Genomic DNA, 57,671 nt, shown 5'->3' on the forward strand with positions numbered 1-57,671 from the left:
TTATCGATGATCGGACTGGCTACATGATCGCCGTAACGCACATACGTAACGACGCTGCCGCCGCGCTGCGACATACCATGCACTTCCGAAACTTTCACATCATAGCCTTCGTCCAAAAACGCTTGGCCTAATAGTTTACTTGCCAGCAGTGAACCTTGTCCGCCCACGCCGACGATCATGATATTCTTGGTTTCCATTATGCGGTCTCCTTTCCTGTACGTTCAAACGCACCGAATTTACACATCTGCTCACAGACACCGCAGCCGACACATAATGTTTCATCCACATGTGCATGACCGTCCTTGAAGGAAATCGACGGACAGCCGATCTGCATGCAGGAGCGGCAGCCCACACATTTTTCCGGGTCGACGCGCAGCGGTTTATCATGCTTGACATATTTCAACAGCGTGCACGGCCGGCGGGAAATGATGACCGACGGCTCATCGGCAGCCAGTTCTTCTTTGACCACGCGGTCGCAGGCAGCCAGATCATATGGATCGACCACAACGACACGATTAAAGCCCATCGCCCGGCATAATGCCTCCAGATCGATCTTGCCGGCCGGATCGCCTTTGATATTGTATCCAGTCGTCGGATTCTGCTGATGGCCAGTCATACCGGTAATGGAGTTATCTAAAATGATGACCGTAGAATTGGACTGGTTATACGCAATATTGGCCAATCCGGTCATACCAGAATGACAGAAGGTAGAATCACCGATCACGGCAACGGTCTTATGTTCATTTTCACCGTCGCCGGCTTTATTGAAGCCGTGGATCGAGCTGACGGAACCGCCCATGCATAAGGTCATATCCATCGCATTCAACGGTGCAGCAGCACCTAACGTATAACATCCGATATCACCCAATACCGTACACTTATTTTTCTTTAAGGTGTAGAACAGTCCGCGGTGCGGGCAGCCCGAGCACATAGCCGGCGGCCGGTTCGGGATCTCATCCGCTATAGCCGGTCCAGTTTCAGTTTTCTTGCCGAACGCTTCCGCAACGATATTCTGTGAGAATTCATCACACATCGGCAGCACATCTTTGCCGTGGACCTTCAGGCCTAACTGTTTACAATGGTTTTCAAAGATCGGATCCAATTCCTCTACCACATACAGTTCGTCTACCTGATCGGCAAATGCTTTCAGCAGGCGATCCGGCAGCGGATTGACCATGCCTAGTTTCAGGATCGAAACGGTATCGCCGAACACTTCTTTGACATATTGATAGGAAGTGGATGACGTGATCACACCAATATGTTTGCCGCCGTTTTCAATGCGGTTGATCGGCGCTGTCTCTGCCCATTCAGCCAATTTTTTCGTACGCTCTTCAACGATCGGATGGCGCTTTTTGGCAAATGCCGGCATCATGACATATTTCGGTGCATTCTTTTCATACACTTTGCGTGCCGGCACCACGCGTTCATTGGTTTCAACGATGGACTGAGAATGAGAGACCCGCGTACACATTTTCAAAATGACCGGTGTATCAAATTCTTCGGAAATTTCAAAAGCAAGCTTCGTGAAAGCCAGCGCTTCAGCGGAATCCGAAGGTTCGAGCATCGGCACTTTGGATGCGATCGCATGATGGCGGGAATCCTGCTCATTCTGCGAGGAATGCATACCGGCATCATCTGCCACACCGATGACCAGACCGGCATTGACGCCGGTATACGACATCGTGAACAGCGGATCGGCCGCAACGTTCAGACCGACGTGTTTCATGCCGCAGAACGAACGGCGTCCTGCCAGCGAAGCACCGAACGCCGCTGCCATTGCGACCTTCTCATTCGGTGCCCATTCACAATAAATTTCATCATATTTGGCCGCCTCTTCCGTGATTTCCGTACTCGGCGTGCCTGGATAACTGGATACAAAACAGCATCCGGCTTCATACAATCCACGGGCTGCCGCCTTGTTTCCAAGCATCAATTGTTTCATAAATGCTTTACCTCCATGTTTTTCTGTAATCTATTTAATATTGTAAGGCTTTTCTATGATTTTTGTAAATAACTTCCTGAACCGTTGTAATTTTCTGAAACCAATTGACATCCTTTTTAAAAAGCTGTACCTTTTTTTTAGTACGTTATAATATATTTGTATACTTGGAGGTTAACATGCCGATTACTTACTTACTTGAGCGCAATGCGCGGCTCTACGGTGATGAGACCGCATTAGTCGAGATCAACCCCGAAGTCACCGAACCGCAGCGCGTCACCTGGAAAGAATACGAACTGATCCAGCCGACTTCGACATCGTACTACCGCCGGGAAATCACCTGGTCGGTCTTCGATGAAAAAGCCAACCGGGTCGCTAATTTATTACAGAAAAAAGGCATTCAGAAAGGACAAAAATGCGCGATCCTGCTCATGAACTGCCTGGAATGGCTGCCCATTTATTTCGGAATTCTAAAATGCGGCGCCATTGCCGTACCGCTGAACTTTCGTTATACAGCGGATGAGATTGCCTACTGCATCGATAAAGCAGATGTCGATGTGCTCTTTTTTGGAGAGACATTCATCGGCCGGATCGAGTCGATCGCTGATGAAATTGGCCAAAAACGGCTGCTCTTCTATGTCGGCAATGATTGTCCGTCCTTTGCGGAAGACTATCAGGAATCCACTGCCAACTGTTCCAGTCTGGCACCGAAGGTGCTGATCGAAGATGAAGACTATGCAGCCATCTATTTCTCATCCGGAACCACCGGTTTCCCGAAAGCAATTTTACTGCGCCATCAGGCGCTGATGCAGTCGGCGCACATGGAACAGATCCACCATGAAACGACGCATGACGATGTGTTCCTGTGCATTCCGCCGCTTTACCATACCGGCGCCAAGATGCACTGGTTTGGTTCGCTGTATACCGGCAGCAAGGCCGTCTTGTTGAAGGGAAACAAGCCAAAAGCCATTTTCCGTGCCGTTTCCAACGAACGCTGCACCATTGTCTGGCTGCTGGTCCCATGGGCACAGGATATCCTGACGGCCCTGGATTCCGGCGAACTGAAAAAAGAAGATTACCATCTGGATCAATGGCGCCTGATGCACATCGGTGCGCAGCCCGTACCGCCGAGTCTGATCCGTCATTGGCAGCGCTACTTCCCGGGCCAGAAATACGATACAAACTACGGTCTGTCCGAATCGACCGGACCGGGCTGTGTCCATTTGGGCATGGATCACATTGATAAAGTCGGTGCCATCGGCCTGCCAGGTTTCGGCTGGAAAGCAAAGCTGATCAATGAAGACGGCTCCCCGACGGCCGACGGTGAAGTCGGAGAACTCTGTGTCAAGGGGCCGGGCGTCATGGTGGAATACTATAAAGATCCGCAGGCAACGGCAGAAACGCTGGTCGACGGCTGGCTGCATACCGGTGATATGGCCCGCCAGGATGAAGACGGTTTCTATTATCTGGTCGACCGGAAAAAAGACGTCATCATTTCCGGCGGCGAAAACCTTTATCCGGTACAGATCGAAGATTTCCTGGCTGCCTATAATAAGATCCAGGATGTTGCCGTCATCGGTACACCGGATCCGCGCTTAGGCGAGATCGCTACCGCTATCATCGAAATCAAACCAGGCATGACCTGCACCGAGGATGAGATCAACCAATTCTGCATGAAGCTGCCGCGTTATAAACGGCCGCGCCGCATCATCTTTGCGGATGTACCGCGCAATGCGACCGGCAAGATCGAAAAACCAAAACTGCGTGAGACCTATAACGCAGTTCGGCTGGTCGAAGAAGAAAGCAAAAGCTAGTCATCCTGCTTTTCAAGCGGACCGATATCCGCTACAATAGAATTGTATTTACAGGAGGAACAAAAATGAAATACGTATGTAAATTATGCGGCTGGGAATACGATGAAGCAGCCGGCGATCCGGATAACGGCATTGCACCGGGCACCAAATTCGCTGATCTCCCGGCAGACTTTACCTGCCCGCTGTGCGGCGCCGGCAAAGACGATTTCGAACCACAGGCATAACGAAAAAAGATCGCAGATGCGATCTTTTTTTATAGATATTTTTTCGATTCCGCTTCATATTTTTCGGCATTCTTTTCATCGCCGCGATTGCGGTATTGTTCCGCGATCAAGTATGCATACATGCCGCGGTTCAGCGCATCGGCATCCTTTGAAGCTTCTTTTAGTTCATTGATATGATTGGACTTTTTCAAAATGAAGATGTCCCAGATCAGCTCAGCATGGGCCTGCGCTTCCGGCACATTCAGCATCCGGATCTCATCTAACAGCGGTTCGCTGCGCTCTTTATTGCCGTTCATCGCATAATATTCAAACGCCCGGGTATAAATATCCAGTCGGGCCTGCTTGGTTCGTGCCAGATTGATCAGTTTGTCATACTGTTCTCCTAGTTTATCGTCTTCGCCTTTGACCAGATACTCGTTCAGCCGCGCGTATTCGATGTTGTAAGGGGTGAAGACCCAGCGGCTCATCGGGGACTCCAGATCTTTCTCAAAGTTTTCAAACTGTCCGTACTGCAGTTCATTCTGCAGCCGATTCAGCCGCATCCTGCGGAACGGAACTTTCAGCAGCGGATAGATACCAAAAAGAATGCAGATAACAGCCAATAGGATATAGATGTTCATAGGTGTATACTACCAAAAAAAAAGATCTGTCACAAGGACAGATCCTAAATTTTTATTCACCAAAATAGCGTTTCAGCAAGCCGGCAAATGCTTTGCCATGACGAGCTTCATCACGAGCCATTTCATGAACGGTATCATGGATGGCATCCAGGTTGGCAGCCTTAGCACGTTTTGCCAGATCTGTCTTTCCTGCCGTTGCGCCGTTTTCAGCTTCTACACGCATTTCCAAGTTCTTCTTTGTGGAATCCGTGATCACTTCGCCCAATAATTCAGCGAATTTCGCAGCGTGCTCTGCTTCTTCATGCGCTGCTTTCTCGTAATATAAACCAACTTCCGGATATCCTTCGCGGAACGCTACACGGCTCATTGCCAGATACATTCCGACTTCCGAGCACTCTCCGGTAAAGTTTGCACGTAAATCTTCTTTAATATCTTCCGGAACATCCGATGCGATTCCCACAACGTGTTCTGCTGCCCAGCTCAATTCTTCTTCGACCGGAACAAACTTCGACTTCGGCTGACCGCAAGTCGGGCATTTCCAATCTTCTGGTAAATCTGCGAATTTAACTCCTTCTTTTTCTTCGTCATAAATATGACCGCATACTGTACATCTGTATTTCATCATTCAGTCTCCTTTCTCTTATTGACTTTTGACATCTTCATTATTAACAAAACCATATGGAAAGTCAAAAACGATGCTCAAGTTTTAAAAAAAATTGTCCGCACAAGTGCGGACTCTGGATCGTGTCAATTCATCAAAATGTCAAATGTCTGTTTGGCAGCCGTATCAGGAAAGATCCAAATGATTTTCTCAAACGAACCCGGATGCTGCATCAAAAAATCCTCTACTGCACCCTGTGCCACCAACGCTGCCATTTTATCCGGAAAGCCGCTGATCTTCGACGGAAGCCCGATGGTTCGGATCTCATTTTGCTTCGCCATCGCCAGGACATCCTGGTAGCAGCGATACAGCCGCAGTGCTTCATTTTGTTTTCCGCCGCTCCAGATCGGACCGGCAGCGAGGATCGTGTACCGGCAAGGCACTACATTTGCCGGATCGCCGGGACCGTCGTATGTTTCCAAAGAGCAGGAATTCGTACGATCGGTATTTTCGTCTGTGGAAAATCGCACTATAGCAGCTTTGTCAGCCCGCTTGATCAGCTCACTCAGCTGTGTCGTCATTACAGTCCCGTGCTTGTTCATAACTACACCCCCCTGTAAATGAATCTTGACACCATCCTTTCTGTTTTCATTATAAACTGTGTGCTTTACATTTCAAGTCAATTATTTTCAGAAAATCTATGCTTTTTTCGTCATCTCGACCATATGATGAATGACCGAATGTGTCTCAAACGGACCGACGGTATAATTGGCGGCCGCGATCGCTGAGGGGCTCGCATTACTTGGGGCATACGAATGATCAAATGCCTTCAGCATCTCGATATCATTGCCGCCGTCGCCGTATACGGCCACCTCATCGCTGCGAAAATGCAGGCGGTGCGCCAGCCATTGGATCGCTGTCGCTTTATTGACATCGGCCCGGGTCAGTTCGCAGAAATGCTTCGCATACGGCGCGTTGCAGATATCTGGATGCGCCGTCACAAAACGATCGATCTTTTCCTGCAGCGGATCATTGCGCACGCTCCAGTTAATTTTGCATACATTGATCCCCTTCAGCTGATCGGGGGAATCCAAAAATTTCACGAACTGCCGTTTATACGTCAGAAACTTCTTCACCCAGTCCGGATCGCCTTCATAGGATTCGATCTGCCGGCGCTCATCTTGGGCATATTCTTCCCGCGTGCACAAACGATAAATGCCGCTGTCTGAGGCAAAATCTGCCTTTGCCTCCGGAAACGCCTGCACAAATTCGCGAACGGTCTGCTCCGACATCGGGCTCAGCTTTAATGTCTGATGATCCGGATCTAAGATCTGGGCCCCGTTCATACAGATGACATACGCCTTGCGGTCGACCGGACCGAGATCGGCCAGCTGAGAATCCCGGCCGGTCGCAATGGCGAAAGACCGGTCAGCTTTCAGCAGCTGATCGATCCCGCGGACGATTTCTTCATCCCACTGATGCGATTGGTTGAGCAGCGTCCCGTCCAAATCACTGACAAACAATTGGATCATTAAACCACCTCATATTTCTGGATCACAAATACCCAGTTGTCATCGACCTTCTTCAACACACCGGTTGCTTTGACACTGCAGTTTTCGTCATTGATCGTTGCGCCGGAAACTGTGACTTCACCGGAACCGTCCGTTGTTTTCATTTTCTTATCGGATGCCGTCTTAATGCCGGACGGAAATTTGCCTTTGACCACGATCAGCTTGTTGGCATACTTGTCCGGATTGGAGAGCACATCCTTCAGTTCAAACTCTTCCTGTACCGTAACGGTAAATTCCTGGATGGACTCATGGCCCAGACTGTTGACCGCAACGACCATTGCTTTATAATTTCCGGTTTTATCGGTATTCAGATTCTTGGTCAGGATCGTATAGAACGGCTGGCCGCCCGCCTGCTCCAATAACGATTTGTTTTCGGTCACGCGCGCTGCCGTATCGTAATCCGTCTGTACATTTTTATACGTCAGTGTGCCGTCGACCGGATCGACGACCGAGGAAACGTTACTGTTGAGATCGGCATCTTCCCCCTTGGCAACGGTCATGGAAGAACCATTGAGCGTGATGACCGGCCGGATGGCCGCATTGTCCTTGATCCGCACCCGGAACGTACGGGTCGTGACATTGCTGTTTTGATCTTCGGCCTTCACCGTAACGGTATAAGAGCCGACCTTCTTGGTGTTGACCTGGGAGGAATCGATCGTATAGGTTCCTTTCTTCAATTCGTCGGCCTTGACCAGATCGCCGTCGACCGAATCGGTCACCGACTTTACATTCCCCTCAATATCAACATCCTCACCAACGGTACTTTCAATCAATGTCTTTTTGAATTTAATTTTTGGTTTCGCGGTATCAGTCACCTCGACCTTCAGCGTCCGCGTCACTTCCTGACCGAGTTTTTCAGCCGTATAATCGACCTTGTACGTGCCGACTTTCTGTGTGTTCAAATCGCTGGAATCGATGGTCAGATCGCCTTGTACAGACTTGACGAATTTTTTCAGATCTTTATCAGAAACCGAATGACCGTATTCCAGTTCATGGGATCCGGAAGTAAATTCGAGTGACGGCGAAATATATGCACAGCCACTGAGCAGGATCGCCCCGCAAATAATGAACTCTATGTATTTCATGTTCCCATTATACCATATCCAAAAAAAATGCTGCTTTTCAGCAGCATATTACTTTTTCAATAAAGCGACCAGACGGCGTCCGGCTTCCTTGGTATCCTCCGGATCACCGAAGCACGATAACCGGAAATTGTGTTCACCGCAGGCACCAAAACCTTCGCCCGGTGTACCGATGATCTGCACTTCATTCAGCAGATAATCAAAGAACTCCCAGCCAGTCATGCCGTTCGGGCAGTCCAGCCAGATGTACGGCGCATTTTTGCCGCCGACATACGTGATGCCCACCTCATCCAGGGCTGCCATCAAATACTTCGCATTCTGCTTGTAGACGGCGATGTTCGCCTGCCATTCTTTCTTGCCCTGTTCGGTAAAGATCGCCATGGCACCGCGCTGAATGATGTAGGAAACACCGTTGGTCCGGGTCGTCCGGTTGCGCACCCACATATCATGCAGGACCATATCTTCACGCACCAGCTCATGCGGCACGATCGTATAACCTAAACGCGTACCGGTAAAACCGGCTGTCTTGGAAAAGGAACAAATTTCGATCGCGCATGTTTTCGCTCCTTCGATCTCAAAAATGCTTTTCGGCAGATCTTCTTCGATAAACGCCTTGTAAGCCGCATCGAAAATAATCACCGCATCGGTCGCATTCGCAAAATCGACCCATTCTTTCAATACTTCGCGGGTCATGACGCTGCCGGTCGGATTGTTCGGTGAACAGATATAGATCAAATCCGGATGCAGGTCCGGATCCGGTTTCGGCAGAACGCCGCCGTCGTAATGAATGATCTTACGGCCGTCCATCACATTGGCATCCACATACGCCGGATATGCCGGTTCCATGATCATTACGACGGCATCGCGGTCAAACAGATGCAGAATGTCACCGAGCTCATCGCTGGCGCCGGAAGAAACAAAGATATCATTGACATCCAGATCGATGCCTTGTGCGGCATATTCATTCTGGATGGCTTCCCGCAGCGGCTGATAGCCGACTTCCGGCAAATAACCATGGAACGTTTCCTGGTGCGCCTGATCGTCAACGCCCTGATGCAGAGCGGCAATGACACTTGGAGCCAACGGCAGAGATACATCTCCGATGCCCATGCGGTACATGTGCTGATCTGGATGTGCCTCCTGGTATACTTTTACTTTCTGAGCGATGTTCGCGAACAAATAGGAATCCTGTAATTCGCTGTAATGGTGATTGATTTTCATTCGACTGTCTCTCCTTCATAAACGACAGCGGCCGGACCGGTCATTTCGACCGCACCGGAATCGGATACAGAAATGTATAAAGAACCGCCGTCCAGTTTTACCTCAATTCGTTCATTCATCGGAACCAAATGGTGCGCTGCTGCCGCTGCCACGCTGGCGCAGGCGCCCGTTCCGCAAGCCATGGTGATGCCGCTGCCGCGCTCCCAGACGCGCATGCGCAGCGTATGCTCGTCGACCACTTGTACAAATTCAATATTCGCACGGTCCGGAAACTGCGGCGCGCATTCCAGGACCGGCCCCAGCGTATCGACCGGTGCTGCTTCGGCATCTTCGGTAAAGAGCACAAAATGCGGATTGCCCATCGAAACATAGGTTCCCGTATGGCCTTCGGCTTCCAGTGCCGGATCAAGGATCTCACGCTCTCCCATGTCTACGGTCACCAGATCGACTTTATTTTGTGCATTCGTATGCAAAGAAAGATGCTTGATCCCGCTCTTGGTATCGATATCCAGCTCTTTCTTTTTCGTATATCCTTTGTCATAAACATATTTACCGACACAGCGGATGCCGTTGCCGCACATCATCGCTTCGCTGCCGTCCGCATTAAAGATACGCATTTCAAAATCCGCTTTCAGGCTCGGCATGATGTAGATCATCCCGTCAGAACCGGCACCGAAATGACGTTCTGAGAGCTTGATCGACCGTTCTTCCGGATCCACCGGAAAACCGTACACATACAAATAATCATTGCCCAACCCATGCATTTTGGTAAAGTGCATTATTGCTTTGCCTCCTTTGCCGCTTTGACCAGGCCCATGAATAATGGATGCGGCCGATTCGGACGGGATTTAAATTCCGGATGGAACTGTACGCATTCAAAATACGGGTGATCTTTTAATTCAATGGCTTCCACCAGACGGCCGTCCGGCGACAGTCCCGCAATGACCAGACCGGCATCAACCAGCTGCTGACGGTATTCATTGTTGAATTCATAGCGGTGACGATGCCGTTCATGGATCTCACTCTGCCCGTAGCATTCTTTCATATGCGTTCCTTCCTGCAGAATGCACGGATACGCACCCAGCCGCAGCGTGCCGCCTTTATCCATTTCTTCGTTTTGATCCGGCATGAAATGGATGATCCGGTGCTGACATTGCTCATCGAACTCATATGAGTTCGCATCTTTCAAGCCGACGACATTGCGGGCAAATTCAATGGCCGCTACTTGCAGACCTAAACAGATGCCCAGATACGGAATCTTGTTTTCCCGGCAGTACTGCACCGCCAGGATCATGCCCTCGATGCCGCGGTTGCCGAAACCGCCCGGTACGATAACACCGTCCACATTGCCGAGCACTTGATCCAGATCTTCTTTGTGCAGATGCTCCGAATCGATCCAGTCAATATCAACGATGACGTGCTGGTATATTCCCGCATGCTGCAGCGCTTCTTTGACCGACAAATAGGCATCATGCAGACCGACATATTTACCGACCAAACCAATGCGGACATGTCCGTCAACTTGTTCGATTTTTTCGACCATAGAAATCCAGTCGGTCAGATCCGGTTCTTTCGTCTCCAGTTTCAGCTCACGGCAGACGATCGATGAGAAATTGTTCTTCTCCAATGCCAACGGCACTTGGTATAAATTCGGCAGCGTGCGGTTTTCAAACACGCAGTCACGTTTGACGTTGCAGAACATCGAAATTTTCTTGAAGATCGACGGTTCCAGCGGCCGATCACAGCGCAGCACGATGATATCCGGCATCACGCCCATGCCCTGCAGCTCTTTGACGCTGTGCTGGGTCGGTTTTGTTTTATGCTCATTGCTGCCGCTTAAAAACGGCACCAAGGTCACATGAATGAATAAACTATTTTCCGGTCCGACTTCCAGGGCGACCTGACGGATCGCTTCAATGAACGGCTGCGATTCCATATCACCGATGGTGCCGCCGACCTCGGTGATCACCACATCCGCATTTGTGGTCTTGCCGACCCGGTAGATGAATTCCTTGATCTCATTGGTGATATGCGGGATTACCTGGACCGTTGATCCCAGATACTCGCCGCGCCGTTCTTTGTTCAGCACGTTCCAGTAGACCTTACCGGTCGTCAAGTTGGAATACCGATTGAGGTTTTCATCGATGTAACGTTCGTAATGTCCGAGATCCAGATCGGTTTCAGCACCGTCTTCTGTAACATAGACTTCGCCGTGCTGATACGGACTCATGGTACCTGGATCGACATTGATATAAGGATCCAGCTTCTGCGCTGCGACTTTCAGGCCGCGTGCCTTTAAAAGACGGCCCAACGATGCAGCGGTAATGCCCTTGCCTAAACCGGAAACCACGCCTCCGGTCACAAATATATATTTTGTCATAAAATGACCTCCCGTATTCGAAAACAGGGTAAAGAGTCTGATTGCCGACACCTTTACCCTTAACATTAAAAATTTTATGCCATGAAAAAAACGATGTCAATAGATGAAAACGGCTTTTGAAAGTTTCATAGTTTTCTTTCAAGGCGAAAACGAGTACACTGAAGACATGAAATTATTTGCGAGCGACTTCGACGGCACGCTCTACCGTCATAACGAAATCACAGCGGCCGATCAGCAGGCCATCGCCGCTTTTCAGAAACATCACACCTTTGCGGTCAGTACCGGCCGATCCCTGACCGGTATCGATTTTGCGGTACAGGGCGTCATCCGTTTTGACTACTATATCTTAGCCAGCGGTGCCTTGATCCTGAATGCGGAAAAAGACCCCATCTTCATGCGCACCATCGACCGGCCGCTGATCAAACAAATCTATCAACGCTGGAACGATCTGCCGATGGTATTCCATGCCGAAGATACTGTCTTTACGCTGGATGCCCCGCTGCCGATGCAGAAGCACGTCGACCATCTAAGCCAGCTGCCGGACCAGATCTATGGGCTCTCCATCGCTGCACCGAATGAGGCAGCAGCCAAACAGATCGTTCACTTTATCAATGAACAATATGGCGAGGTCATGCATGCTTTTCAGAACCGTACCCACATTGATGCGGCCCCGGCCGGCTGCTCCAAAGGCAACGCCATCCGCATCCTGAAACAGGCCGGATTCTCTTCCTGCGAAGCCATCGGTGATTCCTATAATGATATCCCGATGTTAGCGGCAGCCGATGTCGCATATACATTTCCGTATGCGCCTGCCTTTGTACAGAAAAACGCAGACCGGATCGTTGAATCCGTGGCCTGCGCCCTTTCGTATTCATTATAATTGATTGGCTTCCAGCCAGGCATCGCCGGCTTCTTCCACTAAATCCGGAATCTCGTTGAGATACATCCGGCCGGAGTAAGCCACCCGCGGCAGTGCAATGAACCGTGCCTGTGGCGGACAGATCGGCCGGAGCAGCGGATCCGCGATCACGATCTCTGCATCAGCAGCAGCCTTCGCAATTTCTTCTTCAAACTCCGTCTGCACCATATTCCCGACGTGTTGTTCCGATGCACTGACGACACGGAACGAATCCCAGCCGCGCTGTTCCAACACCCATGCCAAAGTGTGCATCTGGACCGGTTCCCCGATCAGCACGATACGATGCCCCGGTTTCCGCGAATGCAGGAAGCCTTTTTTGTGTTCGATCAGCTCGGACATAGCTTTGGACCCGGCAGTGCCGATCGGCACACCGACACAATATGGGATCCCGAACCTTTCTTCCATCTCTTCAGCTGCCGCCAGTCCGTCTGCGGAAACCACCACATTGACCGCCGCCTGGCCCGCATCGGTGATTTCCTGCCAGATACAACCCATCGACCAGCACGAAACCATTCCATGGGCTGCGCCGAAACGGCGCAGATGAACGGCGCTGCCGTAATGATCCAGCGGCGTCACACCGAGCAGATTGATGCCGGTATGATGATCCGATGGTTTTACGAAACGTTTCACCAACATCTGATATGCCTGAGAAGCGCCATGAATGTACGAGTTCATCCCGCTGGTCTTCAATCCGAAGGCTGGTATGCCGGTGATGGTTTCAATTTCCCGGGCGATCCCAATAAAATCTGTGCCCATGACCGTAGCGATCGGCGATCCATATAAGGCAATAAAACGCGGCTCCAGTTCCTCTGCTGCTTCAACGACTTGATCGATCAGCTTTTGATCGTTGCCGAGGATCGCATCGTATTCGGTCAAGGCAGAAATAAACATCAGGCTCGGGATCTGATCCCAGCGCGGTTCATCATGGGTCGCATACGTCGAGTTGCATCCGGAGGCATCATGCACGATGACCAGACCGCCTAGTTCATATAAGGCGGAATTGGCGCCTGCCCAGTCGGCTGCCTCATTGACTGTTTTCTTGGTTGCCTTTTTCATCCGAAACATCCTTTCGCTTTGATTTCGATCATCGCCGGATCTTTTTCATAAAACAGCGCATCCTGCATCTGTTCGCACAATTTACGGATGCCAGTATAGCCGTATAAGCCGTCATTGGCGACCATGTTCACAAAATGCCGCGTGCCGGAATAATACGTCGCTTTCTGTCCGATTGCCAGACAATCCGGATCCAGATCGTGCCATAAACGGCAGCGGTAATGCACCGCCGCCCGCAGTTCCATCTCCGGAGCCAGCACGCGTAAGCGCTGCAGGGCATCCTGTTCTCCTGGCAGAACGGCATCGCTGTAGACCGTGGTCACATTCATCCCATGTTCTAAAAGCAGACAGGCCAGTTCGAGCGGCCGCGGGGTCGCACTGTAATCGATCTGAACGGCCCGGCCGTGTAAAAGCCGTGCTGTTTTACGCAGGGCTTTTTCTGCCAGTTCTTTCTGACGGGAAAAATCTTTCCGCTGAATACCTAACGTATCCGCCAGCCGGTCCAGATCGGCTTCGATTTCCTTCATCGACCAGGTATAAGGTATATAGATCGGGATCTGGCCATTGCGTGCCTGCAGATCGCGGGCGGCTTCTTTGGCGACCGGCATATTATAGATGAGATATTTTGCGTGCGCCATTTCTTTGTATTCGGCATATGTTTCACACAGCGGCAGATCGTAAATTTTCTGATCGCTCAAAAGACTGTAGATCTCACTGTCCGGATCCAGCGCAAAGTAATTGCCGATGATATCCACTTGATCCGGGTCTTTTTCCACATTCCCTAACGGCGCATACCACTGGCGTGCCGTCACTTCTTCATAATGCAGCTTGGACTGCCGCATGGTGCAGTTCATATAGTTTTCGATCCAGTCCACCTGCGGATACCGTTTTCGCAGATGCGTCATAACATACGGCAGATCGATCGCGGTAAAATGATGCACACAGGAGGTAAAGACCATGACACAGGGCGGCAGTGTTTCCATGGCATCCAGAATATCACAGACCCCTTCATAGAACAGCTTTTCCATATCGCCGTCCACCGCATCTTCTTCTTTGACCGTGACCATCGCAAACCGATCAAGCAGCCGGTCTTCCGCCGCTGATAAAACGACCCCGCGCAGGCAGCCTTCCGGGCAGACAAAGATTTCTAACAAGCCCGGTACAAGCATCGGCGTATGCGCAATGGTCCAGGTGCCGCGGGTCTGCGGGGTAAATTCCAGGCTGGATTCAAACGGAGCGTCGGATGTGACCCGACCGATCGGCAGTACAGGTTCAGTCATGGGCATTCTCCAATAACTCTTCAGCCAGCCGGCGGTACATGTTGGCCGCATAACTGTCCGGGAACGCTTCGATCACGGTCTGATGACGGTCATCGGCTTCCTGCACCGTTTTGGAGAAATCCAGGATCCCGACGACCGAAGAATGAATATCTTTGCACAATTTGGCAATGCGTTCTTCTTCCTGATTGACCATACGCCGATTGACAATAACTCCGCCTAATGTCGCATAGCCGCGTTTCTGGAACATCTCCACCGCCAGGGCAATATTCATGGCTGCATGAATGGACATCGCCTCACCGGAAGTCAGGATATAGACCTGATCGGCATAGCCTTCACGGATCGGCATCGCAAAACCGCCGCAGACAACATCGCCCAGCACATCAAACAACACCACATCCGGGTGATAGACTTCATAGGCTTTCTTATCATCAAGAAACTCCATCGCCGCAATGATCCCGCGGCCGGCACAGCCAAGTCCCGGAGTCGGGCCGCCGGCTTCCACCAGCAGCACATCCCGATAGCCGCGTGTCACGACTTCCTCCAATGTAGTCTCTTGATTTTTTTCACGCAGCAGATCCAATACGGCTGCTTTTTCCGGTTCGCGCCGTAAATTGATCGTACTGTCTGCTTTGGGATCGCAGCCGATCTGCATGACCGTATAGCCTTTTTCTGCTAAAGCGGCGGAAACATTCGAAACCGTTGTCGATTTTCCGATGCCGCCTTTGCCATAAAATGCGAGCTTGATCATCAGCAGATCCTCGGAAGCAGTTCGCCGCCCGGACGCGGCAAAATGGTTTCACTGCCGATCGCTGTTTTCATCGTGACCACACCTTTTCGATCGGTCACCGTACCGATGACGGCCGCATTCTGCGAATACGGACAATCATGCAGGATCTCGATGACTTGATCCGCCTGATCCTGCGGAACAAACATCACCAGGCGGCCTTCACAAGCCAAATAGAGCGGCTCCAGCCCGAGCATGCCGCAGACGCCGCGGACCGCCGGATCGACCGGGATGGCTTCCTGATTCAAACGGATGCCGATACCAGATTGATGGGCGATCTCATACAACACCGTACCGACACCGCCGCGGGTGGCATCCCGGATCACATGTACATCCGGAACCGCATTCAGGACCCGTTCCACCGTTTTTCCCAATGGTGCACAATCGCTGGTAACATCTGCCTGGATCTTGAAATCGTTGCGTGCCAGCAAGATCGTGCAGCCATGCCGGCCGACATCTCCAGTCACGATCACCGCATCGCCTGGTTTTGCGTTGGCGCCGGCGGGATGGACGCCCTCCAACAATTCACCGACGCCGGCCGTCGTAATGAAGACACCGTCCACCTGTCCTTTTCCGGCGACTTTTGTATCACCGGCGACAAAACGGACACCCGCTTCCTGGGCTGTTTTTCCCATGGCGGCCGCCAGCTGTTCCAACGTATCCATGGAAAAGCCTTCCTCGATCACAAAGGAACAAGTCAGATACAACGGGCGGGCACCCATACAGGCTAAATCATTGACCGTGCCGCAGACTGAAAGCTTGCCGATGTTGCCGCCGGGAAAAATGGCCGGCGAGACAATAAAACCATCGGTCGACATCGCTATTCTGCCGGCCGGCAGATCCAATACCGCCGCATCATCGGCTGTCATATCCGGATTATCAAGATTTTTTTTAAAAATGCGGTCGATCAGATCCGCAGTCTGTGCACCGCCGGCGCCATGCGCCAGCGTGATCGTTTCACTCATTCTTGCGCCTCCTTACCATATGTATAAAATGCGGAGCAAGCCCCTTCATTGGAGACCATGCAGGCTCCCACCGGATGTTCCGGCGTGCATACGCGGTCAAACAGCGGACAGTCAAACGGCGTACAGTCGCCTTTCAGCACATCGCCGCATCTGCAGGCCGGGTTGGCATGGCCGCTGATATTTTCCAAATTATATTTTTTCCGCGCATCAAAATCGGCATATTCGGATCGCAGTGCGAGCCCGGATCTTGGGATCACGCCCAGTCCGCGCCATTCACTGTCGATCGGTTCCATGATCTCATGGATCAGTTTCCGTCCCGGCCGCGATCCTTCATCGGTCACGACCCGCGGATACGCATTGACAAAAAACGGTTTTCCTTCGGCACATTTTTTTGTGATGACCGTCAAAGCCGTAATAATTTCCGGTCCGGTAAAGCCGGTGATCACGCCGCTGATGCCGTCGGCACACAACTGTCGATAAATCGCTGTTCCCGTGATCGCGGATACATGTCCGGGATACAAAAAGGCATCGGCACTGTCCCGCAGCGCATAATATGCTTGATCCATGGTTTTATTGGCCGTTAAGATCGAAAAATTGCGGACCGCTTCGTTTTTTGCATTGCGTACGGCCATGCAGGAAGCCGGCGTCGTTGTTTCAAATCCCACTGATAAAAAGACAACATCCTGATCCGGATTGGCCTTCGCAAATTCAAGCGCATCCAACGGGCTGTACACCATTTTGATCACAGCGCCTTCTTTCCGGGCATCGGCCAGCGAAGCTTCACTGCCCGGCACCCGGATCAAATCACCGAATGTGCAGATGACCACACCGCGCCGCGCCAAAGCGACCGCCTGATCGATATAACCGACCGGGGTCACACAAACCGGACAGCCCGGTCCGGAGATCAGCCGGATCTTTTCCGGCAGCAGGCTGCGGATCCCCTGACGGAAGATTTCATGCGTATGCGTTCCGCACACTTCCATGATCCGCAGCGGGCGTCCGTCATAGGCTTTCAGCTGTTCAACAATTTCCGGATTCACTGGTATTCCTCCAGGATGGATTCACTTTCTGCCTCATCGGTACCGTTGATCTTCGCAATGGCTGCGCCGGCATGGACCATCACATAATCGCCGACTTCCAGATCCTCGACCAGTTCAGCCGAGACCTCACGCACGGCACCGGTCGCATCGACCAAAGCCTTGCCGTTTTTGATTTTCTTTACTTTTGCGGGTAATCCTACACACATATTATTCTCCTTTCTCCGGGTTTGCCGCCGCATAATATGCCTGCCCCAGCGCGATCCCGCCGTCATTGGCCGGAATCATCTGATGGGTGTAGACCGCAAATCCGTCTTTTGTCAATTGTTCTTTTAATTGATGCAGAAGCACCTGATTCTGCGCACAGCCGCCGCTGATGCAGACCCGTTTCAATGCCGCCGCTTCACGTATCTGCCGGCACATGGCCGCAATGCCCTGTGCCAGCCAGTGATGAAAAGCCAGAGCCGTATCGGCAGCGGGCTCACCATCCAGATGACGGCGGACCAAAGCCTGAAGCATCTCTTTGACCATCAACTGATGATCTTTGATCTTTACCGGCAGCGGATCAGATGGGTGTCCCTGCATGGCCGTGAACTCCAGGACCATGGAGGCTTCCCCTTCGCAGGTGTTGGTCAGACGCAGTCCTAAGATCGCACTGACCGCATCAAACAGCCGGCCGACGCTGGTCGTCGGGATCGTATGGATGTGCTGTTCGATCATCGTACAAAGCACATCCTGTGTGCCGGCATCGCATAGATGTAAAGCAGCCGCCTGATCCATAAGCCGGTGCTGATGCAGCAGAGCGACTGCCGGCCGGTAACATTCCACAGCGGCCCGGTCGCCGCCGGGCAGCACAAAGGGTTCAATGGATCCATAACGGGTATAATTATGTTCATCACACACGAAGAACTCCCCGCCCCAGATCGTTTGATCCGTTCCGTAGCCGGTGCCGTCCATCGCAATGCCGATCACCTCACCGGACAATTGGTTTTCTGCCATGCACGAAAGCACATGGGCATAGTGGTGCTGGATCTCCACGACCGGCAGTCCGAGATCATGCGCCACAAGGCGTGAATTGTACTGCGGATGCAGATCGCAGGCCACGACATCGGGGCGGATCTCCAACAAATCTTCCATACGCTGGATGGCCTGCCGTAAGGCTTCCACACTGCGGATATCGCTTAGATCCCCAATATATGGGGAAAGATAAAACAGATCCTTATTGGTGAGACAAAAGGTATTCTTCAGTTCGCCGCCGATGCCTAGGATCTTCCGGTCCGTCTGCACCGGCACGGCGGCCGGCAGCGGCGCATAGCCCCGGGACCGGCGGATCATCATCGGCTTGTCATCAAACCAAGCCATCACGGAATCATCCGCCCGCAGCCGGATCCGGCGGTTGTTGGAAAGGACCAGATCGCAGATCGACATCAGGTTCTCTCGGACATCCTCGTCGGTCCGGCAGATCGGTGCGCCCTTGGGATTGGCACTGGTCATCACCAGACAATCCGGTGTCTGAAGATCGTCCGGATATTCAAATAAAAGCATCTGCACCGGTGCGTACGGCAGCATCACTCCGACATACGGATTATCCGGTGCAATGGCGCGGCATAGCTTTCCGTTTGGTTTTTTCTTCAGCAGCAGGATCGGTTTTTGTGCACCGGTCAGGATCTTTTCCTGCGCCGGACTGACTTCGCATTCTCGGCGGACCACATCCATATTTTTCATCATTACGGCCAGCGGTTTGAACGGCCGAGTCTTACGCCGGCGCAGCGTCATGACGGTTTCTTGGTTTGTCGCATCACAGCACAGATGGAAGCCGCCGATGCCTTTGACAGCGGCGATCCGGCCATCGCACAATGCCTGCCGGCAAGTCTTCAACGCCGCATCCCGCCGGATATCGGTGTCCATGATATAAAGCTCCGGACCGCATTCGTTGCAGCACACGGGCTGGGCATGATACCGCCGGGTTTCTTCATGCGTATATTCGTATTCACATGCCGGACACATTGGAAATTCTTTCATGCTGGTGCGTTCCCGGTCATACGGCATACCGTCTAAGATCGTCAGCCGCGGCCCGCAGGCCGTACAGTTGATGAACGGATGTAAATAACGACGGTTGGCCGGGCCATACAGTTCTTTCTGACAAGTCGGACAGATCGCAATATCCGGTGAAACGAAAATATCCCCCTTGACTTTCATACTGTGCAGGATCGTAAAGTCGGTTTCGTCAATGGGCTCGCACGGCTCGGTTTCAATTTTCAAGATCATCGACCGATCCGGTGCTTTGATTTTTAAATCATGAATGAATGCTTCGTTTTGTGCCGCAGTTCCCTGCACGAAAATTTCAACATACGGCCCTTTGTTTGTGACCGTCCCCGTGACGGCATTGGCATGGGCGATGCGGACCACGAAAGGCCGGAATCCGACACCCTGGACAATGCCGAAGACCCGGATCCTTATTCGTTCCATAGCGCCTTTCTCCAGGAAGCCTCGTAGGCTTCGGCTGAATCAGCTTGATGCATCTGTCCGGATACCGCAAACTGCGGCAGCGGAATATAGGTGCCGGAAAAATCCGGGATCGCCTGCTGAAACATCGGATCGCCCATGATCACATCGTAGTCCCCGTTTTTGACCAGCTGGATCCATTCTGTTTCGCCGTCCAGCTGGATGTCGTTTGTTTGTTTATATTCGGCGTCCATCGTAAAGAAGGATGCAACATCACCGGTGCCGATGCAGTCGCGCACATAATCCGCATAAATTTGTTGATGAACGATCAGGATCCGGCGGTCTTCTTGATGCCGGCAGGTGCCGCGCAGACGGTCATAAGGGATCCCGAAACGTTCTTTCAAATAGCGGGCCGTTTCCAGACCGGAAGGTGAAAGCACAAGATTTTGTTTCGTACCGCCGGCCATCGTCCAGTCTTCCCATTGATCAAAGCACAAACCATCCCTTTGGCCGGGCAGATCCAGCGGCGTTGCGCCCCACTGGCCGATTTGATCGGTCGGTGCCGCCTGGATCATCGGACGCAGTGCCCGATAAGCTTTCTGCTGACCGATTTCATAGGTCTCCATGCCGGTCGTATCAATATAGATGCACGGCAGACCGAAGCGCTTTTCACCGATCCGGCACAAGGCCGCATAATCCGTAGCGATCACAGAGGGCGCTGGTGTGCCGATCAGCGCAAGAAAATGCGGCTGAAACGAAGTCAGCGCTTTTTCGATTTTATCCAGTAAACGGTCATCCCGTCCCAGGATCGCATCCAGATCCCGGAGGCCGGCAGAAAAGACCGCACTTTTTTGTGTATACCAACGCGGTTCATCAAAGCCGCACGTGTTGCCGGTGCAGCCGCCCGCATCACAGATGACGATCATGCCGCCTAACCCGAATAAAACGGAACAGGCGCCGGAGATATCCGGTGCAAACGGCGACAAATAACGAAACAATCCTTTCATGCGGACACCTCCTTGATCCGGTCTGCCAGCTTGATGAAGCCATCATAACCAAAGGGCTGTTTTTCACTGTTCCATTCGACGCATGGTACGTTTGGATACCATTGACCGGCATCCTTGCCGATCGTCAGATCCGGATGGGCATCCGCCTGAAAATTGATCATCGAAGGCGAGATACCCGTGTAAACCTTGGTTTCCGGACTCAGTTTCGCCAGCCGTTTGATGGTCGGAAGGTTCCGGGAGATGACATTGGAAAAGATCTCCGGAATGACATATCCTTGTTCCGCCAGGAAGGCTGCCAGTTCAAATGGATCAGCGTTGCACATTTCCCCGATCACGATGCGGCGGCCGCCCGGCAGCTCGGCTTGTTTCCGTTTGCCCTTCGCATACCACTCATCATCATCGATCGTAATTCCGACCGCTTTGGCAAGCAGCTGATACACATGATGGATCCGATCCGGCGCATAGACCCGCGGTATTTCCAAATAGGGCATGCCCAGCCGCTGATAAAGCTGTTCGCCGGCATACGCTGCTTCCGGATCAAGGATCAGATTGAAATTGGCTTCGCCCATCTTCTGATAGGCATCCAAGGTCTTCATTTCGGCAGCCTGCCGGATCTTAGTCAGGCCGGCTTTCTGAAGCAGCGGAAAAAGATCGCTTTCCGGATCGATCGGGCTGAACCAGCCCAATAGGTTGACCGCATGCGGGTCGACCGGCTTTCGTTTTAATAAAGAGAAAACCGTGTCATGGACCTGCACCATCGGCGGTTTGCGGCCTTCCCGTTCCAGCGCGTACATCGTGCTGGGCACAAGGATCAACCCGGTCTCCTGTGCTGTCTTTTCACAGATGCTTTCCAGATCGGTTGCGAGCAGAGCGTCGACACAGGTGATGCATAAGATCACAACTTTCGGATGACAGAGTTCATCGATTTCCTTCACTGCCTGCGTGATCTTGCGCAGATGACGGCTTGTGACCAAGTCGGTTTCATTCATCAATAAATAAAACATCCGATCCCGATAGTGTTCTTCAGCTGAGAGAATGGTCGAATTGCGGCCGCAGCTGGCCGGCGCGATCAGTAACATCACCGATTCGGGGATCGTCAAAGCAGCCCGTTTCACACCGAAGCCGATGGCGCCCGGTGAATTATAGGCCAGCGTTGCCGGCGAACTGTAGATCAAATGCGCGGACGGATCGTATTCGGCCGGAATTTTTTTGCCGGCAGCCAAGTCGGCCGCAGTGGTATAAAAGGCGTTCATCGGTTGTCCTCCCACAAGGTATCCGCCAGATCGCAGAACGTTTTCGTCAGCGGATCCTCCGGCATCGCTTCCACGACAGTTTTACCCTGTTCCTCGCACACATTGATCGCATCGCTGCGGCCGATATCCGCCACGATCGGTAAGCCGCGTTCTTTGGCAAAGGCGCGGACTTTTTCTTCTTCATTCGGTATGTTGCGGCGATTGAAAAGGATGCCGCGGACCGTCGCATAACTGCGGTTTTTGAAATTTTCCACGGCTTTCCAAATATTATTGGCCGCATAAAGTGCCATTTTCTCTCCGGAGGTGACGATCAGGATCTCATCGGCATAGCCTTCGCGGATCGGTGCCGCAAACCCGCCGCAGACCACATCACCCAATACGTCAAACAAGACCACATCCGGCTGTTCCCGTTCGAACAGCTCTAAGTCTTCCAGCAGCGCAAAGGTCGCCATGATGCCGCGGCCGGCACAGCCTAGGCCCGGCGTCGGTCCGCCGGTTTCCAGACAACGGATGCCGTTGTAGCCGATTTCCATGATATCCTCCAATGTCGGATCCTCATCATGCGCGCGCAGATAATCCATGACCGGTGTAATGGCTTTGCCGCCTAATAAAGAAAATGTACTGTCGGCTTTGGGATCGCAGCCGATCTGAATCACTTTTTTGCCCTGCCGGCTGAATGCCGCGGCCAGGTGACTGGTCATAGTTGATTTACCGATGCCGCCTTTTCCATAAATCGCAATCTTAAGCATAATTCCTCCAAAAAAAGACACTCCTTCCAAGTGAAAAGAGTGTCATTGCCAACTTCCTACTTGGAAAATTCCTTGTCGTCAGATGTTCTTTTTGTCACCGCGGTCGGTGACGACTTGATAACCAATGGAAAGCATGCGCCGTTCCAGGCAGCCCCGGCACTGCGCACTTTCTTCCCCGGTACAAATTTTATTATCATAAAGCTGATAGTCCTTCCGCACTTCGGTCGGTGATAAGTTCGGCATCACCACGTTGGCGCCGGACAGCACACCTTTTTCCCGTCCCTTCGGATCCATCGTTCCCAATGCCGTCGTAGCCGGCAGCAGGACATCCGGACAAATCAGCCGGATCAGCGCCAGCAGGTAACAGGTCAGATCGACCGAGCCGGCCGGAAAGTCTTTCAGCGGTGTCTGGCCATGCGGAATGAATGGGCCGATGCCGCACATCTCCGGTTGAAAGGTTTCAATAAATTTCAGATCTTCTGCCAGATGACGTGCTGTCTGATACGGTGCACCGATCATCATGCCGATACCGACCGCATATCCGATGTCCCGCAGCGTACGGATACAGTCCATTCGATGCGCAAACGACATCGTTGAAGGATGCAGGAGCCGGTAATGATCCGCGTCGGCGGTTTCATGCCGCAGCAGATAGCGCTCCGCTCCAGCTTCATACAAGCGCCGATAGCTTTCGGCGCTGCGTTCGCCTACGGATAAAGTGATCGCACAATCCGGATAGCGCTCATGGATCTCTGATACAATGGCACACAGCCGGTCGTCCGTAAAATATGCATCTTCCCCGCCTTGCAGGACAAAAGTCCGAAAGCCCAGCGCATGACCGGTTTTGCAGGAGGAAAGGATCTCTTCCTGGCTCAAGCGGTAGCGGCGCACGTGCGGGTTGTCTTTACGGATGCCGCAGTAATAGCAGTTGTTGCGGCAGATGTTGGTAAACTCGATCAAGCCGCGCACATAAATGTCCCGTCCGTATATCGAACGGGTGATCTGAACGGCTTTATGCCGGATCCAGTCATCGGTCTCCGGGGTGCGGTTTTCGATCAAATATTCATAATCTTCAATGGCCAGCGCATGTTCTTTTTCCAGTTTCTGGATGCGCTGGATGATTCCTTCTCTGCTTGTGATATTTTTCACGACCTCATTGTAACATAGGTCCTATGTTTTGCAAAGGAAAACGGCTTTATAAGCCGATCAATGTCATTTCATCATATTGCTTATATACGTCTGCCGCCCAATCCTGCATTTCCGCAAACACTTCACTGCGGGCGGCCAACTGTTTCCATTCATCCGCAACGACCGTCGTGATGCCGTATGAATCGAATTCCGGAATAATTTCTGTGATCAATTCTTTCAGTTCGAGATCATCAAAGATCTCTACATTTAAATATAAGGAGTCTTCGTTGCCGGTACGGCCGTCATACGGCCCCGGCATGAACTCAAAATAATCGCCGTCTTCGCATTCATCAATATGGTTCGCGTATTTCATGTCCTCATCATAACATACTTTTTCTTTTCTTGCGGCGCTTTTCGGAAGTATAGACTATAGGTTAAAACTTTGGTAGAATTAAGTATTATCAGGAAGGTGATCTTTCATGGAAGAGACGAATAGTAAAAATTTTATCGAACGGATCATTGATCAGGATCTGGCTGACGGCACCTACACCAAGGTCGTGACCCGTTTTCCGCCGGAACCCAATGGTTATCTGCACATCGGTCATGCGAAATCGATCCTGCTGAACTACGGTACGGCGCAGAAATATCATGGTGATTTCCATCTGCGTTTTGACGATACCAACCCGACAAAAGAAGATACGGAATACGTGGATTCGATCGTCAAAGATGTGGAATGGCTCGGCGCCAAGTATGTCGGCGGCGTCCGTTTTGCATCCAATTATTTTGATCAGATGTACGAAATTGCCGAAAAACTCATTCAAAAAGGAAAAGCTTATGTCGACGATCTGACGCCGGAGCAAATGCGCAAATACCGCGGCACGCTGACCGAACCGGGCAAAGAGTCGCCTAACCGCAATCGCCCGATCGAAGAGAGCCTGGATTTATTCCGGCGGATGAAAGCCGGCGAGTTTGAAGACGGCGCTCTGGTGCTGCGGGCCAAGATCGATATGACCAGCCCGAACATGAACATGCGCGATCCGATCTTATATCGTGTTGCTCACCAACATCACCAGAATACGGGGGATAAATGGTGTATTTATCCGATGTATGATTTTGCGCACCCGATCGAAGATGCGATCGAAGGTGTGACCCATTCTTTGTGTACGCTGGAATTCGAAGACCATCGGCCGCTGTACAACTGGGTCGTACGGGAAGCCGAATTCCCGAATCCGCCGAAACAGATCGAGTTTGCGAAAATGTACGTGACCAACGTCATCACCGGCAAACGCTACATCAAACGCCTGGTGGAACAAGGCGTCGTGGACGGCTGGGACGATCCGCGGCTGGTGACCATCGCTGCCCTGCGCCGGCGCGGTTTCACACCGGAATCATTACATAAATTCATGGAGATCACAGGGGTTTCCAAAAGCAACTCCTCTGTGGATTATGCGCTGCTGGAATACTGCATCCGTGATGATCTGAAACCAAAAGCACCGCGGATCATGGCTGTGCTCGATCCCATCAAGCTCATCATCGACAACTACCCGGAGGATCAGGTGGAATACATGGATGCCAAGGTCAATGTTGAAAATCCGGACCTGGGCATGAAAAAGATCCCGTTTGAACGAGAATTATATATTGAACGCAATGATTTTATGATCGATCCGCCGAAAAAATACTACCGGATGTTCGTGGGCAATGAAGTTCGTTTGATGAATGCCTACTTCGTGCGCTGCACCGGCTATGAAACGGATGAAGACGGCAATGTGACCGTCGTACACGGCACATACGATCCGGAAACGCGCAATGGCAGCGGCTTTAAAGGACGAAAAGTCAAAGGGACGATCCACTGGATCCCGGTCCATCACTGCATCGATGCGGAAGTTCGTTTATACGAAAATCTGGTTGATGAAGAAAAAGGCGTCTACAACGAAGACGGTTCTGTCAATCTGAATCCGCATTCTTTAACGATCAAGGAACATTGCTTCGTCGAAGAGACCGTCCGCGCCAATAAGCCCGGCGATCAATTCCAGTTCGTGCGCAACGGATACTACAATATCGATCCAAAAGATACCACAGATGATCATCTGGTTTTCAACCGGATCTGCGAACTGAAAAGCTCCTTTAAATTACCGAAAAAATAAAGATCGACCTCTTCGTAAGAAGAGGTTTTTTTCTATTGTATTCATAGAAAGATGTATTATCATATAGTTAGATGATACTACATCTTTCTAAGGAGGAATTCCAATGGACCATACCATCCGTGACATCACAAAGATCGCCCGTGAGGTGTCCAAGTTTACTGCCCGGACCATGCGGGCGGAAGGCATCGGAACAGCAGAATTTGATTTTCTGCATGTTATCCGTAAAAATCCAGGCATCACCCAGGCAGAGATCCGGGCGATCCTCGGGCTGGATAAAGGCGCCTGCGCCCGACGGGCATCGAGCCTGAAAGCTAAGGGATATATCATAAGCAAACAAAATCCGGCAGACGGGCGCAGCCAACTGCTCTATGCGACCGAAAAAGCCGACCGACTGAAACTTTCCAAAGCAACTATCGAAGCCATTTATTACGACTGGCTCTACGAAGGTCTGTCCCCGGAGGACCGGCAGACGTTCTCCCGTCTGCTCCGCCAGCTTTATCTGCGCAATAAACAGGAATCAAAAGGCGGATTTGAACATGTAACAGAACGAATCGAAAAAGAGGCGAAACTGCATGAATGAACCGATGAAACATCCGGATCAGATCGCATCCTATTTTAAAGCCGAGATCCCCCTGCTGATCGTCATTACCATCTCAGGACTGATCTATAACATCGGTATGGCTGCCGGGCCGTATTTTGAAGGCCAGCTGGTCCAGTGCCTGGCCGATATCCTGCAGCACAAACGATCCGCTGCAGCTATGGTTTCCATTGCCGGCTGGTATGTCGGCGTGATCCTGCTGGTACAAGGCATGCGGGCCGTCAAACGCTTCGGGGTCCGCCGCTTCGCAAACAACACCAGCCGCCGGATGCGCGGCATCCTTTATGATCACCTGATCTATACGCATGATGCAGCGGAAGACAGCGGTTCCTTGATGACCAAAGCCATTGCCGATGTGGATGCCTGCGCGGAAGGAATGCGGAAGTTTACGACCGAATTGTTTGATACCGGCGTGGTCATGATCACCTACATTGTCATGCTCCTGCATTACGATGTCCGGCTGACGCTTTTGTGCTGCGCCTTCACGCCGCTGGCCTATTTGGCAGCAGACCGTTTGAAGGTGCGGGTCACCGCTGCCAATGAGGCATACAAACAAAGCCAGTCAAGTTTAAATGATGACACGATCGACCGCATCGAACATGCGCTGACATATCGCCTGTTCGGACAGGAACAAAACCGGAATGCGCATTATGAAAAAGCCCTGCAGGATTATGAAACCAAAAGTGCTGCAGCGAACCTATACGAAAGTGCATTAGCTCCTTTGTATGATGCGATCGCGATGATCGGTGCAGTGATGGTCATTTATTTTGGTGCCCGCAATGTCATCGGCACCGGATGGACCGCATGGAATCTGGCCGCCTTTACGACCTTTCTTTCCTGCTTCACGAAACTCGCCGTAAAGACCAGTCATGCCGCAAATTTGTTTAATGCGGTACAGAAAGCGGAAGTATCCTGGCAGCGGATCCGCCCGTTTATGGCCGAGCCGGCTGCCGATGATTTCGATCCGCAGCATGAACCGCTCCAGCCGGCCGTCCTGAGCTGGCAGGATGTTTCCTGCGGTTATCAGGCACCGGATCAGCTTTATCATGTTTCTTTTACCGCACGCCCCGGCCAGATCATCGGCATCACCGGCGCCGTGGCATCCGGCAAGACGCTGATCGGCAAAGTACTGGTGGATGAAGCCGTCTATACCGGTTCGATCACCGTCAACGGACAGGAATTCCGCTCTTTGAGCGAAGCACAGAAGTGCTGCTTCTTTTCATACATGGGGCATGATCCGGAATTGTTGGACCGCAGTCTGACTGAAAATATCGCTTTAGGGCGGTCTGTCGATGTCCCGGAATATGTCCATCAGACCGCACTGGACGAAGATCTGAAGAGCATGCATAAAACAGCAGCCGATTCGATCGGTTCCCAGGGCAGCTTATTATCCGGCGGCCAGCAGGCCCGCGCCGCCCTGGCCCGTACATTGGCTCACAGCCGTTCGATCCTCGTGCTGGACGATCCTTTTGCCTCCGTTGATCAGCAGACTGAGACAAAGATCCTGACCACACTGCGGACCCGTTATCAAGATCGTACGATCTTGATCCTCTCCCACCGGCTGTATCATTTTCCTACGTTCGATCATGTCTTGTTTCTGCATGACGGCACCGCTTCTTTTGCGGACCATGAAACATTGATGCGTGAACAGCCAGCTTATCGGGCTTTATTTCAGAAACAATCGCAAAGGAGCGATGAACATGCATAGCGAACACTGGATCCGTCGTTCTGCCGGTCAGGTCATCCGCCGGCATAAAAAGCGCACTATCTTGCTTGGTGCTGTGATCATCGGCGCTGCCGGCACATCGCTTCTGCCGCCGCTGGTCCTGGAACAAATCGTCAATCGATTGAGCCAGCATCAGGCGATTTCCTTTTCACTGGCTGCCTTCTATCTGTTATTGATCGTGCTGGCCGATGGCTTGACGGCCATCCAAAATGCCTGGATCACGATATTTGGACAGAAGCTTACCCATGAGATCCGTTCGGCATTATGCGCGAAGCTGGATCGGCTGCCGGCAGATTATTACCATCATCATCCGGCCGGCAAGATCACCTCGCTCTTCATCAATGACGGGGATGCGATCGATGTTTTGTACAGCGACGGCGTCATCAGTATGTTTGCGGACAGCCTGCGCGTGATCGCCATTCTTTGGGTGATCTTCACGCGTTCAACGGGTCTGGGTCTTTTGATCCTCGCGGTCCTGCCGGTGCTGTACGTGTTTACACGCATCTGCAGAAAGCGGATCCGCCAAGCCCAGCTGGACAACCGGCGTGCTATTGCCAAAGTCAACAACCATGTTCCTGAGACACTGCGCTGTATGCGGATGATCCGTACGCTGCATGTGCAGCGCTATATGGAACGCTCCTACGATGAAGCGATCCGGGAAAGCTACCAGGCCATGGATCGTTCCAACTTCATCGACAGCATCTATTCGCCGGTCATCTTGTTTGTACAGGCTTGTTTGTGTGCCCTGATGATGGTGCTCGCGGTCCGCAGTCCTGCCTGGCGTGCCTGGTTCGGCATCTCGGTCGGTTCGGCCGTGGCGATGATGGCCTATATCAGTCAGATTTTTTCCCCGTTGGAAAACATTGGTATGGAGATCCAGAACATCCAGGCAGCCGCCGCCGCGATCCGGCACATGGAAGAATTCTTCAACGAACCCAACTGGCAGCCTAGATGCACCGATCCTATCCCGAAATCCGGGATCCTTCTGGATCATGTGACCTTTGGTTATGATCCGGCCCGTCCTGTGATCCGAGATCTGTCCTTTACGGTCCGCCCCAATGAGATCGTCACCTTGACAGGCCGGACCGGCGCGGGAAAATCAACAATATTCCGGCTGCTGACCGGGCTCTATCAGCCGCAGCACGGTTCGATCTATCTGGCCGGCCAATGTCCATGCGCGATCCCCGAACACGAAAAGCGGAAGATCTACGGCTGCGTGGAACAAGATTTTCCAACGGTGCCTGGTACGGTACGTGATCAAATCACGCTTTATGACGGCACATTGAGCGATAAAGATGTCCTTCAGGCCTTAAAACTGGCCGGCTTGAAAGATACGGTCGATCAGCTGCCGCAGGGACTGGATACCCCGATGCATGAAGAACTATTTTCCCAAGGGCAGATGCAGATGTTGGCGATCGCCCGCGCGGTTGTCGCCGATCCGCAGGTCCTGCTTCTGGATGAGATCACGGCCAATCTCGATGCCCAGACAGAAGCACAGATCATACAGGCGCTGAAGGAGGCATCCGCCAATCGGACCGTGTTATCTGTTTCTCACCGGATCAGCTCAGCCATCGGTGCTGACCGGACCATCGAGATCCCTACTTTGGATCCATAAAAAAATCCCGCTTCGATGCGGGATTTTACCTATTCTGGATCGTTCAGATCTGCTTCCAGGCGGTCGATGCCCAGCTGCAGACGGCGCAGACTTTCTTCTTTGCCTAACATGTATGCCAGTTCGATCGCACCGCCCGGCGTTACGCGTTTGCCGGACAGCGCCGTGCGGATCGGCCAGAGCACGACGCCGTTCTTGACGCCGAGCTGCGTCGGCAGCGCCATCATCGTTTCCTGAAGAGTTTCTTCGTTCCAGTCGGTCAGCGGCTGCAGCGCGTCGACTGCGGCTTTCAGTGATACGACTGATTTCTCCTTGGTGGATTTCTGCCGTTTGTGGCGGTACATTTCCAAGTCATAGTTCTCATCGAAGTGATCGAGGAAATCCACGGGTTCGGAAATGTCATCCTGGTTCAGACGCTCAATGCGCGGCTGGATCAATTTGGCAATATAGCGCAGATCATATTCTTTTTCGACTGCTTTTTCCAAGTACGGACGGACCGCTTCATAGAATGTTTCATCATCCATGTTTCTTAAATATACACCGTTCATCCATGTCAGTTTTTCAATATCGAAGATCGCCGGACGCTTGGAAATACGGTGAATATCAAAGATCTTGACCAGCTCATCCAGCGAATAGATTTCTTCATCGGTTTCCGGGGACCAGCCCAGCAGCGCAATATAGTTGATGATTGCTTCCGGCAGATAGCCTTTGGCTACCAGATCCTGGAAGCTGGCATCGCCGTTGCGCTTGGACAGTTTGTGTTTTTCATCTTTCATGACCGGCGGCACATGGACGTAGGTCGGGCGCTCCCATCCGTAGGCATCATAAAGCATATTATATTTCGGCGTACTGGATAAATATTCGTTGCCGCGGACCACATGAGAAATTTCCATCTGGTGGTCATCGATGACATTCGCAAAATTATAGGTCGGATAGCCGTCTGATTTCAGCAGCACTTGTTCGTCTAAATCATCCGCATCCACATCGATCGTTCCATATACTTGATCTTCGTAGGAGGTCATCACATGTTCCGGAATGGTCTGACGGATGACATAGGGTTCGCCGGCATCCAGTTTGGCCTGGATCTCATCCTGGTATAAATATTTACAAGGATCATCGAATTTAAAGGAATCCCCCTGCTCTGCTCGTTGTTTTTCGAGATCTTCCTCTTTGCAGAAGCAATAATGTGCACCGCCCAGTTCGATCAGCTTTTCGGCATAGCCTTTGTACATCGGCAGCCGTTCGCTCTGGATATACGGTCCGAAGTCACCGCCGATGTCCGGTCCTTCATCCCAATTCAGGCCGCAGGTTTTCAAGGTATCATAAATGATCTCAACAGCTCCTTCAACCTGACGTTCCTGGTCGGTATCTTCAATGCGCAATAAAAAATCGCCATCATCATGTTTGGCAATTAAATATTCAAATAACGCGGTCCGTAAATTTCCGATATGCATATATCCCGTCGGACTCGGGGCAAATCGCGTACGTGTTTTTTTCATGATCGTTCTTCCTCTCATCAACACGCTCATTATAATGGAGTTCGGAAAAAAATACAATGACGGAAACACAAGGCTGCGTGCTACAATGTAAGTATGAATGAAAACGATTATGGACTGGTTTTTGCGGGCGGCGGCACCAAAGGTGCCTATCAGGTCGGTGCCTGCCGGGCCTTTGATGAGCTGCATCTGCCGATCCGCACCGTGCTCGGTGTTTCGATCGGTGCTTTGAATGCAGCGCTGTATGCCCAGGGGGATCTGGATCTATTAGAAGAACTGTACCGAAACGTTGAGATCGATGATATTATCGGACTGCCGTCTTCCGTCGATATCGATCCGGAAAAGAACCTGCTTTCGCCGGGCAATGCGGTCGAACTGGCACATGCCAAACTGCGCAATGAGATCCCGAACAATGAACCGCTGCGCCGCCTGCTGGAAAAATACGTGGATGAAGAAAAGATCCGGAAATCGCCCATCGAAATGGGTCTGATCACTTACAATACGGAAAAGAAAGCCGGTGACGAATTATTTATCGATGATATACCGGAAGGCATGCTGATCGACTACCTGCTTGCCTCGGCTTGTTTTCCGATCTTCGCGCCGCAGGAAATCGATGGTGTGGCTTACCGGGACGGCGGCTACTACGATAATATGCCGGTCAATACCTTGGTCAAACGGCACTTCAAGAAGATCATTCTGGTGGATATTGCGGGCGTCGGCCGGATGAAAAAAACAGAGGATCCCCACGTGAAAGTCAAAACGATCCGGCCGAAGGAAGACCTGGGCGGTACCTTTGATTTTGATCGTTCAAATATTGATAAAAACATCCAGCTGGGGTATTTTGATACGCTGAAAGCTTTTCATGATCTGACGGGCCGGTACTATTATTTTCCGGTTGCCGAATATGAAAATTTATTGGAACGTTTTTCCCTGGATGAAATTGATGGGTTGGAAGAAGCCGGCGCGATGTATGACATTGAACGGTTTAAAAAGTGGAAGGCCGATGATTTTCTGAAACAAGTCATGGCGGCCTATCAGCAGGAAGAGGCTTTGTATCAGGCAGATAAAAAAGATCTGCATCTTGCTTCGGTGCGCAACTACATCCGCAAAGGAACCGGTATTGCGGTCACGGTGGATCTGCTGCGCCATTACCCGGCTTTGATCAAGGATCTTTGGATCCAGAAAGCGGTGGAGAATTACCTGAAAGCCGCGGCTGGGATCATTGCCTGCCAAAACGAACAATAGCTGCCTTACGGCAGCTATTTTTTTCACTTCAGAAATGGATCATCATGTGTATAAATATCGATCATTGCACGTCTAGATCATAAAATATAACATGGCCGTCATGTGACAAAGCGAAGCAGCAATGATCAGCAAGTGCCAGATAAAATGGAAATAGCGCTTTTCCGGAAAACTGTAGAAAGCGGCACCGATAGAATACAGCAGGCCGCCGGCGATCAGCAGACCGATAAAAAGCCATGAAGTTTCCCGCAGCAGCACCGGGATCAGGAAAATTGCCATCCAGCCCATGACCATATAAATCGTCATCGACAATTTTGGATGCGATTGGGAGGATCTCACTTTCAGCAGGATGCCGAATAAGACCATGCTCCATTCCACGATCAGAACGATTTTCTGGATCGGTCCGGAAAGCATCGTTAGGCAGACTGGCGTATATGATCCGGCAATCGCAAATAGGATCATAATATGGTCCAATTTTCGGAAAACCAGTTTATAACGTGTACCGTACGGCGCCAGATGATAAAGGCAGGAAGTCATGAACATGAGCCACAGCGACAGCAAGAAGATCGAACTGCCCAGTGCATAAGGGACACCACCGATCAAATAGCTGCGGACCGCAAAATATGGCAGTGCCAGCAGCAGTAAAAACGCCATGACACCATGGCTGACAGAGTTGGCGACTTCTTCGCCGAAGGTCAGCTGGAATGGATGCGCCATATCGGGATGGTCTTTGCTTGCCTGACGGCGGCGCAGGCGTTCCTCTTTTGTTTCATATTTTAAATCCATCATATTCATATGAACCACCTTCTTTTATTCGTATTCTAGTTGACTGAGTTCTAATTGTCAATACATCTAGTTTTAAAAACTAGATGATTTCGTAAATTATTCTTTTTGTATCTTGTAGTCATTCCTTTTATAATAGTGAACGGAGGCCCACTATGAATCAAACTCAAAATCGGGATGCCCTGATCGTGCGGACAAGCGTTGTCGGCATCCTTACAAATTTATTCCTCGCTGCATTCAAGGCAGCCATCGGCATTTTATCGAATTCCATCGCGGTGACACTGGATGCGGTCAATAACTTGTCCGACGCGGGCAGTTCGATCATTACGATCGTCGGCACCAAGCTGGCGGCCAAGCCGGCCGACCGTCAGCATCCTTTTGGCTACGGCCGTATCGAATATCTCACTGCCGCCATCATTGCGGTGATCGTGCTGTATGCGGGGATCACGTCCTTATCCGAATCGATCCAGAAGATCATCCACCCGGAGACACCTTCCTATTCCATGTTGGCGCTGACGATCATCACGGTCGGTGTACTGGTCAAGTATGGTTTAGGTAAGTATGTGAAAAAGAACGGACAGATGGTTCATTCTGATTCCTTGATCAATTCCGGACAGGATGCCCTGCTGGATGCGGTCATTTCTGCTTCTACCTTGGCAGCTGCCGTAATTTTTATCTTATTCCATGTTTCATTGGAAGCTTATCTCGGTGCCGTGATCTCCGTTTTCATCATCAAATCGGGTCTGGAGATGCTTCGGGATACGCTTTCGCAGATCCTCGGCCAGCGTGCGGATCCATCATTGATCGTGAAGATCAAAAAGATCACGGACAGCTTCCCTGAGGTACACGGCACGTACGATGTCGTGCTGCAGGATTACGGTCCGGACTATTATACCGGTTCGCTGCACATCGAAGTAGATGATACATTGACTGCCTGTGATATCGACCGGCTGAATAAACAAATCACGTATCGTGTGTACGAGGAACTGAATATCATACTGACAGCCATCAGTGTGTACGCCGTCAATACCCAGGATGAAACCATCATCACGATGCGCAAGACCATTGCGGATATTGCCTTCCGCCATGAAAATATCCTGCAGATGCATGGATTTTATGTCGACCAAAGTGAAAAAGTCATTCGCTTCGATCTGGTCATCAGTTTTGACGAACCGGACCGCATGGCCTTGTGTCAGACGATACGGTCAGAGGTTCAAAAAGCTTATCCGGACTACAAGATATATATCGTGGTCGACAATGACATCAGTGAATTGATCCAGAAGGATGCGTAGTGCATCCTTTTTTTATAAAAACACCTTCGGCCGGCTGCCGGCCGAAGGTGATCTGCTCGTCATTATTTTTCCTTAAAATAATAAACTTCCAACGGTTCGTTCTTGTCTCTCATCTTACGCTTCCAGTCGAAGTATTCATAGACGGCCAGAGCGATCAATCCAAGAATGGCAACGACGATGCGGGCCGTCGTGCTCGTGCTGGCCGTATAGACTTCGTTGACCGCCGTACTGCTCGACGGCAGTACATACCAGCTGATAAACAACATACATACGGACAGCAGGATATTATAGGCAAAATTCTTGCCGAATCCGCCCGGCGTCAGGGTCGCAAATGCGATCGACGAAGCGACCAGGACCGGCAGATGGAAATAGTTGATCAGAAAATTTGTGATGATCGGTACAAAGATCAGCTGCAGCACAATGAAAATAATATTGTGGTGCGGATTTTTTAATACGCCGATGTAGGCTGAGATCTTGCTTGAAACAATGATGACGATCATGGCCAGACCGACCCAGTGGATCAATGTCCACGTTTGGGTCAAATAAATGGTCGGATCGATGGCCAGGATGATGATGGCTACAGCGATCGTCAAAAAGATGGTGATTTTATTGATATATTTACAAACGGTTTGAGCCGTTGTCATTTTGGATGCGGCTTGTTCAATGTTATCCATGTGAAACCTCCTCGTTGTTAATGGATGATAGTCCCCTTTTCCAAGAAAGTCAACGGCCAAATTGATGAATGCCTTTACATCGAATTTCGTGCCCAAAGCCAGGCAAGAATGTGAATAGCTTGTTCAAAATGGCCTTCTTGGGTCATGTTCTGCAGCTGTTCATCGGTACACGTCGATACTTGCAGGAATTCTGTGTCATCGAGGTGCTGCCGGCTGACTTTTCGGCAGTTTTCCGCTTTAAAAATATAGGCATAGTTATCAGCTATTGTCGCATACGACGGTACCGCCAACAAGTATTGCCAGGAATCCGATTCATACCCGGTTTCTTCTTTTAGTTCCCGGCGGGCTGCCTGTTCCAGCGTTTCGCCGGATTCGATGCCGCCGGCTGGAAATTCTGTCGTCACCTTGCCCAATCCATGGCGGTACTGATGCACACATAGGTACCGGCCGTTTTCATCCGATGCGACGATCACGACATAGTTCTGCCGGCTGATATTATAGAAAGGTCTGCCGATGGTGCCGTCGGGAAAACGGTAAGCCGTCTCACGCAGGTCGATCCATTGATTTTTGATAATTTGTTTTTCTTCGATCCGTTTCCATTCCAAGTCTTTCTTGTTCATAAAATCTCCTTTAAAAAAAATCGGGACAGTCCCGATTTTGTTTACATGGCGTCCCCGAGAGGATTCGAACCTCCGACCTACCGCTTAGGAGGCGGTTGCTCTATCCAACTGAGCTACGAAGACAAGCCTAGATCACTTGTGTGAAGTCATTGATCGTCTCCACGTTCAAAGCTTCCATTTCTGATTTATTATCTTCATTTACGATCCCGATACACTGAATCCCTAGCTGCCGGGCTGTATCGATCGCGTAGGCAGAATCCTCAAACATCAGTGTCTCCTGCGGTTCGGTCTGAAAATAATTGAGTGCCATTTGATAAATTTCCGGTTCCCGCTTCGTCAGGCGCAGATCCTGAGCAGAGAAAATGCGGGCAATATCTTTCTGCAGATCAAAACGATTCAATACGGTCTCTGTGAGTGCTGTTGAGTTTGACGTCACGACTGCCATGTCCATATCCTGGGCAAACTGTGTCTGAATGAATTCTTTTACGCCTGGTTTGAGCGGCACATGATACCGGTACTCGCTGTCGATATAATCGGCAGCTTCATGGATCATTTCTTTCATCGAAATCTGCGGCATGAACTTTTTTTGGATGTTCTGCAGCACTTCCGGATAGGTCATCTGAAAATAATGGGGTTTGTCCGCTTCAAAGTCCGATGGAATATGATACAAATCATATAAGTGACGAATCGAATTTTCCCACACGTACATGGAATCAATAAGGGTTCCGTCTAAATCAAAAAGAATCGTATTCATATTTTTTCCTCTAACTAAAAAATGGTGCGCCTGACAGGGGTCGAACCTGCAACCGCCAGAATCGGAATCTGATACTCTATCCAGTTGAGCTACAGGCGCATCACTTATTGCATTATACAAAGTTTCTTTGGATTTTGCAAAAAATATGTTATAAATGAAAAGGTTTAGGAGGAGAAAAAATGGCTAAAAGAATTATTCAAGTGGATGAGAAGGTCCCTTTGAAACAGAGCATTCCGCTGAGCATCCAGCATATGTTTGCGATGTTCGGTGCCAGTGTCCTGGTTCCGTTCCTGTTCGGCATCAATCCGGCCATCGTGTTATTGATGAACGGAATCGGCACCTTGTTGTTTATATTCATCACGAAAGGCAAGGCACCGGCCTATCTGGGCAGCAGCTTTGCCTTTATTGCGCCGGCCAATATCGTTATCGCTAAATTTGGATATCCGTATGCGCTGGGCGGTTTTGTGGTCACCGGTTTCTGCGGCTGTCTGCTGGCCTTGCTGATCAAGAAAATCGGTACAAAATGGATCGATATTGTGCTGCCGTCCGCTGCTATGGGCCCGGTCGTTGCATTGATCGGCTTGGAATTGTCCAGTTCGGCTGCCAGCACGGCAGGCTTGCTGGATAAGACCGTGGATCCGCGCAATGCCTTGGTGTTCTTCGTCACCTTAGGAGTTGCCGTGATCGGCAGTGTTTGTTTCCGGAAGTTTCTCAGCGTCATTCCGATCTTGATCGCGATCATCTGCGGCTATGTGACCGCATTGTGTGTCGGCATCGTCGATTTAAGTCCAGTGATGCAGGCATCCTTCTTTTCGCTGCCGCATTTCCAGGCACCGAAATTTGATTTCAATGCGGTCATGATGATCCTGCCCGTATTATTGGTCATCACTTCAGAACACATCGGACATCAGATCGTGACCAGCGAAGTAATCGGCCGGGATTTACTGAAGGATCCAGGTCTGCATCGCTCGATCTTTGCGGATAACTTTTCGAGCATGCTTTCGGGTTTGGTCGGATCGGTCCCAACGACCACATACGGCGAAAATATCGGTGTCATGGCAATCACCGGCGTCTACAGCGTACAGGTCATTGCCGGTGCGGCGATCTTATCGATCATTTGTTCGTTCATCGGTCCGCTGTCAGCTTTGATCCAGTCTATCCCAGGACCTGTCATCGGCGGTATCAGTTTCTTATTATACGGTATGATCGGTACCAGCGGTCTGCGCATCCTGGTCGATAATCATGTAGATTATGCCAAGTCATCCAATCTGGTGCTGACTTCGGTGGTCTTTGTGACCGGGCTGAGCGGGGCTTCGATCTCGATTGGTGCGACCGTCTTAAGCGGTATGGTGCTGGCCTGCATCGTGGGCATGCTGCTGAGCTTGTTGTTCTATCTGCTGGACCGCGCTCATTTACTGAATCCGGATGCGTAAGCGATCAAAAGGACTCGATTTCAAATCGAGTCCTTTTTTATGTGTCTTAGTTGATTTGCAGCATTGTAAAAAAAAAGATACCTTGCGGTATCTTAATGATTGAATTGATCGGCCTGATCTTCCGGGATCGCGAATTCATCGGTTACTTCCTGGTCAGCATACTTGGTCTTGCTCATCATTTGTTTGACAAGATTATCCACATGCAGACGGTTGGTTTTATCCGCTGACTCTGGTGCCAGTAAATACGCCGTAACCATGTAATAGTTATTGTTGTCGGCATCAAAAATGCAGTACGATGTCTGATATTGGAAGGAACTGGTATCTTCCGGAATGGAACGGATCACTTCGCAGTAGTTGTTCTCATCCCCGCGGAACGTATAATACGCCGCCGCATACTGTGAATCCGCCTGCTGGGTCTGAGAGGCCATTTCGCTTTTGGTCAAGATCGGCATTTGATCGAAATTGCCGCCGTTGGAACTTTCCATCTTCGTGATCGAAATAGCAACTGTTTCATTTGTGTACAGTTTTGTCTGTCCGTAACTATAAGTGATCGAACCTAGTTCGTCGTTCTTTTGCTGATCCTGGATCTCCATGCCTTCCGGCAGCAATACTGTCTGGCCGACACCTTCCAGTTCAACTGTGTTGTCTGGATCTACATAACTGTTCGTGGTTTTTGTTTGTGTAGATTCGGTTTGTGTTTGTTCCGTAGAGGAATCTTGAAATATATTGGATGCCATTCCGAGCGCCATGCCTCCGACGATCACAACAGCAATGATCCGGATCACCCAGATCCTGAATTTCTTTCCCATTGTATGCCTTCTCTCTTAAATAAAAAAATGGTGAGGCCGATGCGACTTGAACGCACACGAGATAACCTCACAGCCCCCTCAAAGCTGCGTGTCTACCGATTCCACCACGGCCTCATAATTCCCTTGCTTATTTTATCCTATTTCCGCAAAATACTCAATAAAAAAAGAGAGCCTGTGCTCTCTTATGCTTGTGCGTGTTCCAATGCGTCCGCTGGTTCCGTTTCTTTCCGACGATCCAGCCAAGCAAAGAATCCTGCCAGGATCGTTCCGGAAATCGAGTGCCATACACAAGATACAGCGGCGATGATGGCTGCATCCGGCATCGCGGCAAACTGCGCAGTGGTCGTTGCCAAGTTCGTCGCCATTCCGGCATTCTGCATTCCGACCTCGATCGAAATCGTACGGCGTTTGGCGACATTCATCCGTGTCAGGATACCGACACCATAACCGATCAAGTAACCCAGCGCATTGTGCAAGAAAACCGCTAAGAAGATGATGACGCCCGATTCAAAGAAGCTGGCTCCCTGCGAATTGATGACACCGCCGACGACAAAGGCCAGGCCCAATACCGCAACGCCCGGCATCAGTTGTTGGAAATCACGGAACCCGGCATACTTTGACAACGTTGCATTCAATGTAAATCCAACAGCGACTGGTAAGATGACGGTCTCGATGATCGAAACAAACATCGGAAAAGCCTGAATGTGGACCGTAGCACCGCTGGCCAGCATCGAAACCAGCAACGGCGTCATGATCGGTGACAACAAGGTCGATGCGGTCGTCATGCCGACAGAGAATGCGACATCTCCATGGCAAAGATACGACATAACATTACTGGAAACGCCGCCCGGGCAGCATCCGACCAGGATCAGTCCCAATGCCAGCGCATCCGGCAATTGAAGCAGATGAACCAAAGTGTAAGCAAGAAACGGCATGACCAAATATTGTGCGGCTGCACCGATAAAGATATCCAACGGCCGCTGCGCCAGGATCTTAAAATCCTCCGTTGTCATGCTCATGCCCATGCTCATCATGATGATACCGATGATCAATGTCTGACTGGTAAAACGGTTAGAGGCAAAATCCGTAAACCATGCATGATTGACCCAAGCCATCCAGGCCGGAACGATAAATGTGATGACCGCAAATCCGATCACGACTGCCGAAGTGTGATCGGACATCCATTTTGCGGCTGCTTGTAATGTTTTCATATCTGACTCCTCCCCACAAAAAAATCCCTCTGACTCTTTCAATCAAAGGGACGAAAAATATTCCGCGTTACCACCCTAATTCCGCAGGCATGCCTGCGACTCTTTACGTACCAACATACGCTTCCTGATGACGGAGGATTCCGGCGATGCTTACTATTTTCAGCACGCTTCTTAGAGAGGATATCGACAAACTGCGAACGATCTGTTTTCACCAGCCACAGACTCTCTGCACGTTCCTGCATCTTTGCGACGTGTTCTCATCAACGAATTTGAGGGATTCAATTGTTTACGGTTGAAATTATATCACTGTGCTTACATTTGTCAAATGAAAATTTTCATTTCATGCTTTACATTCGTTACATTCAAAAAAAACGGGCAGGAATTCCTGCCGTCTTCAATTACTTCGAGATACGTTTTCTTCGGATCATGATGACCGCAAGTACCGCTGCCATCATCAGTACCAAATCTGCCAGGATCGGCATAGCCACACCGGTCTTCGGTACCGCTGCTTTTTTTTTCTTTGCCTTTGGCTTGTTCGTTTTTTTCGTATCCGTTTTCTGTTCCGGGTCTGCCGGGCTTGTATTCGTGATCGTAAAGCCGTCGTTCATATTGCCGTCATAGGACGCGTTGTATTCATCGCCGTTTTCTTCGGTAACCTTATACTTCATTTCTTTGCCGTCTTCACTGTATTTATTGGCTTTAAACGATGCCTTCCAAGCCCTGGTTTCGGTTTCATCGGTCTTACCATCCAATGTGATCGTCTTGCCCGTATCGGCCCATTCTTTGCCGTCTGTGCTTGACAGCAGCTTGACCGTCACGGCTGCGCGGGATTTACCGCCTTTCCATTTCTTCACAACTGGAATCGTTACCTGCTTCGTGCTCGGCGCATTCGTGATGGTGAATCCGTCTTCAACTGAACCCGTGATTTCAGAATCATATTCTTCATTTTCTTCTGCCACGGTATATTCGTATTCATCGCCGTTTTCATCGTATTTTTTCAAGCCTTTGAAGGATGCTGTCCAATCATTGTCCGCATTCAGAGTCAATTGGTCACCGGTCTTTTCACCGTTTCGAAGCAGATCCACAGTAACCGAATCACCGGATGCACCGTCTGTCCAGATCTTGTTGACAGATATTGTAAGTCCAGTGTTGGTAATCGTAAAGCCTTCCTCTGCCGAGCCTGTAACGGTTGACTCATACCCGGTGTTTTTTTCTTCCACGGTATACTTGTATTCATTGCCGGTTTCATCATACTTTTTCAGGCCTTCAAACGATGCTTCCCAGTTATTATCCTCATTCAAAGTTACTTGGTCACCGGTCTTTTCACCGTTTCGAAGCAGATCCACAGTAACCGAATCACCGGATGCACCATCTGCCCACTGTTTATTAACCTTTACTTCGACAGCTTTGTTCGTAATCGTAAAGCCTTCCTCTGCCGAACCTGTAACGGTTGACTCATATCCGGTGTTTCTTTCTTCCACGGTATACTCATATTCAATGCCATAGGAATCATATTTTACCAAATCAGTAAATGAATCCGTCCAACCATTATCCGCAGTCAGAGTCAAACTATTTATTTTCGTACCATTTCTAAGCAAATCTACAGTAACTGAATCGCCGGATGCACCATTTTCCCAAACTTTATTAACATTGATATTTATTTTTTCATAGTTGGTTACAGTAAAATTGTAACCGTTGCCCTCATCAATTTTAACTATATATTGATCTGAATTCCTTTCTTTTACACTATATGTAATTTTCTTTCCATCATTATCATTTCCCGGCCATGAACCAAAATCAGCAATCCAGCCATTGTCTGGACTTAGAGTTACAGAACTTCCGGTATATTCTCCATTTTGATAAAGATCTATGGTGACAGAATCAGCTGGTGTACCATACCAAACTTTCTGTACAGAAATTTCCTTAGTAGAAACATTTTTTAGCCTATACCCTTGTACACCATTAATGATTGCCTTTTGATATGTCGGCTGATAACCGATCTTTTCAGCACCGACTTCACGGACCGTATACTGAATTTCATTGCCGTCCGCATCATATTTGGGTAGATTATCCCATTGATAAATACCACCGTTGTTCATGACTTCCTGCAGCGTCACCGCTGAAGTATCTGCCTTTTTTGCGGCTTTGCGCAGTCGTGAATTCTTCGTGCTCTGCAGCTGGCTGATCGGCTTTTCGTTGCCGGATGTATCAATATAGAACAGCTGCATCGTTACATTTTCCGCATTCATCGATTTCTTAGCGCGCCGCACAGAAGTTCGCGAACTGGATGAAAGAAATACTTTATTGACTGAGATACTGGTCGTTTGATTCAGTTTTGCGGCACTGCGTTTTGGTTTGGCAGATGCCTGATAATGGAACACAATTGTTTCGTTTTCAGTTAACTGCGCACGAACCGTACCGGAATCATCCACAGCTTCATAGTAGGTCTTATCATTTTTATCTTTCTTTCGCACCACATCAGTGACTGCCGTTCCATCTTCCAGTGTAATGTCCGAAAGTGTATAACCATCGACCTTTTCCGCATTGTTCGATAACGATTGTTTATCTTTATCCTTAAATAACAAGATAAACGTACCCGTGTCTGAAACTTTTCCGTCTTCACTGACATAAGATGCTTTCAACGTGATTTGATCCGACGTCGTCAGGACCGTTGTCTGAGTTGTCTTTGAATCAGCTGTCGCCGCCGAATCGGACGTTGCTTGTTTTGACGTCGATTCAGAACTGTCTGCTGAAGGATCTTCTGTTGCCTGCGTCTCTTCATTGGATCCAGACGTTGCCTGTGTTTCATCACTAGATTCAGTTGTCTGCGTCTCTTCATTGGACCCAGAATCGGAAGACGTCTGTGTTTCATCATTCGTTTCAGAAGATGTCTGTGTTTCAGTCACTTCTGTTGTGCTTTCTGATGGATCTGCAGTCGATTCTGCAGATGTTACGGACTGCACCGTAGGAACACATAAACTCAGTGCTAAGATCCATGCCATCAATACGCGCAGAAACCAAGATACACTTCTGCTGCGTCGTTTCTTCATACTACCACCCTCTACTTCCTAATGGTTCTAAGTATTATAGAATCTTTTATCTGTTTTGTACAATATATAATTACTATGCCTTATATCATTTTTGAAGAGCATGAAATATTTTAGCTGCTCTTTTATATTTAATATCAACAATGGACCATAAATTTGCTCATTATTCGTCTTTTTGTACTGCATCCTGACAGGACAAAGTCAGTATACATCTTTTATCGAATACGATTGTGGAAGTTCAAGAAGATCATTATTTACATTTATCGCATTAAAAAACGGACAGGATTTCCTGTCCGTCTTCAATTACTTCGAGATACGTTTTCTTCGGATCGTGATGACCGCAAGTACCGCTGCCATCATCAGTACCAAATCTGCCAGGATCGGCATAGCCACACCGGTCTTCGGTACCGCTGCTTTGTTTTTCTTTGCCTTTGGCTTGTTCGTTTTTTTCGTATCCGTTTTCTGTTCCGGGTCTGCCGGGCTTGTATTCGTGATCGTAAAGCCGTCGTTCATGTTGCCGTCATAGGACGCGTTGTATTCATCGCCGTTTTCTTCGGTAACCTTATACTTCATTTCTTTGCCGTCTTCACTGTATTTATTGGCTTTAAACGATGCCTTCCAAGCCTTGGTTTCGGTTTCATCGGTCTTACCATCCAATGTGATCGTCTTGCCCGTATCGGCCCATTCTTTGCCGTCTGTGCTTGACAGCAGCTTGATCGTCACGGCTGCGCGGGATTTACCGCCTTTCCATTTCTTCACAACTGGAATCGTTACCTGCTTCGTGCTCGGCGCATTCGTGATGGTGAATCCGTCTTCAACTGAACCCGTGATTTCAGAATCATATTCTTCATTTTCTTCTGCCACGGTATATTCGTATTCATCGCCGTTTTTATCATACTTTTTCAGGCCTTTGAAGGATGCTTCCCAGTTATTATCCTCATTCAGAGTCAGCTTGTCTATTTTCTTACCGTTTTGAAGCAGATCCACGGTAACCGAATCACCGGTTGCACCGTCTGCCCAGATCTTATTGACTGATATTGTAAGTCCAGTGTTGGTAATCGTAAAGCCTTCCTCTGTTGATCCGGTGATCGTTGTGTCATAACCAGTGGTTTCTTCAGAAACTTTATATTTCAGCTCTTTACCATCTTTACCATATTTATTCGCCTTAAACACTGCTTTCCAAGCTTCGGTCTCTGTTTCATCGGTCTTGCCGTCCAGTGTGATCGTTTTGCCTGTATCGGTCCACTCTTCACCATCCGTGCTCGACAGCAGTTTGATCGTCACGGCTGAACCTACGTTGTCATTTTCCCATTTTTTTGTGATAGGAATCGTGACTTGCTCCGTACTTGGTGAGTTACTGATGATGAAACCGTCTTTAACTGAGCCTGTGATTTCCGTATCGTATTCTTCATTTTTTTCTGCCACGGTATATTTGTATTCATCACCGTTTTCATCATACTTTTTCAGGCCTTCAAATGTTGCTTCCCAGTTGTTATTCTCATTCAAAGTTACTTGGTCGCCGGTCTTTTTACCGTTTTGAAGCAGATCCACGGTAACAAAATCGCCGGATGCGCCGCCTGCCCACTGCTTATTGACCTTGACTTCGACAGCTGTGTTGGTAATCGTAAAGCCTTCCTCTGTTGATCCGGTGATCGTTGTGTCGTAACCAGTGTTTTCTTCAGAAACTTTATATTTCAGCTCTTTACCATCTTTACCATATTTATTCGCCTTAAACGATGCTTTCCAAGCTTCGGCTTCTGTTTCATCGGTCTTGCCGTCCAGTGTGATCATTTTGCCCGTATCGGTCCACTCTTTACCGTCCGTGCTCGACAGCAGTTTGATCGTCACGTCTGAGCCTACGTTGTTGTTTTCCCATTTTTTTGTGATAGGAATCGTGACCTGCTCCGTACTTGGTGAATTACTGATGGTAAAACCCCTTTCTGCTGAACCCGTGACTGTCGTCTCATAATGTCCATCGGTCTTTTCTTCTATAGTATATTCATAGGTTTCACCAGTATCTATATCGTAAGGCATCTGATATCCAAATGACCCTGTCCAGCCATTATCTGCACTCAGAGTCAAACTTTTTATATTCGTACCATTTCTGAGCAAATCTACAGTAACTGAACGGCCGGATGCACCGTTTGCCCAGTTTTTACCAACTGTAATATTAAGCATCGGCGTATTTGTGATCTTAGATCCCCATACACCATTAATCATTGCTTTTTGATACGTCGGCTGATAGCCGATCTTTTCGGCACCGACTTCACGGGCCGTATACTGAATTTCGTTACCGTCCGCATCGTATTTTGGAAGATCATCCCACTGATAGGTGCCGCCGTTGCTCATGACTTCCTTCAGCGTCACTGCCGAAGTATCTGCTTTTTTCGCTGCTTTTCGCAGTCGTGAATTCTTCGTGCTCTGCAGCTGGCTCACCGATTTCTCATTGCCCGATGCATCAATATAATACAGCTGCATCGTCACATTTTCCGCATTCATCGATTTCTTGGCACGCCGAATAGAAGCTCGTGTGCTGTATGAATCAATAGTTTTAGTGATTGAGTAACTCGTTGTTTGGTTCAATTTTGCGGCACTGCGTTTTGGTTTGGCAGATGCCTGATAATGAAATACAATTGTTTCGTTTTCAGTCAACTGTGCACGAACCGTACCGGAATCATCCACCGCTTCATAATATGCTTTATCATTTTTATCTTTCTTTCGTACGACATCAGTAACGGCTGTTCCATCTTCCAGAGTGATATCCGAAAGTGTATAACCATCGACCTTTTCCGCACTGTTCGATAAAGGCTGTTTGTTTTTATCCTTGAATAACAAGATAAATGTACCCGTGTCAGAAACTTTTCCGTCTTCACTGACATAAGATGCCTTCAGTGTGATTTGATCCGATGTCGTCAGGACTGTTGTCTGAACTTCCTTTGAATCAGCTGCCGCCGTTGAATCAGATGTTGATTGTGTTGGATCCGATTCAGAACTGTCCGCTGAAGGATCTTCCGTTGTCTTCGTTTCATTGTTGGATTCGGACGTCGTCTGTGTTTCATCACTGGATCCAGACGTCGTCTCTGTTTCGTCATTTGTTTCCGATGTTGTTTGTGTTTCAGTCACTTCCGTCGTGCTTTCTGATGGATCTGACGACGATTCTGCAGATGCCGCAGACTGCATCGTCGGAACACATAAACTCAGTGCCAGGATCCATGCCATCAATACGCGAAGGACCCAAGACATACCCTTGTTGTGATGCTTTTTCATAAACTACCTCTCTATCCAAATTGTTCTTATTATATAGTATCATTTAATATATTACAATAGACATTACATTATAATATGCCAATAAAAAAACCCGCTTCCGCGGGTTTAGACATTTATTCAGCTTTCGGGCTCCGGACATACGCCCGGATCACACCGATACGATCCTTTGTATCATTTACGATCTTATAACCATGGCATTGTGCCGGAACAATAAATGTCTCCGCATAATGCACAGTAAACGGCGCAAACGAACCATCCGTACTTTCGATCATACAGTGATCTCCTTCGATCAAATTCAGCATATTCACATTGTTCCGGTTATCGATCTGGACTTGATCCTCGATCCAGTACCGACGTGATTCCAAAAATTCGAGTTCATGCAGACCAGTATGTTCCTCCGTATAATGTTCGTTGGATTCAATGGTCTGGAACGCATCTACCAGGTTATCCATGACCCAAGGGGTCGTGCGGTCCCACTGAATAACTTTTTCTCCATGGTCAATGTGCACCGGACGCGGCAGACCGTCCAATCCGACCCGGGCCCAGTCCCAGAGCTTGAACGTAAAATTATACGGCGTCGCACTGATTTCCAGCACCATCGCGTTCTTTCCGGAACAATGGATCGTACCGGCCGGAATCAAGAAATGGTCATGTTTTTTGGCCGGTATCTTATTGACATACTTCTCCGCATCAAAGAGACATTCCCCGCGGTTGGCGCGGCGCAGTTCTTCCAACATCTCTTCGCGGTCGACATTTTCTTTCAAACCCAGATAAACACAGGCATCCTCACCGGCATCCAACATATAATAGCTTTCATCCTGGGTATAGGCCATTCCGAACTGGCGGTGGATATATTCTGTCACAGGGTGCACCTGCAGCGACAGGTTCTGTCCGCCCATGGTATCCAGGAAATCAAAACGAATCGGGAATTCCGCACCAAAACGTGCATACACCTGCGGACCGAGCAGTTCCTTCGGATGACGTAAGACCAGATCCATACACGGAATTTCCATCACCGCATTGCCAAAATCCAGATGCAAGGCATTCTCTTCCGGCACGCCGTCAAATGACCATGCATAATTATCCGCTTCCGGATCCAAATTGCATACCTTTTTCATCCATTGACCGCCCCAGACACCGGGATCAAAATACGGCACGGTACGGAATGGCTGGTTTGCCACTTGACACAGACCTTCCCGCAGCGCTTTGCCGCTGACCATCTTCGGATGATCCGTATCGTTGGTGTCGATGAAATAATCGACGCGGTCAAAGATCGTCATCTTATGCTTATCGGCAACGCGCCATTCCACATAGTAACCGCGCTTGATCTTCTTCAAACTGTCTTCTTTATAATTGGTACATTGATAATTCGGCATGCCGTCACGATAGCGCAGGGTGATTTCCCAACGTGCCATATCCAAATAACATAGTACATCGCCCGGATGGACCAGCGCTGCGCCAAATCCATATACGACAACACTGCCTTCTGCTTCCTGCACCGTTTTTTTAGCCTTGGCCAGGCGCTGCTCATCAATGAAATCCATCAATTCGCCATAATACATATGCGCAAAGACACGGTCGTCTGTCAAATAATATTTCAGCTGTTCATACAGCGTTTCTTCCTCTTTCCAGACATCATGCATATCAATCAGCACATCTGGATCCAGCTGCTGACGGATCTGTTCCAACAGTACGCTGTCATCCACACCTGGATACGCATCCATGCACAGTACCTTGGCCGTCTGCATTTCTTCTTTCAGCTTACAGAAAATGTCCGTATACCCGGTGACGGCAGCATTTTCATAGCCGACCACCTTGGTTTTCGGAAAACGATCGTAGTTGCTCATATTATGCCTCCTTAAACTCTATTGTATATTCATCTAAATCAAATCCGTTGGAAAAATAACCACGTAAGATCTTTTTCGCATTGCTTCGGGCATTCTTATACAAGCCGTTGGCAATGGCATCTTTCTGCGCATTTTTCTTCATTTCTTTCAGCGCTTTATTGTTTTGGCTGATCTTGATCGGTGTAAAAACGCTCTCTGATTCTTCATAGACCTTCAGTGAATCGGTATCGATTTCCGTGCTGAGGATCTTCACTTTCGGCAAATGCACCGTAATTTTCTTTTGATTTTCATCCACCGACCAAGTGATCTTGCTGAAATCATAACCGGCCTTGATCTTTACATCATAACTGTATATATATGTACTTTGCGTGAACGGGACACTGACACCAAACAGCGTTTGTTCATCTTTGGTCACATTGATTTCCGTTGCATCCGCTTCCTGTGTCGCCAGTTCCCCAATATCTTCAAAGCCGAGCTTCGTCGTCTTCTGCGAACTCTGCGGATCCTGCACATGTCCGATCGCCAGCACCAGGGCAACGGCCAGAACCATGATCGCGATCACACGATTTAAGATCTTCACATTTTTCATTGAACACCTCCTGTTACTGATTTGAACGAGATTATATCATGTTCTTTGAAAACACGCACCGGGAAAGGATGTTTTTTTACACGATCATAATCATGTCCGCTGTCCGACGGCCAATAGGCTTCAAAGCGAAGCGGCTCACTGCCCGTATTGATGACCCGATGCGCCCAATGTCCATCAATATGATGAAGCGATCCACTTTGCATCCGTTCACACCAACACGTTCCTTTTTCATCCATGAGCATCAGCAGTCCCTGCCCGGACTGGCAGCGATAATATTCTTCACAGTTTAGATCCTGATGAAAATGGCCGCGTGTCATGTTGCATTCACCAGCTACCAACAGCGGATATAATATCGTGATGCCGCAGTTTAAATGACCAGATCCCGGCTTTGCCGGCACCATATAGACCTCATACATACACGTCTGATCAACAATCGTACGATCTTCATTCAAATAAAAATCCTTAGCCTGCGCATAAGTCTTCACGCTCTTGATCACATGGGCACCCTTTGGCACAGACAGCCAGTCAAAAGTCAGTTCCGAATTTTTTACTTCCATATTGTCTCCTTTTACGAAAAAAACAGGACCGAGATCCTGTTTTTCACGAGTCCGTCCCTAATGTCGAGTGCATCGGAGGATGTGAAACAGATTGATTGTACTACTACCTGACTCGACGAGGCGCGAATTCGATTATGGCAACAGCTCAAAGTGCGAACTGTTTCCTTCATTGATTACTTACAATATAACACGTTTTGGCCTTTTTATCTCCTTATTTTCATGTTTATTTCGATATTTTTCCGATTTATACCTTATTCTTTATGTTTTAGATGCAAATCATAACCCAAACATAAACAAATCCCGAACATTGTTGCCAGCGGTGCCGCCATACCAATATGCATCAGATCCGCGTGCGGACGGATGCTTTGCATATACGCAAACGGCAGCCGCACGAGAAATGTCTGCAGAATGCCTGAAACCATCACAAACAAGCTTTTATCCCTGCCGTTATAATACCCGTTATAACTGAACATGACCGCGGTCACAATAGCTTCCGGTGAAAATCCTTTTAAATAGGACCAACTGTTGGCAATGACCGTCTGATCGGTCGTAAAGAGCGCCGATACGATATCCCCCTTCAGCCAGATCAATGCGACGATCACGATACCGATCGACATGCCCAGACCGATGCCAAAATGCATGGCCTGCCGGGCCCGGTCCTGCCGGCCGGCACTGATGTTCTGCGAAACAAAGGAAGACATCGACTGCATCAGCGAGGTCGGCACCAACATGATGAAACTGACGATCTTGCAGGCGACACCGTACCCGGATGAAGCTTCCAGTCCCAAACGATTCACAAAAGCACACAAAGCCAGAAACGAAATCTGCGTCAGCAGTTCCTGCAGGGCCAACGGAAAGCCGATTTGTAAGATCCGGCGTGTTTCAGCATTGAACCGGATCATTTTTTTCTGAAAAGTAAACGGCAGGTTTTTATGTTTCATCATGATAATGCCGATCACCACGCTGATAGCCTGCGCTGTCACGGTTGCGATCGCCGCACCGGCGACATTCATATGCAGACCGGCAACAAGAAACAAATCCCCGAACACATTGACCAGGCAGGCGACGAAGACAAACTTCATCGGCGTCTGGCTGTCTCCGAATCCCCGGAAGATGGCCGCGATCACATTGTAAGCTACAATAAAATATATACCGGCACCGCAGATCCGGATGTACTGCACCGTCAGATCCAGTGCTTCCGCCGGCGCCTGCATGAGCTGCGCGATCGGTCTGGCAAACCCGACCATGATCACACACAGTACGACCGCGATGACCGCAAACAACGCAATGGTTGCGCCCAGCAGTCCGCTGATCTTCTCCGGATGCCGCTCACCGAGAAAGTGGCCGATCGATACCGTGACTCCCATCGCTAATCCAGTAATCACGAACGTGACCAAGTTCAGGATGCTTGAACCGGTGGAGACCGCCGATAATCCAGCCGTTGAGCCAAAACGACCGACGACCAACAGATCGACAGCGCCGTACATCGCCTGCAGCACCAAAGCCCCCAGCACCGGCATCATAAATCGGATCATCTTTTTCGGAATGCTTCCGACGGTAAAATCCGTTGTATCATTCATTGTATCGATCCCCTTTCATTGCTTGATATAACACCTGGATCACTTGAACAGCCGTTTGAGCGTCCTTCTCGTCAATTGAATGCAGGACCTGTGATAAGTGGACATAATAATCTGTCACATAATACTGCAGCCAGTTTTTTCCTTGTTCCGTCAGATAAAAACAAATTCCCCGTTGATCTTTTTGACTGGCCGCTTTACGAACAGCACCGGCTTTTTCCATCTCTTTGATCGTGCGGGCCACCGCCGGCGGTGACAAATGCAGCAGGCGGCTGAGATCCCGTCCGCGCACTTCTTCCTGCTGCTTGGATAAATCATCGATTGCTTCCAACATCCGGATCGACAAGGGCGTCATTCCCGGCGGCAAGGCCGGCTGCAGCCGGGTGATCTCCCGGGCCAGCTGACAGGCCTGCATTAAGTCTTTTGCGGTTTTCGTGTTCATGCTTCCTCCATTTTATTAACATTGTTAACGTTTTTATGATAGTCACTTTAACACAATTGTTCAAGTTTTTTTCATTATTCATAATTTGTATAAAAAAATCTTTGACATTCATGCGTTATATTTCTATAATTTTGTTGACCGGACAACAAGTATGAACATACGCTATGAGCATTTCACGACAGACATTACTCGGGTATATGTCCTGATGAATAAAATCAAGACGGCAGGGGTGGAACAATATCATCTGTCTGCCCGTCATGTCCATTGTATTTATGTTCTGGCGCAGCATCCGGAAGGCATCACGGTCAGTGAATTAGCACGGATCTGCGGCGAAGACAAAGCCGCCATTTCAAGAACAGTGAATTCGCTGATCAAAAAAGAAATGGCATTTCGCGATTGTCCGGACGGACATTGTTACAAAGCACCGATCAAACTGACGGAGCAAGGCAAGACCGTTGCTGAAAGAATCGCTTCCAAGATCAACTGGGTCTTCGATCATGTCGGCAAAGGGATATCCGAGGAGCAGCGTGAAAATTTTTATGAAACGCTTTCTTATATTGCCGATGAATTAGAAGCCTTGATCGATCATATTGAACAAACAAATCAGTAAACCCACTTGCGTCATTTTCTATAGGATCACACCGGACGATGGCGCAGGGTTTCCGGCTCATTGATGATTAACCTCCCTTATTTTTTTAAGGGGCCAACCCTCTCTATCCAATTCGGATTCTGCCGCCAACGGAATCCAAAAATGTATCATGAATCTATGAGTCGGAGAAAGCGGATCGAAAGATCTGCTTTTTTTGTTACGCAATAAAAAAGCCGGGACTATGCCCGGCGCTTTTCATGCCTGCCCGCAAAATAAGCCAATGCACCCGTGATCAATAAATCCGGTAAGGTATTGCCGCACGGAATATCGATCCGCATCAGGCAGCGGTAAAGAATAAAACCGATGATCCACACGATGATCGCACGTTGATTAAGTGATTCTTTTTCATGATCTTGATGTAACAAAAAGTAATCGACGATCAAAACCGCCGTCATCGGCGCAAAGACGGAACCAATGAAATAAAGGAAGTTCGTGATGTCATCCATGTTGAAAAGAATGGCACCGACCGTTCCGATGATCGTAGCCGCCACAGCCATCTGTTTTCCAGTAAAACGGCGGATCACCGACTCCCCGGAAATTCCTGCCGACAAGGCATCCAAAAAAGTCGTCGTCACCGTGGAAAAAACAATGATCAAAAGACCGGCGATTCCCAATCCGGCCTTGACCATGATCGTCGCTATATCGGACGAACCGGTATAGATCGATGCACCCATGCCGATCACGAACATCCAGATACTGACCAGACTATAGACGATCGTGCTGGCCCACGTTGCTTTCACGGGGTCTTCTGCCTCCCGTGTATAGTCACCGATGACCGGCAGCCAGCTTAACGGCATGGACACAGCCAATTCCACCGCAGCTCCGAATGAGATCGCCTCGCCGGCATCCTGCGGCTGCAGACCGGAAAAGAAAATGATCCGGCATAAAACCAATGTCAGCACAAACAATAAAATCATGGCTGCCGTGTTGACTTTTCCCAGATTGGTGATGCCGATCAGGATCCACACCAAAATCAAGCCGCCGATGACCAGACACCAGATCCACTTACCGCCGGATATCGCCGCCGCCGCCGACAAGGAACCATCATAAATCATGATGGCCGTCCAGCCAACCAGCTGAATGATGTTCATCAACGCAAAGAATTTACCGCCCAGCACACCAAAACTGCGCTTGACCGTTTCCATCGCACTTTTGCGGACCTTGCCGGCAATCAATCCCGTCAGAAAAAACGGTACAGCACCAATCAGGTGACCGATCAAAATGGCCAGTAAGCCTTTCTCAAATCCCAGACCCGCAAAATAGGTACCTGTCAGAATTTCCGCGATCGAAACACCGGCACCGAACCAAATCAACCCGTTTTCAACGGTACTGGTCCGCCGGCTCACTGATTGCCTCCGGCGCACCGGAATTCCGGCGATGCCTTGCCGTCGCTGTTGTATACAAATTCCCCATTTAAATCAAACGCATGATTCATCGGACCGCTGCCCTGTCCTAGATCCAACATGGCCTGCAGCGCACCGGAAATGTACGCTTTGGCTCGCTGCACGGAGTCTGTCAAACTGAAACCCTTAGCTAAATTCGCCGCAATTGCCGAAGACAATGTGCACCCTGTGCCATGCGTATTCGGATTGTCGATACGGCGGCCTTTGAACCATTGCACAGAATCTTTCTGCACAAGCAGATCATCCGCATCATTGACATGATGACCGCCTTTGCATAAAACGGCACACGGATAGTCCGACGCGATCTTTTTCGCTGCCGTCATCATATCATCAGCCGTCTTGATCGGCATGCCGCTCAAGATCTCCGCCTCCGGAATATTCGGCGTGATGATCTCGGCAATCGGCAGTAATTCCTCTTTTAATGTCTCGATTGCTTCATCATTGATCAGCTTTGCGCCGCTGGTGGCTACCATGACCGGATCGACCACGATATGTTCGGCATGATAAAACTGCAGCCTTTCACTGATCACACGAATCAAAGCCGATGAAGAAACCATGCCGATCTTCACCGCATCCGGGCGAATATCGGTAAAGATCGCATCAATTTCCTTGGTCAGAAATTCCGGCGATGCCTCCATAATATCAAATACGCCGGTGGTATTCTGCGCCGTCAATGCGGTGATCGCACTGGTCGCAAATACACCATTCAGGGTCATGGTCTTTAAATCAGCCTGAATTCCGGCGCCTCCGCCGGAATCTGAACCGGCGATTGAACATGCACTGTACATTTCTTTTCCTCCTTATGCATATTTTTTTCTTAAGCGATCGAAAGTGGTGCCCCCGACCGACCGCATAAAATCATTCTTTAAATGTTTGAAACCAATAATCTGCTTCATTTTTCATGCGCGGCATATCTTGTTCACTGGCCGCATCATAGATCGCAGCCGTCACAAAACCCGCAGACCCGGCCGCATGGATGGCTTGGTATATATCTTCGACGACCAGCACATGACGCGGTGCCAGATTCATGGCATCGGCCGCAATTTGATAGATCTTGCTTTCGCGCTTGGTCGTATGATACGTTTCACAGACAAACATCTGTGAAAAGTATTGATCGATCCCCAGCCGATGCAGTGCCGCCTTTTCCAACGAAGGATCACCGATGGTCGCCAGCACCAGCATGATACCTGCCTGGTACATCTCTTTGACCACCTCAGCGGCTCCCGGTTTCAGCTGCACTTCCTGTCGGTAAAACTGCTCCATCTGCGCATTTAATCCGTCACGGATCGAATCCTCTGACTGGGATAAGGCATAATGACTTTTTAAATACCGTACGCCCTCAGCCACGGTCATCGGAAACAGGACCTGACCTAATTCAGGTTCCGGTTCGATGTGCAGCGAACGTAAATACCGAGCGCCCAGTTCATCCCAGATCGGCATCGAATCAATCAAGGTGCCGTCAATGTCGAAGATCGCGCCGCGGATCGAATGATCCCGGCACATCTGCATCCAGCGCGAATTCACAAGTTTAATGCCTTTCGGGTCTGTGTTTTTAAATCCGCCGCTGCGGCGCGGATGTCGTCCTTGGCAAAGATCGCACTGATGACCGCAATACCGACGATCCCTGAATCCTTCAACTCAGTCACATTGTCGCGGGTAATGCCGCCGATCGCGATGACCGGGATCGATACCGCATCACAAATGGCTGCCAGCGTTTTGGCGCTGACATCATCGGCATCCTCTTTGGATCCGGTCGGGAAAACCGCACCGACGCCTAAATAATCGGCCCCGGCAGCTTCGGCTTTCAGTGCTTCCTCAACAGTTTGGGCCGATACACCGAGGATCGCATCCGGACCAATTTTTCCCCGCACTTGGCCCGCTTCCATATCGTGCTGACCGACATGTACCCCGTCAGCCTTGACTTCAACGGCCAGATCCACATCATCGTTGATCACAAAGGGGATCTTGGCCTGTCGGCACAATTTCTGAATGTCCAATGCTTCTGCCTTGAATGCTTCATGATCCAGGTTCTTTTCACGCAGCTGAATGAAGGTCGCACCGCCCTCGATAGCTTCCTGGACCGCCTGCGCCAGTGTCCGGCCGTTCAGCCAATGCCGGTCGGTCACCGCATAAAGCAATAAATCTTCTGTTTTCATTTTGATCTCCTAGTATTTTTCGCATTTCGCAAACTTTTTCAACGTTTCACCATCCATGTGGTATACCGCATCAATGATGCGATTGCGGTATGTTGAATTGCCGTCGGTTTCATTCATATTCATCCAGCCAATTTCTCCGGCGACACCCATGGTCACCACAGCCGCAGCCGCAGCCGCCAACGGCTGATCCGGATTTGCGGCCAAGAACGCAGTCATCAAACCAGATAACTGACAGCCTGTGCCGGTAATGCGGCCCATCTCCGGCCGGCCGTTGCGGATCACGTAACATGCCTTGGCATCAGCAACCAAATCAATGGCACCGGTGATCGCAACAATTGCGCCGGTTTTTTCCGCATAACGTTTCGTAAATGCGATCATCTCCGATAAATTCTGATCCGTGACCGCATCGGCAGCATCGGCATCAACGCCCTGAGTGGTCGCACTGCCCATCGCCAAAGCCTTCAATTCGCTCACATTGCCGCGGATGGCCGTAAAACGATAGTTGTCGATCAATTCAGCAGCCGTTGAAGTCCTCAGTTTCGAAGCCCCGGCGCCGACCGGATCCAGCAGCAGGACATGATGCAGTTCCTGTGCCTTGGCAGCTGCCCGATGCATCCCCTGGATCGAGCGCTGGTTCAGTGTACCGATATTGATATTCAAGCCGGCACAAATGGAGGTAATATCCTCTACATCTTCCGGTTCATCCGACATGATCGGACTGGCTCCGATGGCTAAGATCACATTGGCCACATCATTGACCGTGACATAATTCGTGATGTTATGGACGAGCGGCGCTTGACTGCGCACTTTTTCCAAACATTCTGCTAACATATTGTCTCCTTTCCCGTCCGTAAAAAAGGACGCCCCTGATCCGGAAGCGTCCTCGTATGTGCATATGATCCCTACGTTGGCATTATCCAAATCAGGTTGCGGGTCGAAACCATGTCAGTTTCCTCTCAGCTCGCTATGGCGGGCTCCCCGTTTGTATATAAGTATAGTATGACGATTACTGTGGTTTGTCAAATACACGCAGAGGCGGACATTTGCACAAAGATGCCGTCACATTGATCCAGCTGCGGCACCGATCCAGGATCACCGAATCCGATGAGACGACATTTTCTCTTGTGCCGAGCACCCGGTCCACATCCCGCACGATCTGGATATCGGTCTTAACGTGCATGGCTTCAGCCACTTCCGCGATCCGCGTTTTCAGCCGTCCGGAATTGGAAACCGGCTCATCCAGCAGGATACAGATTTTTTCCGCTCGATGCAGCACCGTAAATAAATCTTCGATTGCATCCTGGGTTTCGTCGATCAGCCGGTACGTTCCATGCAGCGAGGCCAGATCCCGGATACAGCCGTCCTGCCCCTCAAACAATACGGAGCCGCAGTGCAGCACTTCCAAAGTGATGATTTCATTGAACCCATCGACCCATACTGTCTTGCCCGTCAGCTGCGCCGGCTCGATTTCTTTGGCTTTCCGGTTTTCGGCCTGTGCTTTCGTGCACAGACTGCGCTGGATGGCCAGGCGCTGGCGTTTGGATAAGAGAAAATGGTTGCCCACAAACGTCACGGCCGCTTTCAAGTCATATCCTTCCTCAAGCAAATAGCTGATATGACGGCTGGCCTGCCGCAGGATCTTCAAAGCATCCGATGAAAATTCTTCGGTGTCTG

The 57,671-nt window shown here is 49.8% G+C and carries 53 protein-coding genes, 3 tRNA genes, 1 riboswitch and 1 other annotated feature (2 of these 58 cut by a window edge); of the genes, 11 read left to right on the forward strand and 45 right to left on the reverse strand.

Annotated elements, in window-relative coordinates; genetic code table 11:
- Together HNQ47_RS00315 and iorA are read right to left on the reverse strand one after the other, a co-directional pair.
- A protein-coding gene (locus HNQ47_RS00315; RefSeq protein ID WP_183326441.1) for an indolepyruvate oxidoreductase subunit beta crosses the window boundary here: on the reverse strand, positions 1–197 show its start. 376 nt of this gene lie to the left of the window's left edge; the window shows 197 of its 573 coding nt (coding positions 1–197); it begins with the start codon at positions 195–197; the stop codon falls past the left edge of the window.
- Complete coding sequence (gene iorA, locus HNQ47_RS00320) at positions 197–1,942, reverse strand: indolepyruvate ferredoxin oxidoreductase subunit alpha (protein ID WP_183326443.1); 1,746 nt, start codon at positions 1,940–1,942, stop codon at positions 197–199. Before iorA ends, HNQ47_RS00315 begins: the two co-directional genes overlap by 1 nt.
- 176 nt (positions 1,943–2,118) lie before the next feature.
- Here iorA and HNQ47_RS00325 point away from each other — a divergent pair, with 176 nt between their 5' ends.
- Together HNQ47_RS00325 and HNQ47_RS00330 are read left to right on the forward strand one after the other, a co-directional pair.
- Positions 2,119–3,753: a class I adenylate-forming enzyme family protein gene (locus HNQ47_RS00325; RefSeq protein WP_183326445.1), complete on the forward strand. Its 1,635-nt coding sequence runs from the start codon at positions 2,119–2,121 to the stop codon at positions 3,751–3,753.
- A gap of 65 nt (positions 3,754–3,818) precedes the next feature.
- The gene (locus tag HNQ47_RS00330) at positions 3,819–3,977 is read left to right on the forward strand and encodes a rubredoxin (RefSeq protein WP_183326447.1); all 159 of its coding nucleotides are present in this window, start codon (positions 3,819–3,821) and stop codon (positions 3,975–3,977) included.
- Positions 3,978–4,006: 29 nt separating this feature from the next.
- Here HNQ47_RS00330 and HNQ47_RS00335 read toward each other — a convergent pair whose 3' ends face one another.
- The 8 genes from HNQ47_RS00335 to pyrG form a co-directional block, all read right to left on the reverse strand.
- Entirely contained in the window at positions 4,007–4,597 is a 591-nt protein-coding gene (locus HNQ47_RS00335; RefSeq protein ID WP_183326449.1) for a hypothetical protein, read from the reverse strand.
- A 52-nt stretch (positions 4,598–4,649) separates the two neighbouring features.
- Complete coding sequence (locus HNQ47_RS00340; RefSeq protein WP_183326450.1) at positions 4,650–5,222, reverse strand: ferritin family protein; 573 nt, start codon at positions 5,220–5,222, stop codon at positions 4,650–4,652.
- Positions 5,223–5,344: 122 nt separating this feature from the next.
- On the reverse strand, positions 5,345–5,800 hold the full coding sequence (locus HNQ47_RS00345) for a macro domain-containing protein (protein ID WP_183326452.1): 456 nt from the start codon (positions 5,798–5,800) through the stop codon (positions 5,345–5,347).
- Positions 5,801–5,896: 96 nt separating this feature from the next.
- Positions 5,897–6,730: an HAD hydrolase family protein gene (locus HNQ47_RS00350; RefSeq protein ID WP_183326454.1), complete on the reverse strand. Its 834-nt coding sequence runs from the start codon at positions 6,728–6,730 to the stop codon at positions 5,897–5,899.
- Entirely contained in the window at positions 6,730–7,854 is a 1,125-nt protein-coding gene (locus HNQ47_RS00355) for a hypothetical protein (protein ID WP_183326456.1), read from the reverse strand. Before HNQ47_RS00355 ends, HNQ47_RS00350 begins: the two co-directional genes overlap by 1 nt.
- A 48-nt stretch (positions 7,855–7,902) precedes the next feature.
- On the reverse strand, positions 7,903–9,072 hold the full coding sequence (locus tag HNQ47_RS00360; RefSeq protein ID WP_183326458.1) for an LL-diaminopimelate aminotransferase: 1,170 nt from the start codon (positions 9,070–9,072) through the stop codon (positions 7,903–7,905).
- Positions 9,069–9,851: a diaminopimelate epimerase gene (gene dapF, locus HNQ47_RS00365; protein ID WP_183326460.1), complete on the reverse strand. Its 783-nt coding sequence runs from the start codon at positions 9,849–9,851 to the stop codon at positions 9,069–9,071. The genes HNQ47_RS00360 and dapF overlap by 4 nt, the downstream gene beginning before the upstream one ends.
- Positions 9,851–11,452, reverse strand: a complete 1,602-nt coding sequence (gene pyrG / locus HNQ47_RS00370; RefSeq protein ID WP_183326462.1) for a CTP synthase — start codon at positions 11,450–11,452, stop codon at positions 9,851–9,853. The genes dapF and pyrG overlap by 1 nt, the downstream gene beginning before the upstream one ends.
- A 166-nt stretch (positions 11,453–11,618) precedes the next feature.
- Here pyrG and HNQ47_RS00375 point away from each other — a divergent pair, with 166 nt between their 5' ends.
- Complete coding sequence (locus HNQ47_RS00375) at positions 11,619–12,332, forward strand: HAD family hydrolase (protein WP_183326464.1); 714 nt, start codon at positions 11,619–11,621, stop codon at positions 12,330–12,332.
- Here HNQ47_RS00375 and HNQ47_RS00380 read toward each other — a convergent pair.
- The 12 genes from HNQ47_RS00380 to HNQ47_RS00435 form a co-directional block, all read right to left on the reverse strand.
- Positions 12,327–13,427 carry a nitrogenase component 1 gene (locus tag HNQ47_RS00380; RefSeq protein WP_183326466.1) on the reverse strand — a complete coding sequence of 367 codons (1,101 nt, stop codon included), beginning with the start codon at positions 13,425–13,427 and terminating at the stop codon, positions 12,327–12,329. The two genes, HNQ47_RS00375 and HNQ47_RS00380, sit on opposite strands and share 6 nt — an antisense overlap.
- Positions 13,424–14,704 (reverse strand): nitrogenase component 1 family protein, encoded by a 1,281-nt coding sequence (locus HNQ47_RS00385; RefSeq protein WP_183326468.1) that lies wholly within the window; start codon positions 14,702–14,704, stop codon positions 13,424–13,426. The genes HNQ47_RS00380 and HNQ47_RS00385 overlap by 4 nt, the downstream gene beginning before the upstream one ends.
- Positions 14,697–15,452, reverse strand: a complete 756-nt coding sequence (locus tag HNQ47_RS00390; protein ID WP_183326470.1) for a nucleotide-binding protein — start codon at positions 15,450–15,452, stop codon at positions 14,697–14,699. Before HNQ47_RS00390 ends, HNQ47_RS00385 begins: the two co-directional genes overlap by 8 nt.
- Complete coding sequence (gene hypE / locus HNQ47_RS00395) at positions 15,452–16,453, reverse strand: hydrogenase expression/formation protein HypE (RefSeq protein ID WP_183326472.1); 1,002 nt, start codon at positions 16,451–16,453, stop codon at positions 15,452–15,454. The genes HNQ47_RS00390 and hypE overlap by 1 nt, the downstream gene beginning before the upstream one ends.
- The gene (gene hypD, locus HNQ47_RS00400; RefSeq protein WP_221247909.1) at positions 16,450–17,493 is read right to left on the reverse strand and encodes a hydrogenase formation protein HypD; all 1,044 of its coding nucleotides are present in this window, start codon (positions 17,491–17,493) and stop codon (positions 16,450–16,452) included. The genes hypE and hypD overlap by 4 nt, the downstream gene beginning before the upstream one ends.
- Positions 17,490–17,699: a HypC/HybG/HupF family hydrogenase formation chaperone gene (locus tag HNQ47_RS00405; RefSeq protein WP_183326474.1), complete on the reverse strand. Its 210-nt coding sequence runs from the start codon at positions 17,697–17,699 to the stop codon at positions 17,490–17,492. Before HNQ47_RS00405 ends, hypD begins: the two co-directional genes overlap by 4 nt.
- 1 nt (position 17,700) lies before the next feature.
- Complete coding sequence (gene hypF / locus HNQ47_RS00410) at positions 17,701–19,959, reverse strand: carbamoyltransferase HypF (RefSeq protein ID WP_183326477.1); 2,259 nt, start codon at positions 19,957–19,959, stop codon at positions 17,701–17,703.
- On the reverse strand, positions 19,947–20,942 hold the full coding sequence (locus HNQ47_RS00415; RefSeq protein ID WP_183326479.1) for a nitrogenase component 1: 996 nt from the start codon (positions 20,940–20,942) through the stop codon (positions 19,947–19,949). Before HNQ47_RS00415 ends, hypF begins: the two co-directional genes overlap by 13 nt.
- The gene (locus HNQ47_RS00420) at positions 20,939–22,195 is read right to left on the reverse strand and encodes a nitrogenase component 1 (protein WP_183326480.1); all 1,257 of its coding nucleotides are present in this window, start codon (positions 22,193–22,195) and stop codon (positions 20,939–20,941) included. Before HNQ47_RS00420 ends, HNQ47_RS00415 begins: the two co-directional genes overlap by 4 nt.
- The gene (locus HNQ47_RS00425; RefSeq protein WP_183326482.1) at positions 22,192–22,944 is read right to left on the reverse strand and encodes a nucleotide-binding protein; all 753 of its coding nucleotides are present in this window, start codon (positions 22,942–22,944) and stop codon (positions 22,192–22,194) included. Before HNQ47_RS00425 ends, HNQ47_RS00420 begins: the two co-directional genes overlap by 4 nt.
- Positions 22,945–23,022: 78 nt before the next feature.
- The gene (gene hydE, locus HNQ47_RS00430; protein ID WP_343052859.1) at positions 23,023–24,090 is read right to left on the reverse strand and encodes a [FeFe] hydrogenase H-cluster radical SAM maturase HydE; all 1,068 of its coding nucleotides are present in this window, start codon (positions 24,088–24,090) and stop codon (positions 23,023–23,025) included.
- Positions 24,091–24,136: 46 nt separating this feature from the next.
- On the reverse strand, positions 24,137–24,442 hold the full coding sequence (locus tag HNQ47_RS00435; protein WP_183326485.1) for a hypothetical protein: 306 nt from the start codon (positions 24,440–24,442) through the stop codon (positions 24,137–24,139).
- A gap of 106 nt (positions 24,443–24,548) precedes the next feature.
- Between HNQ47_RS00435 and HNQ47_RS00440 the strand changes: the two genes are divergently transcribed.
- From HNQ47_RS00440 to HNQ47_RS00455, 4 genes are all read left to right on the forward strand, one after another.
- Positions 24,549–26,213: a glutamine--tRNA ligase/YqeY domain fusion protein gene (locus tag HNQ47_RS00440; RefSeq protein ID WP_183326487.1), complete on the forward strand. Its 1,665-nt coding sequence runs from the start codon at positions 24,549–24,551 to the stop codon at positions 26,211–26,213.
- Between the two features lie 103 nt (positions 26,214–26,316).
- Positions 26,317–26,793 carry a MarR family winged helix-turn-helix transcriptional regulator gene (locus tag HNQ47_RS00445; protein WP_183326488.1) on the forward strand — a complete coding sequence of 159 codons (477 nt, stop codon included), beginning with the start codon at positions 26,317–26,319 and terminating at the stop codon, positions 26,791–26,793.
- Complete coding sequence (locus HNQ47_RS00450) at positions 26,786–28,519, forward strand: ABC transporter transmembrane domain-containing protein (RefSeq protein ID WP_221247910.1); 1,734 nt, start codon at positions 26,786–26,788, stop codon at positions 28,517–28,519. The genes HNQ47_RS00445 and HNQ47_RS00450 overlap by 8 nt, the downstream gene beginning before the upstream one ends.
- Entirely contained in the window at positions 28,512–30,152 is a 1,641-nt protein-coding gene (locus HNQ47_RS00455) for an ABC transporter ATP-binding protein (RefSeq protein ID WP_183326490.1), read from the forward strand. The genes HNQ47_RS00450 and HNQ47_RS00455 overlap by 8 nt, the downstream gene beginning before the upstream one ends.
- A 29-nt stretch (positions 30,153–30,181) precedes the next feature.
- Here HNQ47_RS00455 and gltX read toward each other — a convergent pair whose 3' ends face one another.
- A complete protein-coding gene (gene gltX, locus HNQ47_RS00460) occupies positions 30,182–31,648 on the reverse strand; it encodes a glutamate--tRNA ligase (protein WP_183326492.1) in 1,467 nt (488 codons plus the stop codon).
- A gap of 93 nt (positions 31,649–31,741) precedes the next feature.
- On the opposite strand from gltX, the gene HNQ47_RS00465 reads away from it, so the two are divergent.
- The gene (locus tag HNQ47_RS00465) at positions 31,742–32,890 is read left to right on the forward strand and encodes a patatin-like phospholipase family protein (RefSeq protein ID WP_183326494.1); all 1,149 of its coding nucleotides are present in this window, start codon (positions 31,742–31,744) and stop codon (positions 32,888–32,890) included.
- Positions 32,891–32,962: 72 nt separating this feature from the next.
- On the opposite strand, the gene trhA is transcribed toward HNQ47_RS00465, so the two are convergent.
- The gene (gene trhA / locus HNQ47_RS00470) at positions 32,963–33,682 is read right to left on the reverse strand and encodes a PAQR family membrane homeostasis protein TrhA (RefSeq protein ID WP_425486185.1); all 720 of its coding nucleotides are present in this window, start codon (positions 33,680–33,682) and stop codon (positions 32,963–32,965) included.
- Positions 33,683–33,825: 143 nt separating this feature from the next.
- Between trhA and HNQ47_RS00475 the strand changes: the two genes are divergently transcribed.
- Positions 33,826–34,962: a cation diffusion facilitator family transporter gene (locus HNQ47_RS00475; protein WP_183326496.1), complete on the forward strand. Its 1,137-nt coding sequence runs from the start codon at positions 33,826–33,828 to the stop codon at positions 34,960–34,962.
- A gap of 62 nt (positions 34,963–35,024) precedes the next feature.
- On the opposite strand, the gene HNQ47_RS00480 is transcribed toward HNQ47_RS00475, so the two are convergent.
- The 5 genes from HNQ47_RS00480 to HNQ47_RS00500 form a co-directional block, all read right to left on the reverse strand.
- Entirely contained in the window at positions 35,025–35,636 is a 612-nt protein-coding gene (locus HNQ47_RS00480) for a hypothetical protein (RefSeq protein ID WP_183326497.1), read from the reverse strand.
- 74 nt (positions 35,637–35,710) lie between these two features.
- The gene (locus HNQ47_RS00485; RefSeq protein WP_183326499.1) at positions 35,711–36,256 is read right to left on the reverse strand and encodes an NUDIX hydrolase; all 546 of its coding nucleotides are present in this window, start codon (positions 36,254–36,256) and stop codon (positions 35,711–35,713) included.
- Between the two features lie 46 nt (positions 36,257–36,302).
- Positions 36,303–36,379 (reverse strand) — tRNA-Arg (locus HNQ47_RS00490).
- 4 nt (positions 36,380–36,383) lie between these two features.
- Complete coding sequence (locus HNQ47_RS00495) at positions 36,384–37,010, reverse strand: HAD family hydrolase (protein ID WP_183326501.1); 627 nt, start codon at positions 37,008–37,010, stop codon at positions 36,384–36,386.
- A 22-nt stretch (positions 37,011–37,032) separates the two neighbouring features.
- Positions 37,033–37,109 (reverse strand) — tRNA-Arg (locus tag HNQ47_RS00500).
- Between the two features lie 80 nt (positions 37,110–37,189).
- Between HNQ47_RS00500 and uraA the strand changes: the two genes are divergently transcribed.
- The gene (gene uraA / locus HNQ47_RS00505) at positions 37,190–38,443 is read left to right on the forward strand and encodes a uracil permease (protein ID WP_183326502.1); all 1,254 of its coding nucleotides are present in this window, start codon (positions 37,190–37,192) and stop codon (positions 38,441–38,443) included.
- A 92-nt stretch (positions 38,444–38,535) separates the two neighbouring features.
- On the opposite strand, the gene HNQ47_RS00510 is transcribed toward uraA, so the two are convergent.
- The 10 genes from HNQ47_RS00510 to HNQ47_RS00555 all read right to left on the reverse strand — a co-directional run bounded on the left by HNQ47_RS00510 (position 38,536) and on the right by HNQ47_RS00555 (position 51,789).
- The gene (locus HNQ47_RS00510; RefSeq protein WP_183326504.1) at positions 38,536–39,252 is read right to left on the reverse strand and encodes a hypothetical protein; all 717 of its coding nucleotides are present in this window, start codon (positions 39,250–39,252) and stop codon (positions 38,536–38,538) included.
- Positions 39,253–39,280: 28 nt separating this feature from the next.
- Positions 39,281–39,366 (reverse strand) — tRNA-Leu (locus HNQ47_RS00515).
- A 68-nt stretch (positions 39,367–39,434) separates the two neighbouring features.
- Entirely contained in the window at positions 39,435–40,463 is a 1,029-nt protein-coding gene (locus HNQ47_RS00520) for a bile acid:sodium symporter family protein (RefSeq protein WP_183326505.1), read from the reverse strand.
- Positions 40,464–40,506: 43 nt separating this feature from the next.
- Positions 40,507–40,736: a binding site (T-box leader), on the reverse strand.
- Between the two features lie 125 nt (positions 40,737–40,861).
- Positions 40,862–43,513, reverse strand: a complete 2,652-nt coding sequence (locus HNQ47_RS00525) for a Cna B-type domain-containing protein (RefSeq protein ID WP_183326507.1) — start codon at positions 43,511–43,513, stop codon at positions 40,862–40,864.
- Between the two features lie 300 nt (positions 43,514–43,813).
- Positions 43,814–46,777 carry a Cna B-type domain-containing protein gene (locus HNQ47_RS00530; protein ID WP_221247911.1) on the reverse strand — a complete coding sequence of 988 codons (2,964 nt, stop codon included), beginning with the start codon at positions 46,775–46,777 and terminating at the stop codon, positions 43,814–43,816.
- A 113-nt stretch (positions 46,778–46,890) separates the two neighbouring features.
- Positions 46,891–48,624, reverse strand: coding sequence for a class I mannose-6-phosphate isomerase (locus HNQ47_RS00535; RefSeq protein ID WP_183326511.1), 1,734 nt, complete (start codon positions 48,622–48,624; stop codon positions 46,891–46,893).
- Between the two features lies 1 nt (position 48,625).
- A complete protein-coding gene (locus tag HNQ47_RS00540; protein ID WP_183326513.1) occupies positions 48,626–49,213 on the reverse strand; it encodes a DUF4230 domain-containing protein in 588 nt (195 codons plus the stop codon).
- Positions 49,210–49,770, reverse strand: a complete 561-nt coding sequence (locus HNQ47_RS00545; RefSeq protein ID WP_183326515.1) for a glucose-6-phosphate isomerase family protein — start codon at positions 49,768–49,770, stop codon at positions 49,210–49,212. The genes HNQ47_RS00540 and HNQ47_RS00545 overlap by 4 nt, the downstream gene beginning before the upstream one ends.
- Positions 49,771–50,021: 251 nt before the next feature.
- Positions 50,022–51,350 carry an MATE family efflux transporter gene (locus HNQ47_RS00550; RefSeq protein WP_183326517.1) on the reverse strand — a complete coding sequence of 443 codons (1,329 nt, stop codon included), beginning with the start codon at positions 51,348–51,350 and terminating at the stop codon, positions 50,022–50,024.
- Positions 51,343–51,789, reverse strand: a complete 447-nt coding sequence (locus HNQ47_RS00555) for a MarR family winged helix-turn-helix transcriptional regulator (protein WP_183326519.1) — start codon at positions 51,787–51,789, stop codon at positions 51,343–51,345. Before HNQ47_RS00555 ends, HNQ47_RS00550 begins: the two co-directional genes overlap by 8 nt.
- Positions 51,790–51,994: 205 nt before the next feature.
- On the opposite strand from HNQ47_RS00555, the gene HNQ47_RS00560 reads away from it, so the two are divergent.
- Positions 51,995–52,399 (forward strand): MarR family winged helix-turn-helix transcriptional regulator, encoded by a 405-nt coding sequence (locus tag HNQ47_RS00560; protein WP_183326521.1) that lies wholly within the window; start codon positions 51,995–51,997, stop codon positions 52,397–52,399.
- Positions 52,400–52,617: 218 nt separating this feature from the next.
- On the opposite strand, the gene cytX is transcribed toward HNQ47_RS00560, so the two are convergent.
- From cytX to HNQ47_RS00590, 6 genes are all read right to left on the reverse strand, one after another.
- The gene (cytX, locus tag HNQ47_RS00565) at positions 52,618–53,784 is read right to left on the reverse strand and encodes a putative hydroxymethylpyrimidine transporter CytX (RefSeq protein ID WP_320078923.1); all 1,167 of its coding nucleotides are present in this window, start codon (positions 53,782–53,784) and stop codon (positions 52,618–52,620) included.
- A complete protein-coding gene (thiD, locus tag HNQ47_RS00570; protein ID WP_183326525.1) occupies positions 53,781–54,629 on the reverse strand; it encodes a bifunctional hydroxymethylpyrimidine kinase/phosphomethylpyrimidine kinase in 849 nt (282 codons plus the stop codon). Before thiD ends, cytX begins: the two co-directional genes overlap by 4 nt.
- Before the next feature lie 70 nt (positions 54,630–54,699).
- Positions 54,700–55,365, reverse strand: a complete 666-nt coding sequence (locus HNQ47_RS00575; RefSeq protein WP_183326527.1) for an HAD-IA family hydrolase — start codon at positions 55,363–55,365, stop codon at positions 54,700–54,702.
- A complete protein-coding gene (gene thiE / locus HNQ47_RS00580; RefSeq protein WP_221247912.1) occupies positions 55,362–55,997 on the reverse strand; it encodes a thiamine phosphate synthase in 636 nt (211 codons plus the stop codon). The genes HNQ47_RS00575 and thiE overlap by 4 nt, the downstream gene beginning before the upstream one ends.
- 9 nt (positions 55,998–56,006) lie before the next feature.
- Positions 56,007–56,828, reverse strand: a complete 822-nt coding sequence (thiM, locus tag HNQ47_RS00585) for a hydroxyethylthiazole kinase (RefSeq protein ID WP_183326529.1) — start codon at positions 56,826–56,828, stop codon at positions 56,007–56,009.
- Positions 56,829–56,878: 50 nt separating this feature from the next.
- Positions 56,879–56,988, reverse strand: a riboswitch (TPP riboswitch).
- A 15-nt stretch (positions 56,989–57,003) separates the two neighbouring features.
- Positions 57,004–57,671, reverse strand: partial view of a DUF434 domain-containing protein gene (locus HNQ47_RS00590; RefSeq protein ID WP_183326531.1) — the 3' portion only. 25 nt of this gene lie beyond the right edge of the window; the window shows 668 of its 693 coding nt (coding positions 26–693); its start codon lies beyond the right edge, outside the window; its stop codon occupies positions 57,004–57,006.

The organism is Catenisphaera adipataccumulans (assembly GCF_014202755.1).
GTDB classification, from domain to species: domain Bacteria; phylum Bacillota_I; class Bacilli_A; order Erysipelotrichales; family Erysipelotrichaceae; genus Catenisphaera; species Catenisphaera adipataccumulans.

What these genes read in the sequence shown, in the direction of transcription:
- HNQ47_RS00330 (WP_183326447.1), top strand. Translation starts at nt 3,819, where the DNA reads ATGAAATACGTATGTAAATTATGCGGCTGGGAATACGATGAAGCAGCC.
- HNQ47_RS00525 (WP_183326507.1), bottom strand. Translation starts at nt 43,513, where the DNA reads ATGAAGAAACGACGCAGCAGAAGTGTATCTTGGTTTCTGCGCGTATTG.
- HNQ47_RS00540 (WP_183326513.1), bottom strand. Translation starts at nt 49,213, where the DNA reads ATGAAAAATGTGAAGATCTTAAATCGTGTGATCGCGATCATGGTTCTG.
- HNQ47_RS00385 (WP_183326468.1), bottom strand. Translation starts at nt 14,704, where the DNA reads ATGACTGAACCTGTACTGCCGATCGGTCGGGTCACATCCGACGCTCCG.
- HNQ47_RS00350 (WP_183326454.1), bottom strand. Translation starts at nt 6,730, where the DNA reads ATGATCCAATTGTTTGTCAGTGATTTGGACGGGACGCTGCTCAACCAA.
- trhA (WP_425486185.1), bottom strand. Translation starts at nt 33,682, where the DNA reads ATGAATATGATGGATTTAAAATATGAAACAAAAGAGGAACGCCTGCGC.
- HNQ47_RS00520 (WP_183326505.1), bottom strand. Translation starts at nt 40,463, where the DNA reads ATGAAAACATTACAAGCAGCCGCAAAATGGATGTCCGATCACACTTCG.
- HNQ47_RS00340 (WP_183326450.1), bottom strand. Translation starts at nt 5,222, where the DNA reads ATGATGAAATACAGATGTACAGTATGCGGTCATATTTATGACGAAGAA.
- thiD (WP_183326525.1), bottom strand. Translation starts at nt 54,629, where the DNA reads ATGTACAGTGCATGTTCAATCGCCGGTTCAGATTCCGGCGGAGGCGCC.
- HNQ47_RS00535 (WP_183326511.1), bottom strand. Translation starts at nt 48,624, where the DNA reads ATGAGCAACTACGATCGTTTTCCGAAAACCAAGGTGGTCGGCTATGAA.
- HNQ47_RS00455 (WP_183326490.1), top strand. Translation starts at nt 28,512, where the DNA reads ATGCATAGCGAACACTGGATCCGTCGTTCTGCCGGTCAGGTCATCCGC.
- HNQ47_RS00390 (WP_183326470.1), bottom strand. Translation starts at nt 15,452, where the DNA reads ATGATCAAGCTCGCATTTTATGGCAAAGGCGGCATCGGAAAATCGACA.
- HNQ47_RS00360 (WP_183326458.1), bottom strand. Translation starts at nt 9,072, where the DNA reads ATGAAAATCAATCACCATTACAGCGAATTACAGGATTCCTATTTGTTC.
- hypF (WP_183326477.1), bottom strand. Translation starts at nt 19,959, where the DNA reads ATGGAACGAATAAGGATCCGGGTCTTCGGCATTGTCCAGGGTGTCGGA.
- HNQ47_RS00555 (WP_183326519.1), bottom strand. Translation starts at nt 51,789, where the DNA reads ATGAACACGAAAACCGCAAAAGACTTAATGCAGGCCTGTCAGCTGGCC.
- HNQ47_RS00325 (WP_183326445.1), top strand. Translation starts at nt 2,119, where the DNA reads ATGCCGATTACTTACTTACTTGAGCGCAATGCGCGGCTCTACGGTGAT.
- HNQ47_RS00495 (WP_183326501.1), bottom strand. Translation starts at nt 37,010, where the DNA reads ATGAATACGATTCTTTTTGATTTAGACGGAACCCTTATTGATTCCATG.
- HNQ47_RS00375 (WP_183326464.1), top strand. Translation starts at nt 11,619, where the DNA reads ATGAAATTATTTGCGAGCGACTTCGACGGCACGCTCTACCGTCATAAC.
- iorA (WP_183326443.1), bottom strand. Translation starts at nt 1,942, where the DNA reads ATGAAACAATTGATGCTTGGAAACAAGGCGGCAGCCCGTGGATTGTAT.
- HNQ47_RS00450 (WP_221247910.1), top strand. Translation starts at nt 26,786, where the DNA reads ATGAATGAACCGATGAAACATCCGGATCAGATCGCATCCTATTTTAAA.
- HNQ47_RS00355 (WP_183326456.1), bottom strand. Translation starts at nt 7,854, where the DNA reads ATGAAATACATAGAGTTCATTATTTGCGGGGCGATCCTGCTCAGTGGC.
- hypE (WP_183326472.1), bottom strand. Translation starts at nt 16,453, where the DNA reads ATGAGTGAAACGATCACGCTGGCGCATGGCGCCGGCGGTGCACAGACT.
- HNQ47_RS00425 (WP_183326482.1), bottom strand. Translation starts at nt 22,944, where the DNA reads ATGCTTAAGATTGCGATTTATGGAAAAGGCGGCATCGGTAAATCAACT.
- HNQ47_RS00550 (WP_183326517.1), bottom strand. Translation starts at nt 51,350, where the DNA reads ATGAATGATACAACGGATTTTACCGTCGGAAGCATTCCGAAAAAGATG.
- thiE (WP_221247912.1), bottom strand. Translation starts at nt 55,997, where the DNA reads ATGAAAACAGAAGATTTATTGCTTTATGCGGTGACCGACCGGCATTGG.
- HNQ47_RS00435 (WP_183326485.1), bottom strand. Translation starts at nt 24,442, where the DNA reads ATGAAATACGCGAACCATATTGATGAATGCGAAGACGGCGATTATTTT.
- HNQ47_RS00345 (WP_183326452.1), bottom strand. Translation starts at nt 5,800, where the DNA reads ATGAACAAGCACGGGACTGTAATGACGACACAGCTGAGTGAGCTGATC.
- HNQ47_RS00560 (WP_183326521.1), top strand. Translation starts at nt 51,995, where the DNA reads ATGAATAAAATCAAGACGGCAGGGGTGGAACAATATCATCTGTCTGCC.
- HNQ47_RS00465 (WP_183326494.1), top strand. Translation starts at nt 31,742, where the DNA reads ATGAATGAAAACGATTATGGACTGGTTTTTGCGGGCGGCGGCACCAAA.
- HNQ47_RS00485 (WP_183326499.1), bottom strand. Translation starts at nt 36,256, where the DNA reads ATGAACAAGAAAGACTTGGAATGGAAACGGATCGAAGAAAAACAAATT.
- HNQ47_RS00440 (WP_183326487.1), top strand. Translation starts at nt 24,549, where the DNA reads ATGGAAGAGACGAATAGTAAAAATTTTATCGAACGGATCATTGATCAG.
- HNQ47_RS00510 (WP_183326504.1), bottom strand. Translation starts at nt 39,252, where the DNA reads ATGGGAAAGAAATTCAGGATCTGGGTGATCCGGATCATTGCTGTTGTG.
- pyrG (WP_183326462.1), bottom strand. Translation starts at nt 11,452, where the DNA reads ATGACAAAATATATATTTGTGACCGGAGGCGTGGTTTCCGGTTTAGGC.
- HNQ47_RS00415 (WP_183326479.1), bottom strand. Translation starts at nt 20,942, where the DNA reads ATGAAAGGATTGTTTCGTTATTTGTCGCCGTTTGCACCGGATATCTCC.
- uraA (WP_183326502.1), top strand. Translation starts at nt 37,190, where the DNA reads ATGGCTAAAAGAATTATTCAAGTGGATGAGAAGGTCCCTTTGAAACAG.
- HNQ47_RS00380 (WP_183326466.1), bottom strand. Translation starts at nt 13,427, where the DNA reads ATGAAAAAGGCAACCAAGAAAACAGTCAATGAGGCAGCCGACTGGGCA.
- HNQ47_RS00405 (WP_183326474.1), bottom strand. Translation starts at nt 17,699, where the DNA reads ATGTGTGTAGGATTACCCGCAAAAGTAAAGAAAATCAAAAACGGCAAG.
- HNQ47_RS00335 (WP_183326449.1), bottom strand. Translation starts at nt 4,597, where the DNA reads ATGAACATCTATATCCTATTGGCTGTTATCTGCATTCTTTTTGGTATC.
- HNQ47_RS00530 (WP_221247911.1), bottom strand. Translation starts at nt 46,777, where the DNA reads ATGAAAAAGCATCACAACAAGGGTATGTCTTGGGTCCTTCGCGTATTG.
- thiM (WP_183326529.1), bottom strand. Translation starts at nt 56,828, where the DNA reads ATGTTAGCAGAATGTTTGGAAAAAGTGCGCAGTCAAGCGCCGCTCGTC.
- gltX (WP_183326492.1), bottom strand. Translation starts at nt 31,648, where the DNA reads ATGAAAAAAACACGTACGCGATTTGCCCCGAGTCCGACGGGATATATG.
- HNQ47_RS00445 (WP_183326488.1), top strand. Translation starts at nt 26,317, where the DNA reads ATGGACCATACCATCCGTGACATCACAAAGATCGCCCGTGAGGTGTCC.
- HNQ47_RS00420 (WP_183326480.1), bottom strand. Translation starts at nt 22,195, where the DNA reads ATGAACGCCTTTTATACCACTGCGGCCGACTTGGCTGCCGGCAAAAAA.
- HNQ47_RS00545 (WP_183326515.1), bottom strand. Translation starts at nt 49,770, where the DNA reads ATGGAAGTAAAAAATTCGGAACTGACTTTTGACTGGCTGTCTGTGCCA.
- HNQ47_RS00480 (WP_183326497.1), bottom strand. Translation starts at nt 35,636, where the DNA reads ATGGATAACATTGAACAAGCCGCATCCAAAATGACAACGGCTCAAACC.
- HNQ47_RS00475 (WP_183326496.1), top strand. Translation starts at nt 33,826, where the DNA reads ATGAATCAAACTCAAAATCGGGATGCCCTGATCGTGCGGACAAGCGTT.
- dapF (WP_183326460.1), bottom strand. Translation starts at nt 9,851, where the DNA reads ATGCACTTTACCAAAATGCATGGGTTGGGCAATGATTATTTGTATGTG.